51 protein-coding genes (1 of these 51 cut by a window edge) are annotated in these 56707 nt (G+C 70.0%); 19 read left to right on the top strand and 32 right to left on the bottom strand.

Going from position 1 to position 56707, the window contains the following annotated elements; all coding sequences use genetic code 11:
* Nucleotides 1–803: the 3' portion of a hypothetical protein gene (locus tag Q0C38_RS15720; protein WP_291298059.1), read on the top strand. The gene continues 79 nt to the left of window position 1, outside the view; the window shows 803 of its 882 coding nt (coding positions 80–882); the start codon falls outside the window, past its left edge; the stop codon is at nt 801–803.
* Between the two features lie 4 nt (nt 804–807).
* Here Q0C38_RS15720 and Q0C38_RS15715 read toward each other — a convergent pair whose 3' ends face one another.
* Together Q0C38_RS15715 and Q0C38_RS15710 are read right to left on the bottom strand one after the other, a co-directional pair.
* Nucleotides 808–2259, bottom strand: coding sequence for an amidase (locus Q0C38_RS15715; protein ID WP_291298058.1), 1452 nt, complete (start codon nt 2257–2259; stop codon nt 808–810).
* Between the two features lie 86 nt (nt 2260–2345).
* Entirely contained in the window at nt 2346–3347 is a 1002-nt protein-coding gene (locus tag Q0C38_RS15710) for a TerC family protein (protein WP_291298057.1), read from the bottom strand.
* 318 nt (nt 3348–3665) lie between these two features.
* On the opposite strand from Q0C38_RS15710, the gene Q0C38_RS15705 reads away from it, so the two are divergent.
* The 7 genes from Q0C38_RS15705 (at nt 3666) to Q0C38_RS15675 (ending at nt 10163) form a co-directional block, all read left to right on the top strand.
* Nucleotides 3666–4298, top strand: a complete 633-nt coding sequence (locus Q0C38_RS15705) for a F0F1 ATP synthase subunit delta (RefSeq protein ID WP_291298056.1) — start codon at nt 3666–3668, stop codon at nt 4296–4298.
* A 1-nt stretch (nt 4299) separates the two neighbouring features.
* Nucleotides 4300–5847 (top strand): F0F1 ATP synthase subunit alpha, encoded by a 1548-nt coding sequence (gene atpA / locus Q0C38_RS15700; protein WP_291298055.1) that lies wholly within the window; start codon nt 4300–4302, stop codon nt 5845–5847.
* Nucleotides 5848–5876: 29 nt separating this feature from the next.
* Nucleotides 5877–6764, top strand: coding sequence for a F0F1 ATP synthase subunit gamma (locus Q0C38_RS15695; RefSeq protein ID WP_291298054.1), 888 nt, complete (start codon nt 5877–5879; stop codon nt 6762–6764).
* A gap of 112 nt (nt 6765–6876) precedes the next feature.
* Nucleotides 6877–8301 (top strand): F0F1 ATP synthase subunit beta, encoded by a 1425-nt coding sequence (gene atpD, locus Q0C38_RS15690; protein WP_291298053.1) that lies wholly within the window; start codon nt 6877–6879, stop codon nt 8299–8301.
* Nucleotides 8302–8323: 22 nt separating this feature from the next.
* The gene (gene atpC, locus Q0C38_RS15685) at nt 8324–8734 is read left to right on the top strand and encodes an ATP synthase F1 subunit epsilon (protein WP_291298052.1); all 411 of its coding nucleotides are present in this window, start codon (nt 8324–8326) and stop codon (nt 8732–8734) included.
* 280 nt (nt 8735–9014) lie between these two features.
* On the top strand, nt 9015–9881 hold the full coding sequence (locus Q0C38_RS15680) for a ferritin-like domain-containing protein (RefSeq protein ID WP_291298051.1): 867 nt from the start codon (nt 9015–9017) through the stop codon (nt 9879–9881).
* Between the two features lie 129 nt (nt 9882–10010).
* On the top strand, nt 10011–10163 hold the full coding sequence (locus Q0C38_RS15675; protein WP_291298050.1) for a hypothetical protein: 153 nt from the start codon (nt 10011–10013) through the stop codon (nt 10161–10163).
* 49 nt (nt 10164–10212) lie between these two features.
* Here the strand turns inward: Q0C38_RS15675 and Q0C38_RS15670 are convergent, their stop codons facing one another.
* The 20 genes from Q0C38_RS15670 to Q0C38_RS15575 form a co-directional block, all read right to left on the bottom strand.
* Complete coding sequence (locus Q0C38_RS15670) at nt 10213–10641, bottom strand: carboxymuconolactone decarboxylase family protein (RefSeq protein WP_291298049.1); 429 nt, start codon at nt 10639–10641, stop codon at nt 10213–10215.
* Nucleotides 10642–10707: 66 nt separating this feature from the next.
* Nucleotides 10708–11193 carry an RNA pyrophosphohydrolase gene (locus Q0C38_RS15665; protein WP_291298048.1) on the bottom strand — a complete coding sequence of 162 codons (486 nt, stop codon included), beginning with the start codon at nt 11191–11193 and terminating at the stop codon, nt 10708–10710.
* Between the two features lie 13 nt (nt 11194–11206).
* Nucleotides 11207–12292 carry a divergent polysaccharide deacetylase family protein gene (locus Q0C38_RS15660; RefSeq protein WP_291298047.1) on the bottom strand — a complete coding sequence of 362 codons (1086 nt, stop codon included), beginning with the start codon at nt 12290–12292 and terminating at the stop codon, nt 11207–11209.
* Between the two features lie 41 nt (nt 12293–12333).
* Nucleotides 12334–13749, bottom strand: a complete 1416-nt coding sequence (locus tag Q0C38_RS15655) for a S41 family peptidase (protein ID WP_291298046.1) — start codon at nt 13747–13749, stop codon at nt 12334–12336.
* A gap of 149 nt (nt 13750–13898) precedes the next feature.
* Nucleotides 13899–15467: a 2,3-bisphosphoglycerate-independent phosphoglycerate mutase gene (gene gpmI / locus Q0C38_RS15650; RefSeq protein ID WP_291298045.1), complete on the bottom strand. Its 1569-nt coding sequence runs from the start codon at nt 15465–15467 to the stop codon at nt 13899–13901.
* A 73-nt stretch (nt 15468–15540) separates the two neighbouring features.
* A complete protein-coding gene (locus Q0C38_RS15645) occupies nt 15541–16422 on the bottom strand; it encodes an ion transporter (protein WP_291298044.1) in 882 nt (293 codons plus the stop codon).
* A gap of 85 nt (nt 16423–16507) precedes the next feature.
* Nucleotides 16508–18085, bottom strand: a complete 1578-nt coding sequence (locus Q0C38_RS15640) for a hypothetical protein (protein WP_291298043.1) — start codon at nt 18083–18085, stop codon at nt 16508–16510.
* 11 nt (nt 18086–18096) lie between these two features.
* Nucleotides 18097–19371 (bottom strand): hypothetical protein, encoded by a 1275-nt coding sequence (locus Q0C38_RS15635; RefSeq protein WP_291298042.1) that lies wholly within the window; start codon nt 19369–19371, stop codon nt 18097–18099.
* Nucleotides 19372–19383: 12 nt separating this feature from the next.
* Nucleotides 19384–20904: a hypothetical protein gene (locus Q0C38_RS15630; protein ID WP_291298041.1), complete on the bottom strand. Its 1521-nt coding sequence runs from the start codon at nt 20902–20904 to the stop codon at nt 19384–19386.
* Between the two features lie 95 nt (nt 20905–20999).
* A complete protein-coding gene (locus Q0C38_RS15625) occupies nt 21000–21266 on the bottom strand; it encodes a protealysin inhibitor emfourin (RefSeq protein ID WP_291298040.1) in 267 nt (88 codons plus the stop codon).
* Nucleotides 21259–22584, bottom strand: coding sequence for a M4 family metallopeptidase (locus tag Q0C38_RS15620; RefSeq protein ID WP_291298039.1), 1326 nt, complete (start codon nt 22582–22584; stop codon nt 21259–21261). Before Q0C38_RS15620 ends, Q0C38_RS15625 begins: the two co-directional genes overlap by 8 nt.
* A 273-nt stretch (nt 22585–22857) precedes the next feature.
* Nucleotides 22858–24120: a pitrilysin family protein gene (locus Q0C38_RS15615; protein WP_291298038.1), complete on the bottom strand. Its 1263-nt coding sequence runs from the start codon at nt 24118–24120 to the stop codon at nt 22858–22860.
* Nucleotides 24117–25529: a pitrilysin family protein gene (locus Q0C38_RS15610; protein WP_291298037.1), complete on the bottom strand. Its 1413-nt coding sequence runs from the start codon at nt 25527–25529 to the stop codon at nt 24117–24119. The genes Q0C38_RS15615 and Q0C38_RS15610 overlap by 4 nt, the downstream gene beginning before the upstream one ends.
* A gap of 205 nt (nt 25530–25734) precedes the next feature.
* The gene (locus Q0C38_RS15605; protein ID WP_291298036.1) at nt 25735–26604 is read right to left on the bottom strand and encodes an SMP-30/gluconolactonase/LRE family protein; all 870 of its coding nucleotides are present in this window, start codon (nt 26602–26604) and stop codon (nt 25735–25737) included.
* Nucleotides 26605–26755: 151 nt separating this feature from the next.
* A complete protein-coding gene (locus Q0C38_RS15600; protein WP_291298035.1) occupies nt 26756–27328 on the bottom strand; it encodes a DUF3035 domain-containing protein in 573 nt (190 codons plus the stop codon).
* On the bottom strand, nt 27325–27816 hold the full coding sequence (lspA, locus tag Q0C38_RS15595) for a signal peptidase II (protein ID WP_291298034.1): 492 nt from the start codon (nt 27814–27816) through the stop codon (nt 27325–27327). The genes Q0C38_RS15600 and lspA overlap by 4 nt, the downstream gene beginning before the upstream one ends.
* Nucleotides 27817–27826: 10 nt before the next feature.
* Nucleotides 27827–30670, bottom strand: coding sequence for an isoleucine--tRNA ligase (gene ileS, locus Q0C38_RS15590; RefSeq protein WP_291298033.1), 2844 nt, complete (start codon nt 30668–30670; stop codon nt 27827–27829).
* Between the two features lie 183 nt (nt 30671–30853).
* Nucleotides 30854–31186, bottom strand: a complete 333-nt coding sequence (locus Q0C38_RS15585; RefSeq protein ID WP_291298032.1) for a multidrug efflux SMR transporter — start codon at nt 31184–31186, stop codon at nt 30854–30856.
* Nucleotides 31183–32127: a bifunctional riboflavin kinase/FAD synthetase gene (locus tag Q0C38_RS15580; RefSeq protein ID WP_291298031.1), complete on the bottom strand. Its 945-nt coding sequence runs from the start codon at nt 32125–32127 to the stop codon at nt 31183–31185. Before Q0C38_RS15580 ends, Q0C38_RS15585 begins: the two co-directional genes overlap by 4 nt.
* A gap of 141 nt (nt 32128–32268) precedes the next feature.
* The gene (locus tag Q0C38_RS15575; protein WP_291298090.1) at nt 32269–32727 is read right to left on the bottom strand and encodes a MaoC family dehydratase; all 459 of its coding nucleotides are present in this window, start codon (nt 32725–32727) and stop codon (nt 32269–32271) included.
* 170 nt (nt 32728–32897) lie between these two features.
* Here Q0C38_RS15575 and Q0C38_RS15570 point away from each other — a divergent pair, with 170 nt between their 5' ends.
* The 8 genes from Q0C38_RS15570 (at nt 32898) to Q0C38_RS15535 (ending at nt 41425) form a co-directional block, all read left to right on the top strand.
* Nucleotides 32898–34037: a M20 family metallopeptidase gene (locus Q0C38_RS15570; RefSeq protein WP_291298030.1), complete on the top strand. Its 1140-nt coding sequence runs from the start codon at nt 32898–32900 to the stop codon at nt 34035–34037.
* A gap of 13 nt (nt 34038–34050) precedes the next feature.
* The gene (locus Q0C38_RS15565; protein ID WP_291298029.1) at nt 34051–34992 is read left to right on the top strand and encodes a branched-chain amino acid transaminase; all 942 of its coding nucleotides are present in this window, start codon (nt 34051–34053) and stop codon (nt 34990–34992) included.
* Between the two features lie 75 nt (nt 34993–35067).
* A complete protein-coding gene (locus Q0C38_RS15560; RefSeq protein WP_291298028.1) occupies nt 35068–36612 on the top strand; it encodes an ABC transporter substrate-binding protein in 1545 nt (514 codons plus the stop codon).
* A 36-nt stretch (nt 36613–36648) separates the two neighbouring features.
* On the top strand, nt 36649–37596 hold the full coding sequence (locus Q0C38_RS15555) for an ABC transporter permease (protein ID WP_291298027.1): 948 nt from the start codon (nt 36649–36651) through the stop codon (nt 37594–37596).
* A complete protein-coding gene (locus Q0C38_RS15550) occupies nt 37586–38470 on the top strand; it encodes an ABC transporter permease (RefSeq protein ID WP_291298026.1) in 885 nt (294 codons plus the stop codon). Before Q0C38_RS15555 ends, Q0C38_RS15550 begins: the two co-directional genes overlap by 11 nt.
* A complete protein-coding gene (locus Q0C38_RS15545; protein WP_291298025.1) occupies nt 38467–39429 on the top strand; it encodes an ABC transporter ATP-binding protein in 963 nt (320 codons plus the stop codon). The genes Q0C38_RS15550 and Q0C38_RS15545 overlap by 4 nt, the downstream gene beginning before the upstream one ends.
* Nucleotides 39426–40391, top strand: a complete 966-nt coding sequence (locus Q0C38_RS15540) for an ABC transporter ATP-binding protein (protein ID WP_291298024.1) — start codon at nt 39426–39428, stop codon at nt 40389–40391. The genes Q0C38_RS15545 and Q0C38_RS15540 overlap by 4 nt, the downstream gene beginning before the upstream one ends.
* Nucleotides 40392–40402: 11 nt before the next feature.
* On the top strand, nt 40403–41425 hold the full coding sequence (locus tag Q0C38_RS15535; protein ID WP_291298023.1) for a succinylglutamate desuccinylase/aspartoacylase family protein: 1023 nt from the start codon (nt 40403–40405) through the stop codon (nt 41423–41425).
* On the opposite strand, the gene Q0C38_RS15530 is transcribed toward Q0C38_RS15535, so the two are convergent.
* The 3 genes from Q0C38_RS15530 to Q0C38_RS15520 all read right to left on the bottom strand — a co-directional run bounded on the left by Q0C38_RS15530 (nt 41426) and on the right by Q0C38_RS15520 (nt 44079).
* Nucleotides 41426–42076 carry a hypothetical protein gene (locus Q0C38_RS15530; protein ID WP_291298022.1) on the bottom strand — a complete coding sequence of 217 codons (651 nt, stop codon included), beginning with the start codon at nt 42074–42076 and terminating at the stop codon, nt 41426–41428.
* 83 nt (nt 42077–42159) lie between these two features.
* Complete coding sequence (locus Q0C38_RS15525; protein WP_291298021.1) at nt 42160–42828, bottom strand: GntR family transcriptional regulator; 669 nt, start codon at nt 42826–42828, stop codon at nt 42160–42162.
* 27 nt (nt 42829–42855) lie between these two features.
* Nucleotides 42856–44079, bottom strand: coding sequence for an alanine--glyoxylate aminotransferase family protein (locus Q0C38_RS15520; protein WP_291298020.1), 1224 nt, complete (start codon nt 44077–44079; stop codon nt 42856–42858).
* Between the two features lie 77 nt (nt 44080–44156).
* Here Q0C38_RS15520 and Q0C38_RS15515 point away from each other — a divergent pair, with 77 nt between their 5' ends.
* Nucleotides 44157–47096: an FAD-binding and (Fe-S)-binding domain-containing protein gene (locus Q0C38_RS15515; protein ID WP_291298019.1), complete on the top strand. Its 2940-nt coding sequence runs from the start codon at nt 44157–44159 to the stop codon at nt 47094–47096.
* 164 nt (nt 47097–47260) lie between these two features.
* A complete protein-coding gene (locus tag Q0C38_RS15510) occupies nt 47261–48670 on the top strand; it encodes a glycosyltransferase family 4 protein (RefSeq protein ID WP_291298018.1) in 1410 nt (469 codons plus the stop codon).
* Here the strand turns inward: Q0C38_RS15510 and Q0C38_RS15505 are convergent.
* The 3 genes from Q0C38_RS15505 to Q0C38_RS15495 are packed head-to-tail and all read right to left on the bottom strand — an operon-like array spanning nt 48664 to nt 50916.
* Nucleotides 48664–49668 carry a D-2-hydroxyacid dehydrogenase gene (locus Q0C38_RS15505; RefSeq protein WP_291298017.1) on the bottom strand — a complete coding sequence of 335 codons (1005 nt, stop codon included), beginning with the start codon at nt 49666–49668 and terminating at the stop codon, nt 48664–48666. The genes Q0C38_RS15510 and Q0C38_RS15505 overlap by 7 nt on opposite strands.
* 59 nt (nt 49669–49727) lie before the next feature.
* Nucleotides 49728–50078 (bottom strand): hypothetical protein, encoded by a 351-nt coding sequence (locus Q0C38_RS15500; RefSeq protein WP_291298016.1) that lies wholly within the window; start codon nt 50076–50078, stop codon nt 49728–49730.
* Between the two features lies 1 nt (nt 50079).
* Nucleotides 50080–50916, bottom strand: a complete 837-nt coding sequence (locus Q0C38_RS15495) for a cold shock domain-containing protein (protein ID WP_291298015.1) — start codon at nt 50914–50916, stop codon at nt 50080–50082.
* A gap of 171 nt (nt 50917–51087) precedes the next feature.
* On the opposite strand from Q0C38_RS15495, the gene Q0C38_RS15490 reads away from it, so the two are divergent.
* A complete protein-coding gene (locus tag Q0C38_RS15490) occupies nt 51088–52323 on the top strand; it encodes an O-antigen ligase family protein (RefSeq protein ID WP_291298014.1) in 1236 nt (411 codons plus the stop codon).
* Here Q0C38_RS15490 and Q0C38_RS15485 read toward each other — a convergent pair.
* From Q0C38_RS15485 to Q0C38_RS15470, 4 genes are all read right to left on the bottom strand, one after another.
* Entirely contained in the window at nt 52301–53176 is an 876-nt protein-coding gene (locus Q0C38_RS15485) for a glycosyltransferase family 2 protein (RefSeq protein ID WP_291298013.1), read from the bottom strand. The genes Q0C38_RS15490 and Q0C38_RS15485 overlap by 23 nt on opposite strands.
* The gene (locus Q0C38_RS15480) at nt 53173–53952 is read right to left on the bottom strand and encodes an O-methyltransferase (RefSeq protein WP_291298012.1); all 780 of its coding nucleotides are present in this window, start codon (nt 53950–53952) and stop codon (nt 53173–53175) included. The genes Q0C38_RS15485 and Q0C38_RS15480 overlap by 4 nt, the downstream gene beginning before the upstream one ends.
* Nucleotides 53953–54017: 65 nt before the next feature.
* Entirely contained in the window at nt 54018–55748 is a 1731-nt protein-coding gene (locus tag Q0C38_RS15475; RefSeq protein WP_291298011.1) for an ABC transporter ATP-binding protein, read from the bottom strand.
* Nucleotides 55745–56626, bottom strand: coding sequence for a bifunctional 2-polyprenyl-6-hydroxyphenol methylase/3-demethylubiquinol 3-O-methyltransferase UbiG (locus Q0C38_RS15470; RefSeq protein ID WP_291298010.1), 882 nt, complete (start codon nt 56624–56626; stop codon nt 55745–55747). Before Q0C38_RS15470 ends, Q0C38_RS15475 begins: the two co-directional genes overlap by 4 nt.
* Nucleotides 56627–56707: the final 81 nt, after the last annotated feature.

The raw sequence follows: 56707 nt of genomic DNA, 5'->3' as shown, positions 1-56707 counted from the left end.
CGATCCCGCAGGCCGCGCAGGGTCTGTGGGCGAACGGCCAGTGCACCGACCCCGGCGCGCTGCTGTTCCTCACGGGCCGCTACTGGGCGCTGCTGCCGCAGCAGGGGCCGCAGGAGCTGTGGCGCGTCGCGCGCACGGCCGAGGGCGGCGGCTTCACTCTCGCGGTCGCCGATGACGCCGACCAGACGCGGCTGATCATGCGGGCCCAGGGCACCCAGCTCGAAACCCGAACCCCAGGGCCGAAACAGCCCGATGACGTGATCCCCGGCGATGCGCCGGCGACGCAATGGGCACGGTGCCCCGCCATCGCGGGCGGGCTCGCCGCGCTGCATGGCGAGGGGCTGTCGTTCCTCGGTGCGCTGGATGGGTTCGAGGCGGCCTGCAGCGGCGATGCGGCAGGGTGCATGACGGCCGTGTTCGCCTGGGCCGACGTGACGCGCGACGGGGTTCTCACCCCGGCAGAGCTTGCCCGCCTGGTGCGCGGGGCGACGCACATGGCGATGCTGGCGACCGGCGCTGAACTCGACCAGCTCGCGACCGCTCTCGGTGCAGGCGCGCTGGGTGGCATCGTGGCGGCGCAGCTGCTGATCCACAGCTACGATTACGATGGCTCGGGCAGCCTCTCTCAGGCGGAGATGCTGCAGGACCGCTCACCCATGCCGGGCATCGCGGGTCCCGCCGCGCCGCCGGCCGCGGCCGTGGCGGGCCCCCCGCTCGGCGGTGCCGCTCTCGCGGGCCAGGTCGGCGCGCTGCGCACCCTGCTCGACCAGCTCGGCCCGATGCTGGGGCTGCCGCAAAGGTAGGACGTTACGCGTCGAACCCGGGCGGCGGAACGAAGGGCGCCCAGGCCTTCTCGATCATCCCGGCGACCGCGATCGTCGTTCGGTCGTCATGCTGCGCGCCGATGATCTGCACGCCGACCGGAAGCCCATCGATCGTGCCGAGGGGGGCCGCCGTCGCGGGCAGGTAGAACAGGCCCGGATAGCCGGCCCAGAAGAGCTGGTCGGTCACCGGTTGCGCATGGCCGTTGACCATGATCGTCCGGTCCTGCCGCTCGCCCACCTGGTCATGCGGGAAGGCGGGGCCCGAGGCGCAGGGGGTGAGAACCACGTCCCACTCCTGGAAGAACGCTGCCCAGGCATGGCGCATCACGTGGCGGGCCTCGTTCAGCCTGAGCCAGTCGCGGTGGGTGAGGGTGTTGCCGCGGGCCATCAGCGCGACGTAGGACGCATCGTCGGCCCCACGCTTGCCAGCTTCCGCCTGCCAGCGCGCGACGGCGGCGTCGGGGAGGCGCCCCGAGGTGGCGGCCCTGAGCATCAGGATGTAGGTGCGCGCCATCGCCGCCGTATCGAACGCGGGGCGCGCGGTGAGCGAGACCTTCGCCCCTTCCTTCCTGAGCGCGCGGGCGAGATCGGCGATCAAGGCCGCGTAGCGCGTGTCGACCTCGGCGTTCGCATCCTCCGCCACCACGGCGACGCGCAGGCCCTTCAGCCCCTTCGTCCGCGGCTTAGGCAGGGCGAGGCGCCAGCCGGCGCCGTCGATCTCGTCGGGCCCGGCCATCACGTCGAGCGCCAGCGCCAGGTCACCGGCCGAGCGGGCGAGGGGGCCGATCGCCGAGATGTCGCCCTGCGCGACCGTGCCAAGGGTGTGGCCCCTGGGCGAACAGATGCCCCAGGTGGGCTTGTGGCCGAACACGCCGCAGTAATGCGCCGGGTTGCGGATCGAGGCACCGATGTCCGAGCCGATCTCGAGCCCCGTCATCCCAGCCGCCAGCGCCGCGGCCGACCCGCCGGAGGAGCCGCCGGGCGTGCGCGTCACGTCCCAGGGGTTGTTGGTGGTGCCGTAGATGGCGTTGTAGCTCTGCCAGTCTGCCAGCATCAGCGGCACGTTCGACTTGCCGAACACCACCGCGCCGGCCGCCTTGAAGCGCGCGACGGCGAGCGCATCCTCAGCCGCGATGTTGCCCGTGTACGCAGGGTCGCCCCAGGTGGTGGGGTGGCCCTTGAGGTTGAAGCTCTCCTTCACCGTCATCGGCACGCCGGCGAGCGGGGGCAGCGCCTCGCCCTTCGCGCGTGCGCGGTCGATGGCACGCGCCGCCTTCTTCGCCGAGGCGACATCGCGCACCACGATGGCGTTCAGCGCCCCATCGAACCGAGCGACGCGGTCAAGATAGAGGTCGAGCAGTTCCGCCGCCCCGATCTTTCCGGACCGGACGAGGCGCGCGAGCGTGGTGGCGGGCGCGAAGGCGATGTCGGACATAGCGGTGCTCCGGGCGGCGTGGAAACGGCAGCGGCGCGGCAGGATCATCGCCCCGCCGCGCCGTGGCAAGCCAGTCGCCGAAGGCGTCAGGCCTTCGCGGGGTCGGTCGTGGCCGGCTTTGGGCCGCGGGTGCGCATCAGCGAGTAGATGACGCCGCCGACGAGCAGCCCGAAGGTGACGGTGAGCGAGATCCAGGGCGGCACCTTGCCGATGATGCCGACGGCGAAGATCTTGAACCCGATGAACACGAGCACGAGTGCGAGCGCGTATTTGAGGTACTTGAAGCGGTGGATCGCGGCGGCGAGCGCGAAGTAGAGGGCGCGCAGGCCGAGGATGGCGAAGATGTTGCTCGTGTAGACGATGAACGGGTCCTGCGTGATCGCGAAGATCGCCGGCACGCTGTCCACCGCGAAGATCACGTCGGCGATCTCGATCAGCACGAGTGCGAGGAACAGCGGCGTCAGGAAGGTGGTGGGCCTGCCCGTCACGGGGTCAGGCTGCTTCACGAAGAACTTCTCGCCGTGCAGCTCGTTCGTCACGTTGAAGCGGCGCTTCATGAAGCGCAGCACGGGGTTGTCCTCGATCTTCGGCATGCTGTCGGCGATCACCAGCATCTTGATGCCGGTGATGACGAGGAAGGCGCCGAACACGTAGAGGATCCAGCTGAACTGCGTGACCAGCGCGGTACCGAGGCCGATCATGATCGCGCGCAGCACGATGACGCCGAGGATGCCCCAGAACAGCACCCTGTGCTGGTGGACGCGCGGGATCGCGAAATACGTGAAGATGAGGGCGATGACGAAGACATTGTCCATCGCCAGCGACTTCTCGACGAGGAACCCCGTCAGGTACTCCATGCCCGACCGGGCACCCATGTACCACCAGACCCAGCCGCCGAAGGCCAGCCCGATGCCGATATAGCCGGCCGACAGGATCAGGCTTTCGCGCACCTCGATCTCGCGGCTCTCGCGGTGCAGCACGCCGAGATCGAGCACCAGCAGCGTGATGACGATGCCGATGAAGGCGAGCCACATCCACCCGGGCTGGCCGAGGAAAAGGCCGAACAGCAGCGTGTCGAGGAATTCCATGAGTCGGGTCCCTGTGTTCGTGGTGCCGGAGCAGGCATCGCGGACTGGACACGACATCGCGGCACGGTTTGATCGTGCCGCCAGAGGGACCCGCTTCCAGTGCCGGGCGAGATGGGGGTGTGCGCCCGACGCTTCAAGCCCACTCTTTTCGTGCCGCAGGCGCACGGGGTGCGCCCGCCCTGTTGCACCGCCACATCCCGTGTGTTACCTCCCGCGCGCTCTCGGCGGGGGTGCCTGCCGGGGCTGATTTCCTGCGGTCCTGCCTGCCCTTCCGGGTATCGGGGCCGTCAACGCGAACCGGGACCGAGGCCACCGTCGTTGCCGCCGACCGACAACCCACGCATCGCCGAGATCGCCGAGGCCATGAAGCTCGCGCGGGATGCGCGCGCCTCGGTCGATACGGTGCCGGCACGCTATTCCGGGGGCCTTCTCGCGCTGGCCGATGACCTGCGCCAGAAGGGCGACGAGGGCGTGTATGACCGTTTCGCGGAAGCGCTGTCTGCGCTCGAGACGCTCTACGCCGAGAATGCCGAGTTCCGCGCCGTGGTCGATGATCCGCGCATCGGCCGCGAGGCACAGATGAAGGCGATGATGGCCGTCGCCGACAGCGCCGCACTCGACGGCACCATCAAGAACTTCCTCGGCGTCATCGTTGCCAACCGCCGCCTCGGCATGTTGCCGCGCATCCTCGCCGCCTTCCGTGCCCAGCTCGCCGCCCGCCGCGGCGAGGAGACGGCCGAGGTGGTCAGCGCCGTGCCGCTGTCCGACCAGCAGGCGCGCGCGATCGAGGCTTCGCTGATCCGGGCCGGGCATGCGCGTGTGCGCATTGCCTCGCGCGTCGATCCATCCATCCTCGGCGGCCTGGTCGTCAAGATCGGGTCCCGTCTCTATGACAGTTCCATCCGTAGCCGCCTGCAGCGGCTTTCACAGGCCATGAAGGGGGCAGCCTGACATGGAGATCCGTCCGGCAGAGATCAGTGCGATCCTCAAGAGCCAGATCGCGACCTTCGACACGGGAGCCGACGTCGCCGATGTCGGCCAGGTGCTGTCGGTCGGTGACGGCATCGCGCGCGTCTACGGCCTCGCCAACGTCATGGCGGGCGAGATGGTGGAGTTCCCGGGTGCGGGGCTCCGCGGCATGGCGCTCAACCTCGAGAGCGACAATGTCGGCATCGTGATCTTCGGCGATGACCGGGGCGTGCGCGAGGGCGACCTCGTGAAGCGCACCGGCGCCATCGTCGACGTTCCCGTCGGCAAGGGCCTGCTCGGCCGTGTCGTCGACCCGCTCGGCAACCCGATCGACGGCAAGGGGCCGCTCGCCAATCCCGATGGCTCGGCGATGGAGCGCCGCCGCGTCGACGTGAAGGCCCCTGGCATCATCCCCCGCAAGGGCGTGCACGAGCCGATGCAGACCGGCATCAAGGCGATCGACGCGCTGATCCCGATCGGCCGCGGCCAGCGCGAGCTCGTCATCGGTGACCGCCAGACCGGCAAGACGGCAGTGATCATCGATACGATCCTGAACCAGAAGGCCATCAACCAGTCGGGCGACGAAAGCAAGAAGCTCTACTGCATCTACGTCGCGATCGGGCAGAAGCGCTCGACGGTGGCACAGCTGGTCAAGACGCTCGAGGAATACGGCGCGATGGAGTATTCCATCGTCGTTGCCGCCACCGCGTCCGAGCCTGCGCCGCTGCAGTACCTTGCCCCCTATTCCGGCTGTGCGTTCGGCGAATATTTCCGCGACAACGGCATGCATGCCGTGATCGCGTACGACGACCTCTCCAAGCAGGCCGTCGCCTACCGGCAGATGTCGCTGCTGCTGCGCCGCCCGCCTGGCCGCGAGGCGTATCCGGGCGACGTGTTCTACCTGCACTCGCGCCTGCTCGAGCGTGCGGCGAAGCTGAACGCCGAGAACGGCTCGGGTTCGCTCACCGCGCTGCCGGTGATCGAGACGCAGGCCGGCGACGTGTCGGCCTACATCCCGACCAACGTGATCTCGATCACCGACGGGCAGATCTTCCTCGAGACCGAGCTGTTCTACAAAGGCATCCGCCCTGCGGTGAACGTCGGCATCTCGGTGAGCCGCGTCGGGTCCGCCGCACAGATCAAGGCGATGAAGCAGGTTGCGGGCCGCATCAAGCTCGAGCTCGCCCAGTATCGCGAGATGGCGGCCTTCGCGCAGTTCGCCTCCGACCTCGATGCCTCGACGCAGCGCCTCCTCTCGCGCGGTTCGCGGCTGACGGAACTGCTGAAGCAGCCCCAGTTCAGCCCGGTCCCGGTCGAGGAGCAGGTGGTGTCGATCTTTGCCGGCACGCGTGGCTACCTCGACAGCGTGAAGGTGAACGACATCGGCCGTTTCGAGCGACAGATGCTGGCGGGCCTGCGTGCCTCCGACACGGGCATCCTGGACGCGATCCGCAGCGACCGCGAGATCAAGTCGGGCACCGAGGAGAAGCTGAAGGCCTTCCTCGACGCCTTCTCGCGCAACTTCGCCTGAGCGGCGCGGCACACCGGGGACCCTGACCGATGCCGAGCCTGAAGACGCTTCGCACCCGCATCAACAGCGTGAAGTCGACGCGGAAGATCACGCAGGCCATGAAGATGGTCGCTGCGTCCAAGCTGAAGCGCGCGCAGAGCCAGGCAGAGGCCGCCCGGCCCTACGCCGAGCGGATGGAGCGCATGTTGGGCGCTCTCGCGACCTCGGTCGCGGGAAGCCCGGATGCGCCCCGCATGCTCGTCGGCACCGGCCGGCAGGACGTTCACCTGCTGGTGGTCGTGTCAGCCGACCGCGGGCTTTGCGGCGGCTTCAACAGCACCATCTCCCGTTTCGCCCGTTCGCGCGTGCGCGCGCTCGAGGAGCAGGGCAAGACGGTGAAGCTGCTCACGGTCGGGCGGAAGGGTCGTGACTATCTGCGCCGCGAATACGCGCGCAACATCGTCGGCGAGGTGAATTTCGTCGGCAAGAAGCGCATCGGCTTCGAGGACGCGGCACCGATCGCGGAGAAGATCACCGCGATGCTGGCGGCAGAGGAATTCGACGTCTGCACGCTGGTGTACAATCGCTTCAAGTCGGTGATCAGCCAGATCCCGTCGGAGCAGCCGCTGATCCCGGCGAGCATCCCGGCCACCGGCGAGGTGGCAGCGGATGTGGGGCCGAAGGCCCTCTACGAATACGAGCCGGCCGAGGAGGCGATCCTCGCCAGCCTGCTGCCGCAGAACCTGGCGATCCAGATCTATCGCGCGGTGCTCGAGAGTGCTGCGGGCGAGCAGGGCGCGCGGATGACGGCGATGGACAATGCGACGCGCAACGCCGGCGACATGATCGCGCGGCTGACGCAGAGCTACAACCGCCAGCGCCAGGCGAACATCACCAAGGAACTGATCGAGATCATCTCGGGCGCCGAGGCGGTCTGACACCGGTACCCGGCCTCGCTCGGCGAGGCCGGAACGAACCCAGCCTCGCTCGGCGAGGCGGGAACTAACCCAGCCCCGCTTGGCGAGGCAGGAACGAGTGGAGAGCGGAACGATGGCGAGCAACAACGTCGGCAAGATCACCCAGGTGCTGGGTGCGGTGGTGGACGTGCAGTTCCCCGGCGAACTGCCCAACATGCTGAACGCCATGAGCACCCAGGTGGGTGACCGGACGCTGGTGCTCGAATGCGCGCAGCATCTCGGCGAGAACACCGTGCGCGCCATCGCGATGGACAGCACCGACGGCGTGGTGCGTGGCGCCGAGGTGGTCGACAGCGGCGCGCCGATCAGCATGCCCGTCGGCCCCGAGACGCTCGGCCGCATCCTGAACGTGATCGGCGAGCCGATCGACGAGCGTGGCCCGGTCGGCGCCACACGCTTCCTGCCGATCCACCGCGAGGCGCCGAAGTTCGTCGACCAGGCGACCGAGGCGCAGATCCTCGTCACCGGCATCAAGGTGATCGACCTGCTCGCCCCCTACCTGAAGGGCGGCAAGATCGGCCTGTTCGGCGGCGCCGGCGTCGGCAAGACGGTGACCATCCAGGAACTGATCAACAACGTTGCCAAGAAGCACGGCGGCTACTCGGTGTTCGCCGGCGTGGGCGAGCGCACCCGCGAGGGCAACGACCTCTATCACGAGATGGTCGACAGCGGGATCATCAAGATCGACGAGCCCGGCTCGAAGGTGGCGCTGGTGTACGGCCAGATGAACGAGCCGCCGGGCGCGCGTGCCCGCGTGGCGCTGTCGGGGCTGACCATCGCCGAATACTTCCGCGACGAGGAGGGCCAGGACGTCCTCTTCTTCGTCGACAACATCTTCCGCTTCACCCAGGCAGGCTCCGAGGTGTCGGCGCTGCTCGGCCGCATCCCGTCCGCGGTGGGCTACCAGCCGACGCTCGCGACCGACATGGGCGCGCTGCAGGAGCGCATCACCTCGACCAAGAAGGGCTCGATCACCTCGGTGCAGGCGATCTACGTGCCCGCCGACGACCTGACCGACCCGGCCCCCGCCACGAGCTTCGCCCATCTTGACGCGACGACCGTGCTCTCGCGCGCACTGACCGAGATCGGCATCTACCCCGCCGTCGACCCGCTCGATTCCACGTCGCGCGCGCTCGACCCGCGGATCGTCGGCGAGGATCACTACAACACCGCCCGCGAGGTGCAGCGCATCCTGCAGAGCTACAAGTCGCTCCAGGACATCATCGCCATCCTCGGGATGGACGAGCTCTCGGAGGAGGACAAGCTGATCGTCGCGCGCGCGCGCAAGATCCAGCGCTTCCTCAGCCAGCCCTTCTTCGTCGCCGAGGTGTTCACCGGCCAGCCTGGCGCCTTCGTCGAGATCCAGGACACCATCCGCTCGTTCAAGGCGATCTGCGCCGGCGAGTACGACCACCTGCCCGAGAGCGCCTTCTACATGGTGGGCACGATCGAGGAGGCGGTGGCCAAGGCCGAGAAGATGGCCGCCGAGGCGGCCTGAAGAACGGGGCGGAGAGAGCGCCATGGCCCAATTCACCCTCGAACTTGTCTCGCCCGAACAGCTGCTGCTGTCGGAGCAGGTCGACATGGCCGAGATCCCGGCGGCGGAAGGGGACATGGGCGTGCTTGCCGGCCACGCGCCGATGATCGTGGCACTTCGCGGCGGCGTGATCCGCGTGCACGAGGGCGGGCGCGTGACCAAGCGCCTCTACGTCGCCGGTGGCTTCGCCGAGATCACACCGGAGCGGACGACGGTGCTCGCCGACATGGCCGTGCCGGTCGAGCAGATCTACGCCGACAGTGCGCGGTCGCGCGTGGCCGAGGCGGAGGCGGCCTACCTCGAGGCAGCGAAGGGCGCCGATGTCGAGGCGCGCGAGGCGGCGATGGCGAAACTTCTCGCCGCCCGCGAAATGCTCGCCGCGGCTGCGGCCTGACCGTTCGCGTTGTGTCGCGGATCGGTTGACCCGGCAGCGATCATTCCGGCCAAGCGATTGATTCCGCGATGTTCCGCCTACGCGCAAGGGCTTGCCCTTGGCAGCCGGAAGCACCATTCCTAGTGTGGTCAATCGAGCGGCCGGCGTGGCGCCGGCCGGCCCCGGCACGGGCTGAACCCGTGCGGGGCGTGATCGGGGAAGTGCACCGCGCCATGCCACGGGCTCCTGCCTGCTGTCCCGCCCATCCCCCGCCGGACACAAGCGCCAGGGGCGTTCGGCGATGAAGCACTGGCACATCGACCAGATCGCCTGGGACCGGTTCGACCCGGACAAGGTCGATCCCGCCATCGTGCCCCTCGTCAAGGCCGCCGCGATGGTCGAGCGCAACGGCAACGACTACGCCGACTATCTCTGCAACGTCTTCCGCGACGACCCTGACTTCCAGATGGCGGCACGGAACTGGGCGGTCGAGGAGGTGCAGCACGGCGAGGCGCTCGGCCGGTGGGCAGCACTCGCCGACCCGGGCTGGGACTATCCGGCCGCCTTCGCGCGATTCCGCAAGGATTTCCGCATCGAGACCTCGGTCGACGCCTCCGTCCGCGGCTCGCGCACCGGCGAGTTGATCGCCCGCTGCATGGTCGAGACGGGCACGTCCTCCTACTATACGGCACTTGGCGAAGGCAGCGAGGAGCCGGTGCTCGTCGAGGTATGCCGCCTGATCGCGGCGGACGAATACCGGCACTTCAAGCTTTTCTATGACCACATGCGACGCTATCTCGGCCGCGAGAAGCTCTCGGTCATGGAGCGGGTCCGCATCGGCCTCGGCCGCATTGGCGAGACGGAGGATGACGAGCTCGCACTCGCCTTCCACTGCGCCAACCGGGCCGAGGGGGCCCCGTATGACCGGCGCGCCGCCATCGCCGCCTATATGGCCAAGGCGATGAGCTACTACCGCCAGCACCATCTCGACCGCGGGGTGGGCATGATCTTCAAGGCCGTCGGCCTGCCGCCGCGCGGACGGATGTCGGGCCTTGCCGCCCGCGCCGCCTATCGCTTCATGCTGTTCAAGCAGAAGCGCAACGAGGCCTTTGCCGCCCGCACCTGGCAGGGAGACCGCGGCGGAACCGTGACCGCCCGGGCCGCCTGAACGGATGCGCAGTTCCTGGCGCAGGCTCCCGTCAACGCGCCGATCATCTCTTGTGGCGTGCGTTAACGTCCATTTAACTCCCGCTATGGTTTTGTCCTGGGGCACACAGCACGGCGGGAGGAACAGTGGATGGATACGTTCGACCAGCGGCGCACCTTCAGCCTCGTCCTCGGCATCGCAGCCCTCGGTTTCGCCTTCGCGGTCGCGCATGTGGATGAGCAGCGCCGTGCCGGCGAGCCTGTGCCCGCCGCGACGAGTGCAGCGTCCCAGGCCCGGGGCTAATCCGGCTCGGGGCTGATCCGGCTCGTGGGCTGATCAGGCTCGGAGTTGATCAGGCGCCCGGGGTCGTTCCCCCAGCCCCGGCGATCTCCACCGCCCGCCGCATCACCGCGGCACCCGCGCGGTTCCATGTCGTGATGCCGCCAACCATCAGCACCTGCGTCAGCCCCTCGGCGAGCTCTGGCACTGTCAGACCGAGGCGCATCGCGTTCTCCATGTGTGCGATCGCGCCGCCTTCGTTCAGCACCAGAACGTCAAGCAGCACGAAGACGAGCTCCTTGGTGCGGAGGTCGAGCGCGCCGCCCTCGTCGCGGTCCTTCATCACCGCGGCGCGCATCAGGCCGTAGCCGGCGAAGGTGGCGGGCGCCTGCTCTGCCATCAGAAGGAAGTTCGGCGGAACGCGACGGCTGGTCGCGAGGAAGTTCTCCTGTCCCGCCGTCACGGCCGCTTCCACCAACGCCCTTGCCGCATCACCGTCCATGCCACCCTCCGCCCTGCGAAGGGGAAAGTGGATCACGCCGGACCGCGCCTGTCTTCCCCGCTGCCCTCAGGCGGCCGCGAGGTGAGCGAAATCGGCGGCGAGGCGCAGGTAGATCGCGCGCTTGAAGTCGACCGCGAGGGCGGGAAGCTCAGCCAGCCTCGCCCAGCGCCAAGCATCGAACTCCGGATGCGGGTCGGCGTCGAGGCGGATGTCGGCATCGGTGCCGTGGAACCTGAGCGCGAACCATTTCTGCATCTGCCCGCGATACCTCCCCCCGAGGGCGCGGCCGACCAGGTGCGCGGGCAGGTCGTAGGTCAGCCACTCTGGGTGTTCGGCGATCACCGCTGCGCGGTCGGTGCCGATCTCCTCGGCGAGCTCGCGCAGCACGGCGGTGCCTGGGTCCTCGTCGTCGTCGATGCCGCCCTGGGGAAGCTGCCAGCCGCCGGGCGCGCCCTCGGCATTCGGCAGGTCGGCGCGGCGGCAGACCAGCACGAGGCCTGCCGCGTTGAACAGCACGGCGCCGACATTGCGGCGATAGGGCAGCAGGCTCACGGCCGCGCGATCCTCAGCGTTGCACCTGGCGCCCACCTGGGGCGGCGAGTGCGGTGACGGGGGCGAGCGCGAAGCCGCGCGCCTCGACGCCCGCGGCCCAGGCCCCGAGCCTGTCGAGCGCAAGCGGGCTCGCGCCCGAGAGGCCGAGGGCAGCGCCACGCTCGCGGGCGATCCGCTCGAGATCAGCGAGCCTCGCCTCGATTTCGGCCCGCATCGGCCGTTCGTCGAGCTGGATGTCGACGCCGCGGGCGGGCAGGCCCGCCGGCGCCGCCTCGCCCGGCCGGGCCTCGACAAACAGCAGCCCGCGCGTGCGCAGCACCTCGAGCATCGGGCGCATCGCCTCTGGGCTGGCCGAGAACCGCTCGCCGCGCAGCGTCGGGCCGAGCACGTTGGTGGCGCCGACATAGCCGGGGAAGCGCGAGAGCACCCAGGTCAGCCGCTGGTTGTTCTCGCCCCAGGGCAGGCTGGTCAGCAGCGCCTGGGGGCCGGGGTCGTTCAACGGGAAGCCGACAGGCTCCATCGGGATGCCGACGAGGACCTCGTGCCCGTCGGCCCGCGCCATGGCGGCGAACTCCGCGAGCCTGATGCCGTACGGCGAGAAGGCGAGCGAGATCGCGCCGGGCAGGCGCTGGATGGCCGTTTCGGTGGCTGATTCGCTGATGCCGAGGCCCGCGACGAGCACGGCGATGCGCGGCCTGCGGTCAGCCCCGTCGAAGGGGCGCGCGTAGGTCTGCCAGGCAGCCCGGCCATCCTCCGCCACGCGCGGCAGCGCTCCCTCGCGCAGCCGTTCGAGCAGCGCCGGGTCGGGGTTCGCCACGGGGGTTTCGCGCACCGGCTCCGGCGCCGGGGCTGGGGCGCGGAGCGTGTCGGGCGAGATCACGGGGGGGAGGGCCGGCAGCTGCGGCGGCGGTGGTGCGGTGGCGGCGGCGAGTTCTGCCGGGGTCGGCTGTGGCGGTTCGGGCTCGGCCGCCACCTGCTCAACTGGTGGCCCAAGCATGTGCAGCCACACCCCGCCGGCGCCGCCGCCGAGGAGCAGCACCAGCCAGAACAGCGCGAGCGCCTTCAGGCCCGTCGAGAAGCGCGGCGGTGGACGATACATCCTGGCGTCAGCCCTGCCGTCCCCGGCGCCTTTCGGGTGGGTCAGTTGGAGGCGCGGCGCATCGCGGCGAGGCCACGCACGAGGTCGAGACCCTTGCGCATCTGGAAGTCGCGCGCCGGGTCGCCAAACACCAGGGCGGGCGTCGTCTGCTCGCCCGTCGGCGCCTCGGGGGCCTGCGCGGCACTGTCGAGGAAGCCCGGCGGAAGCTGCACGGCGGGCAGCGCCGGCGGTGCCGCACGCTGTGCGGTGCCGTTGCCCCCGTCATTGCGGAGTGCCCGGTTCAGCTGCGCCTCGCGGTCACGCGCCTCTGTCCGCGCGTCGCCCTTCTGCGCCTCGACGATCACGTCAGGCTCGATGCCGGTGGCCTGGATCGAGCGGCCCGAGGGCGTGTAGTAGCGCGCTGTCGTCAGCCGGATCGCACCGTTGCCCGGCAGCGGCATCACCGTCTGGACCGAGCCCTTGCCGAAGCTCCGCGTGCCGATGACGATACCGCGGCGATGGTCCTGGATCGCGCCGGCGACGATCTCCGACGCCGAGGCGGAGCCGCCGTTGATCAGCACCACCACGGGCAGGCCCTGCGCGATGTCGCCAGCCTTGGCGTTGTAGCGCTGGGCATCCTCCGTCCGCCGCGCGCGGGTGGAGACGATCTCGCCCTGGTCGAGGAAATCGTCCGACACCGCCACGGCCTGGTCGAGCAGCCCGCCCGGGTTGTTGCGGAGGTCGAGCAGGATGCCCTTGAGGTTGCCGCCCGCCTGCTGGCGCAGCTGCGCCATGGCGCGGCGGAGGCCGGCATCGGTCTGCTCGTTGAAGCTGGTGATGCGGATATAGGCGACGTCGCCCTCGAGCCTGGCGCGGACCGACTGGATGCGGATCACGTCACGGGTGATGGCGAGTTCGATGGGGCGGGGAGAGCCCTCGCGGCGGATGCCGAGCTTGATCTCGGTGCGCGGCGGCCCGCGCATCCTCTCGACCGCCTCGTTCAGCGTCAGCCCCTGGGTGGACTGGCCGTCGATATGGGTGATGAGGTCGCCGGCACGCACGCCGGCACGCGCGGCCGGCGTCTCGTCGATCGGGGAGATGACCTTGATGTAGCCGCTCTCCTGTGTGACCTCGATGCCGAGGCCCCCGAACTCGCCGCGCGTCTGTACCTGCATGTCGCGGAAGTTGCGCGGGTTCATGTAGCCGGAATGCGGGTCGAGGCTGGTGAGCATGCCGTTGATGGCGGCCTCGATCACGTCACGGTCGGTCACCGGCTCGACGTATTCCGCGCGGATGCGCTCGAACACGTCGCCGAACAGCGACAGCAGGCGATATGTCTCCGCGCGGCTGCCTTCCTGCGCGAAGGCGGCGAGGCCGAGATGGCCCTGGAGATATCGGCCGACAGGCCCGTTCACCGTGATGCCGACGGCGAAGGCGACACCTGCACCGAGAAGCGCCGACCGAAGCGAGACCTTCATGCGCCGTTCCATTGCCATGCGGCCCATATGAGGGCGACGACCGCCCCGCCAGACCGGGATTACCACATCCGGGATTGCGCGGTGGGGCGCGGCGACTGCGCCATGCCCATGCCGCAACGCTCGATGTTAGGCGTTCGGAAGGTGCCGGATCAAGGCGCGCTCTCGGCTGCATCGGACACGACAGCGCCAGGAACCTCACCGATCAGCAAGGTTCGGCCGGTCATCGCAGGAGGCTGGCGGATTCCGAGCAGGCCAAGCAGCGTCGGCGCCACGTCGGCGAGCCTGCCGCTGCGCAACCCTGCGCCCGCCGGCCCGCCCGCGAGCATGACAGGAACCGGGTTGAGGGTATGCGCGGTGTGCGGCCCGCCCGTTGCCGGATCGCGCATCAGCTCGGCGTTGCCATGATCGGCGGTGACCAGCAGTGCCCCGCCAGCTTCCCCGACCGCCGCGGCGATCGCGCCCAGCCCTGCATCGACCGCCTCGACCGCCTTCGTCGCCGCCGCGAGGCTGCCGGTGTGGCCCACCATGTCGGCGTTGGCGAAGTTGAGCACGATCAGGTCGAACGCGCCCGAGCGGATCGCCGCGACCGCCTTCGCCGTCACCTCGGGCGCGCTCATCTCGGGCTGGAGGTCGTAGGTCGCGACCTTGGGCGAGGGCACCATGATGCGCTGTTCGCCGCCATAGGGCGCCTCCTCCCCGCCGTTCAGGAAGTAGGTGACGTGGGGATATTTCTCGGTCTCGGCCATGCGGAGCTGGGTGAGGCCCGCGCGCGCGACCACGGCACCCAGCAGGTCCTCCATCGACTGGGGCGGGAACAGCGTGGCGATCAGCGGGGCCAGGGCCTCGCTGTACGAGGTCATGCCCAGCGCCGCGGCGAGGCTGGGCACGCGCGGGCGGACGAAGCCGGTGAAGGCCGGGTCGAGCAGGGCGGCGAGGATCTCGCGCACACGGTCGGCCCGGAAGTTGAACGAGAGGATGCCGTCGCCGTTGCGCATGCCGGCGTAGTCGCCGATCGGGGCGGGGGGAACGAACTCGTCGGTGACGTCCTGCGCATGCGCGGCCGTGACGGCGGCGGCGGCACTCGTCACCCGCCCGCCTTCGCCGAGCACCATGGCGCGCCAGGCCTTCTCCACACGCTCCCACCGGTTGTCACGGTCCATCGCGAAGTAGCGGCCGCCGATGGTGGCGAGATGCGCCCCGGCGGGCAGCGCGCGCGCGAACGCGGCAAGACAGGCCGGCGCCGAGCGTGGGGCGGTGTCGCGCCCATCCGTCCACGCATGCACGGCGACGGGGATGCCCGAGGCGGTGAGCACGCGGGCAAGGGCGATCGCATGCTCCTGGTGGCTGTGCACCCCGCCGGCCGAGAGCAGGCCCATGAGGTGGCAGGTGCCCCCCGACTGTTTCATCGCCGCGATGAAGCTCATCAGCGGGGCCATGGTGGCGAGGCTGCCATCGGCGATCGCGGCATCGATGCGGGGCAGGTCCTGCATCACGACGCGGCCGGCGCCGAGGTTGAGGTGGCCCACCTCCGAGTTGCCCATCTGCCCTTCCGGCAGGCCGACATCGGCGCCGGAGGTGCGGAGGAAGGCATGCGGCGAGGCGGCCCAGAGCGCATCGAAATGAGGGGTGCGAGCCTGGGCAACGGCGTTGTCGGCGCTGTCCTCGCGCCAGCCCCAGCCATCGAGCACGATCAGCATCACCGGTCTGGGGCGTGTCATCGCATCTCTCCTCGCACCGTGCTGTAGCGCGGGCCGCCTCGTTCAGGAACCCCCGCGGCGACTATCCCTGCGGTCAGGGCTTCGCCAGCACCGCCTTCAGCCCCGCCACCTCCTCGCGCAGCGCGCGGAGCTCGCGCAGCACGGCCTGCGCGTCGTTGTGGCTTTCGGCGCGCGCGGCGGAGGCGTCCGCCGCGGCCGATGCACCTGCCGCGTCCTCCTCCGCCTTGTCGTACGCTTTCCTGAGCGTCTGGATGCTCTCGACGATGATGCCGATGAACAGGTTCAGCACCACGAAGGTGGTGAGCAGGATGAACGGTACGAAGAACGCCCACGCATGGGGCGAGACCTCCATCACCGGGCGGACGATGCCCATCGACCAGCTTTCCAGCGTCATGATCTGGAACAGCGAGTACATGCTCTCGCCGATCGTGCCGAAGAACTCGGGGTGCGAGGGGCCGAACAGCTTCGTCGCGATCACTGCGCAGACGTAATAGACGATCACGAGCAGCAGCCCGACGGCGCCGATGCCGGGGATGGCATGCAGCATCGCCTCCACCACGATGCGCAGCCGCGGCACCATCGAGATGAGGCGGAGGACGCGGAGCACGCGCAGTGCCCGCAGCACCGAGAGTGGCCCCGTCGCTGGCGCCCAGGCGATGGCGACGACCACGAGGTCGAACACCCCCCACGGGTCGCGGAAGAAGCGGCCGCGGAAGGCGAAGATGCGGATCGCGATCTCGACGGTGAAGACATAGAGGAACGCGCGGTCGAGCGTGGTGAGAAGGCCGCCCCAGCGCGCCATGATCGACGCCGACGTCTCGAGCCCGAGCGTCACGGCGTTGGCGAGGATGAGCGCGATGATGATGCGCTGCGTGAGCGGGGCGAGGATGAACCGCGCGGCGCGTGCGCGGATGTCCTGCCCGTGTGTGTCACTCGCCGTCAGGATTTCCTGCATCACCGTCCACCTGTTGCTGCGGCGCAGCAGATAGGGGCGCGCGGCGGCGAAAGAAAGGCGGCCGTTGACGCGCGGGGCGTCGCCCTCAGGCGAAGATGAGCGCTGCCTCGACCGCGGCTGCAGAGGTGCCGGGCAGGAAGATCGCCGCGTCGGTCACGAAGTTCTCGATCGTGCCTGGCCCCATGCCGGGCGGTGGCAGGCTCGCGAGGTCGGTCAGGACCAGCGCGCCGAAGCCGAGACCGGTGCCGGAGAAGTCACCGACCCCGCCGAGCACCACGACGTTGTCGCGCGCGATGCCTTCCAGCACGATCCTATCCAGGACCGGGTCGAACCGCTCCACCCGGTCGACGCCGTCGCCGGCGGCGTAGCGGAGCACGTCCGCCCCATCCGAGCTGATGACGCGATCACCACCGGTCGTGTCGATGCCGTAGATGCCTTCGGGCTGGGAGAAGCTTCGCAACTCGGCCTCGTTGCCCGGCAGGAAGGCGAGGCTCAGTGTGTCGAAGAACTGGCCGCCGAGGGACAGCGGGACGACAGCGACCGGATTGCCGCTCCAGTCGGTGCCCGCTTGATCGCCGCCAGGTCCCTCGAGGCGCATCTCGGCAACCACCCTGCCGTTCAGCAGGAACGTCGCGTCGAAGCTGATGGCCGGAAAGACGAACTCCCCGGCGTTGTTTGGGTCTTCGACTGGCTCGAAGAACAGGGTCATCTCGCGCGTCGGGTAGATGCCGAGGGCGGACGGATCGAGCGGGTACCAGTCCGGCGGGCTGAAGCTCTCCGACAGGATGCGCAGCCCCCCGCCGTCGGGTCCCATGCGGATGTCGGTTTGCGCGCGCACGGCTTCGGCGCGTTGCCAGCTGTTGCCCTCGCTGTCCGTGATGATCAGCGGTCCGGCATCGAACCGGTCATTCCCCGCGCCGAGCTCGGCCACCACGAGGCTGTGCCGCCCGTCATTCGCGAGGGTGCGAAATCCGTCGAGCGTGGTCTTCGGTGCGTCCCACCCGCCCCGCCAGACCGCGAGGGTGTCACCATGCTCCGAGCCGAACACGGCGAAGGTATTGCCCCAGCCTGGCCCGTTCGAGGTGAGTGTCACTGTCGCGGCGACGGCGTGCGGTGACTCGGTCGCGTCGATCTCGCCGCGCTTGACGTTCTCGATGTCGACGTAGACGCCCCCCACGGGGTCCTCGGGTGCCGCGCGCCCGTCTCCGATCTTCACGCGGACATCGACGATGTTGCGCGTGATCACCGCTCCGAAGATGCCATTCTGGCCATCGGCCATGTCCTCAGCGCCGAGGAACAGCTCGAGGTTCTTGATGCCGTTCCAGTCAGCGTCCGCCAGCTGCACGACGATGGCGGCGGCAGGGTCGAGCGCAAGCAACGCCTCAGGGTTGCGGGGACCCGCCGGCGCATCGAACACGCGCCCGTCGCCGACGGCGGTATCGGCCGTGGGGCCGAGCGCGAGCAGCGCCCAGTCGGACCGGCGCACGTCCGTTCCCGTGAACGCGGTGAAGGCGGACAGCGGAAAGTCCGTGACAACGCCGTTGACCAGCCCCGCGACCGCGCCCGCCGTGTCGCCTGGCAGCCCTGCGGGCCCCCAGAGGTCACGTGTGCCGAAGGGTCGCGAGGTCTGGCTGAACAGGACGTAGCTCGACGATGACGACATGCTGGATTCCCTCACGCAAAGATCAACGCGGATGAGACCGCTGGCGCGGACATGTCGGTGACCAGGATCGCCTGGCTGGTCGCGTAGGCGTTGAGACCGGCCTGAAGATCGCCGACGTCGAAGAGGATGAGTGCCGCGGGGCCGAGCCGGTCACCCGCGCGCCAGACGTCGAACACGGCGATTTCGGCGGGGTCGAACCCCTCGAGAACGATCCGGTCCCTTGCCGGATCGAACCGATCGATCCGGTCCGTGCCATCACCGCGTGCGTAACGGATCAGGTCCGGCCCGTCGGAGCAGATCAGCCGGTCGCCGCTCGTGGAGGCTGTTCGCAGGAACCGGTCAGAAAGCTCGAAGCCGTCCGACAGCATGAAATCCGCGCTCCCCCGATCAGGCCCCAGGCGGATGTCGGTGCGTGCGAGCGGCGCGCTGCCCGCGATCGGCCCGTCGAAGTCGAAGAGCAGGCCGGCATCGAACCGGTCATTGCCCTCGCCGAGGTCCGCCACGATGAGGCTGTATCGGCCATCGTTGACGAGGTTCCTGAAGCCGTCCAGCGTCGTCTTCTCCGCATTCCAGTCGCCGCGCCGGATCCATACGCTGTCGTCGAACGCCGAGCCGTCCACCACGAAGGTGTTTCCCCAGTCAGGGCCGTTCGAGGTGAGGCTGATGTTGGCACGGACAGGGTAGGGCGAGGCGCTGGCATCGAGTTCGCCGCGCTTGACGTTCGAGATGTACACCTCGGCCGTGAAGATCGGCGGTATCGGCGGCTGGGCTGGCGGGGGATCGTCACCGATGCTGATGCGGACATCCACGATGTTGCGCACGGAGACGACCGTCGTGTCGGCGTTCAGGCCCGCGCTGGTCAAGGCGACCTCGACGTTCTTCACGCCGTTCCAGTCCTCATCCGCCAGGCCGAGGAACACCGTTCCAGAGACCGTCAGGTCGATCGTCGTGAAGGTCGGGTTCCTGGCGCTCTCGGGGCCTGAGAAGACGCGGCCATCGGACACGACGCCAACTTCAGGGCCACCGGCCCAGATCGCGCCGGTCAGTACGGCTTCGGCGTCGGTCTCGCCAAACGGCGCGAAGTCGAACAAAGCCCAGTCCGGCCGGACGAACTCGGTTCCGCCGAAGGCATTGAATGCCGAGCGCGGAAACGCGCCCGCCGCGCCGTCGATCAGGCCGGGGACGGAGCCCGCCGTGCCGCCGGGAAGTCCTGTCGGCCCCCAGAGGTCGCGCGTGCCGGAGGGCCGCGAGGTCTGGCTGAACAGGACGTAGTTTGACGATGCCATGGCGTGTTCCCCTCAGGCGAAGATGATGTCGGTGCCGATGGCGAGGTCACGCACACCGACGAGGGTGATGCCGTTGCGTTCGTCGATGGGCGGGTCGTACGGAGGGTTGTACGGGCTGTCGAACAACACCACCGTGCCGTCTTCCGTCTCGAAGATCCGCGCATCCGCCGCGGCCTCGAGCACCAGAACGTCCTGGCCCCTCTCGAAGTTCCAGATCGTGTCGACGTTGTCGCCGTAGGCGTAGCGGAACACGTTCACGCCGGGCCCGGCCACGAGCAGGCTGCCGGAACCGTCGCTGCCCGTGAGCCGACCGGGCGTCTCGGCGATGACGATCGATCTGGGCCGGAACGCGCCACCGAATTCCGCGACCGGCGCGCCGAGACTGCCGAGCCCCTCGATCGTCATCGTGTCGAAGCTGCGCGAGGCAAGCCAGTCGACCGTCACGATGAGGCGCTGCTCCCCTGTGCCGGGGTCGACGTCGAGGACGGTCTCGACGAAGGCCGGATTGACCGTTTCGATCACGACACCGTCGCGCCACAGTGTCACGGGCCCGAGCGCGGGCACTGGCCCCGGCAGGGCGAGATGGAGGCCGAGGTCGATGCGCGCCGCCAGCGCATCGAAGGTGACCGACAGCGCGTCGCCGGCGTCGCTCGCATCGTAGCCTATCCCGTCCCACCGGACGTAAAGGAAGCCGGCGTCCTCGCCGGCGCGCACGTCCGTCATCGCCTTCACGGCGCGGGCGTCGAAGCTGCTGTCGCCGGCCATGGTCACGACGACGTGCGTAAGGCTGCCGTCGTTCACGATGTTGCGAAATCCGTCGAGTGCTGTCGTCCCACCCGCCCAGTCGCCTGGCAGCAGCGTGATGCTGCTCCCGTTGCCCTTGATGACGAAGGTGTTGCCCCAGCCCTCGCCGTTGGAGGCGAAGGACACCGTTGCATGCAACTGGCCGAGTTCCGCGGCGTCGATCTCGCCCCGCTTGACGTTCTCGATCACGATCGAGGCGTAGCGTGGTGGCCCTTCCTCGGTTACGAGGCTGTCGCCGAGCTTCACCCGCACGTCGACGACGTTGCGGATGAACACGTCCGGTTCCGGTCCGTCATAAACGAGCGCGGCGTTGGTCAGGAACACCTCGACGTTCTTGATGCCGTTCCAGTCGCGGTCTGCCAGCACGATCGAGACGCCGCCGGAAGGGTCGGCATCGAAGGCGACCTGCGGGTTCCGCGGCCCGGGCGGCGCGACGAAGACCCTTCCATCAGCCGTGACGGCGGCGGCGTCGATCGCGCCCGTCAGCGCCGCGCTCGTCGCGCTCTGGCCGGCCGCGACAAGGTCGAACAGCGCCCAGTCGCCCCTGACGAACTCGGTGCCCTGGAACGCGTCGAAGGCTGAGAGCGGCACGTCGGTGACGATGCCGTTTATCAGCCCCGGCACCGACCCTGCGATGCCGCCTGGGAGGCCCTCGGGACCCCAAAGGTCACGCGTGCCGAAGGGCCGCGATGTCTGGCTGAACAGGATGTAGCTCTCTGGCGAAGCCATGGCGTCCCCCGGGTGTCGTTATGACGCGTGGGGGACGATGGGCCACAGGCGGGCACGGCGCGTTGTTGCAGGTCAATCGCCCGCTGGAGGGCGGCTCAGCGGATGATGTCGGCCAGCGCGTCCGGCACGGCATCCTCGGGCAGGGCGAGCTCGCGCGTCGCACCGCCCGCGTAGGCAAGGGTGATGGCGAAGCTGAACCTGTCGGCCCCGCGCGCCGGTGGACGCGGCGGCGAGCCCGCGAGGGCGGCGAGCGCCTTGGCCTGCGCGTCGGTGAGCGAGGCGCCATCGACCGTCCGCCGGCGCGTCATGCCGCCGACACCGCCGGTGCGGACGATGGTGACGGAGGCGATGCGCTCAGCCACGGCGCGTTGCCCTCACGCTGCGCGCCGGCAGGGCGGCGGCCGCGCGGGCAGGGGCCCGTTTCGGTGCCGGCTTGGGGGCGGTCTTCTTCGGGGCCGGCTTCTTCAGCGGCGCCTTCTTCGGGGCCGTCTTCGGCGGGGCTTTCTTCGGCGTCGTCGTCTTCGGGGGCGCCTTCTTGGGCCCTGGCGTCTTCTTCGGTGGCACTTTCCTGGGTGGCGTCTTTGGGGGCGCCTTCTGGGGCGCCTTTTGGGGCGCCTCCACTGCCTCCACCTTCGGCTTGCGGATGGCGGTCGGCACGACGCCGACGCTGTCCCACGCCGCGGCGACGAGTTTCGCTGCCTTCGCGTCGTAGAGGATGCCCGCGACCTCGATCGTCTCCTTCGCCGCCTCGCGGAACGAGGCGCGCTGGCTCATCCGCCCCTTCTCGGTGAAGGCGCGCCACCAGATGCGGCCGGCCTTCTCCCAGGCATAGCCGCCGAAGCCGGTGGCGACGCGGTGGAACACCACGTTGGGGATGCCGGAGTTGATGTGCACCCCGCCCGAATCCGACACGCCGCGATAGAGATCGCGCATGTGCGCCGGCTGCGTGTCACGGCCGAGCAACGGGTCGTCGTAGGCGGTGCCCGGCGCCTTCAGGCTGCGCAGGCCCAGCGCGATGCCGGGCGCCTGCTTCACCTCGGGGCCGAGCAGTTCCGCGCCGATCAGCCAATCGGCATCGGCTGCCTTGGTCTTGGCGTGCCACTGCTTCACCAGGCTGCCCATCACATCGGCGAAATGTTCGTTCAGCGCACCGGGCTGTTCCCAGTAGACCAGGTTGGCCGTGAATTCGAGCACGCCGTGGGCAAGCTCATGCGCGATCACGTCGAGGCTGCGGGTGAAGCGGAGGAACACCTCGCCATCCCCGTCGCCGTACACCATCTGCCTGCCGTTCCAGAACGCGTTGTCATAGCCGCGGCCGTAATGGACGGTGCTGACCATCCGCATGTCGGCGCCGTCGAGCCCGGCGTGGCCGAACACCGACTTGAAGAAATCGTAGGTGGTGCCCGCGCCCTCGAAGGCCTCGTCCACGGCTGCGTCTCCCGTCGGCGGGGCGCCTTCGGGGCGGATCAGCGTGCCGGGCAGCGACTGGCCCTGCCGGGCGGAATAGACGGCCCGCTGCCTGCCGCCCGCGCGCTTCCGGGCGGCCTGCTCGGGCTCAGGGTCAGGCGCCGAGGCGGCGAGGCGGGTTTCGCGGAGGCTGCGCGTGACGGCGAGCGTATCCTCGGCCCAGCGCTTCAGCGAGGGGCGCTTGGCGCGCGCGGCGATGTTTTCGAGCATCATCGGCGGAGTGATGCAGCAAAGGCCGCAGCGGCAGGCCGCACGCGACATGGAGGCTCCTCGGCCCGTGTGTCCGGCCTGAAGGCGCCGGATTCGTCACCATTCTGCAACGGGCACGGCGGCGATGCCAGCGCCGCGTGAGGAGGGCTTGATGGGGTCGTGTCCAGGCGCGCGACGCATGAGGTTGCCCCTCAGCCTCGCTCCGCTCACTTCCGGGGCGTGCCGCCCCTGCGGCGAGCCAAGGCGGCGAAGCCGCCGCCCGCCGCCGGGGGGCGATCAGATCGCCGGCCGTCCCACCACCGACACCGACAGCGCGGCAGGATCGAGCAGGCGCCGAGCCGCCCGCTGCGCGTCGGCCAGCGTCACGGCCTGGACGCGGGCGATGCGGTTGCCCAGCCACTCAGGCCGCCGGCCGAGGGACTGCAACGCCACCAGCGTGCCGGCGATCTGGCCCGTGCTCGTGAACCCGAGCGGGAAGCTGCCGGTCAGGAACGCCTTGGCGTTTTCGACCTCCTCCGCCGTCGGGCCCGTCTCGGCCATCCGCGCCCACTCGGCCTTCAGCAGCGACAGCGTCTCGCCGAAGCGCGGGTTCTCGGTGCTGACCGAGCCGAGCACCAGGCTGCGGCCCGCGAACGGCGCGATCTGCGTGCCGATGCCGTAGGTCAGCCCCCGCTTCTCGCGGATCTCCTCGGTCAGGCGTGACGAGAACCCGCCGCCGCCAAGGATCCAGTTCACCACCTGGCAGGCTTCCCAGTCAGGGTCGTCGGGCGAGGGGCCGCCATGGCCGAAGATCGCCACGGCCTGCGGGGCGTCACGCTCGACCAGCGCCACACCGAACCGCGCGGGCTCCGGCATCGGGGCCACCGCCGCCGCGTCGCCCGCCGGCACGGCGCCGAAGGCGGCATCGAGAAGCCGGCCGAGCCCGGGCCCATCGATCGCGCCAGAGGCCGCGGCGATCAGGGAGCCGCGACGAAGCTGGTCGGCGATCGCGACCGTCAGGTCATCGCGGGCGAGGACGGCGAGGGCTGCCTCGGTGCCGCCTGGCGGGCGCGCGAAGGGGTGGGGGGAGAGGGAGCGTTCCCACCAGGCGCGGGAGGCGATCGAGCGCGGGTCCTCCGCCTCGCGGCGGAGAGCGATGGCACGGCCCGCCTTCACCCGCGCGATGGCGGAGCCGTCGAAGCGCGGCTTCGTCATCGCCAGCGCCAGCATCTCGGCCGCGAAGCCGGTCTCCTCGGCCAGCATGCGGGCGGAACCGGTGAACTCGTCACGCCCCGCGCCGAAGGAGATGCTCACGGCACGATCCCTGAGCGCGGTCGAGAAGGCAGCGGTGTCGAGCTCCCCCGCCCCCTGGTCGAGCAGGGCGGCGGCGAGCGTGGCACGCCCCTCCTTCCCGGCCGGGTCGAGCGCTGACCCGCCCTTGAACGCGAAGGAGAGGGAGACGACGGGAACCGAACGGTCCTCGATCAGCCAGGCGCGGATGCCGCCGGGCGAGGTGATGGTCTGGACCGGAACCGACCAGCCGCTCCCTTGGCCGGTCACGAGCGGTTCCCCTCTGCCGGGAGGAGCCAGCCGGTGATGGAGCCTTCCTCCTTCAGCACGGCGCGCAAGGCTGCCGTCACGCGCTCGGGCGTCACGGTGCGGATGCGGGTGGGCCAGGCCTCGACGCTCTCGATCGGCAGGCCAACGGTCAGCGCCGCGCCGATCGTGCGCGCCCCGCCCATCAGGCTGTCGCGCGCGAAGGCGGCCCCGGCGGTGAGCTGGCGGATCGCACTCTCGACCTGCTCGCCCGCCACCTCGGCCTGCACCGCCTTGGCGATGGTCTCGTCCAGCGCTGCCTCAACGCGCTCGGGTGCGACGCCGGGGCGGGGGGCGGCGGAGAGGGCGAACTCGGTCTGGTCGACCGTGTCGCCGCCGTACCAGGCGCCGGTGGAGGCCGCGAGGCCGCTGTCGACCAGTGCCTTCCAGAGGATCGAGGACGGCCCGCTGCCGAGGACGTGGGCGGCGACGTCGAGCGCGTCCGCCACGCCCTGGTCGGCGCGTGCCGAGGGCGCCGGGTACATACGGGAGAGCGAGGGTTCCCGCACGCGGGCGTCACGCACCGTCACGCGGCGGGTGCCGAGGGGTGGGGGCTCCTGCGGGCGTGCGCGCTCCGGCGCCGGGCCACCGGTGACGCGGCCGTAGGTGTCCTCCGCCATGCGTCGCACCGCCTCGGTGTCCGCGGCGCCCTGGACGACGAGGATCGCGTTCGAGGGCCGGTAGTGCTGGCGGTAGAAGGCGAGGAGGTTGTCGCGCGTGATCGCGCGGATCTCGCTTTCCCAGCCGATGATGGGGCGGCCGTAGGGGTGGTTGACGAAGAAGGCATTCTGAAGCCGTTCTCGGAAGCGCGAGCGCGGGTTGTTGTCCACCACCTGCCGCCGCTCCTCGATCACCACGAGGCGCTCTGGCGCGATGTCCTTCTCGTCAAGCAGCAGGTTGGTCATCCGGTCGGCCTCCATGCCCATGACGAGGGGGAGGCGATCGGCCGCGACCTGCTGGAAATAGGCGGTGTAGTCATGGCCGGTGAAGGCGTTGTCGCGACCACCCTCGCGGGCGACGCGCCGGCTGAACTGGCCGGCGGGGAGGGTGGTGGTTCCCTTGAACATCAGGTGCTCGAGGAAATGCGCCAGGCCCGATTGCCCGGTGGTCTCGTCGGCCGCACCGACGCGGTACCACACCATGTGAGCGACGACCGGCGCGCGCGACATGGGGATGACGACGCCCTTCATCCCGTTGGCAAGCGTGAAGGTCTCGGCCCCGAACACGCTTCCCGCGGGCGATGGCGTGGTCGCCTGCGTCGTGGCCTGGGCCAGCGCCGGGAGGGCCGGCAGGGCGGCCAGGGCTGCACCGGCGGCGCCGGCGGCGAGCAGGGTGCGGCGTTCGATGTGGTCAGCGTCGCGGATGTCGGTCATGCGATGAGGTCCCCTTCGCCCAGAGAAATGGCGCGGGACGCTGCGCCTGCCAGGGTGGTGCCGCCAGACGTGAAGCAGTTTGCCGCCGCGGTAAGGCGATAGACTACCAGATAAATTTGCCGCCGCCGTCTGGCTTCGATCTGAAACTCGTCCAGAGGGCGTTGCACGCCATCCTCTCCGCGGACCGGTGTTTCCGGATGGACACTCAGGGAATGCCGGCCCCCGGGACCGCGACGTCAACGACCCGGATGGTGGCGCTTGGGGTCCGCGCGATCTCGGTCGGATCGTGGGAGTCAGAGCCGCAGATGAAGAGGTGCTGACGTGTCGGCCCTCCAAGCATCACCGCGTAGCACTCCGTATCCATGTCCACCCGCTCGAGGATCTCGCCGCCTTCTCGGACCCGCAATGCACCGAAATCGCCTTCAGGATTGGCAAGCCACACCGCACCTTCTGCATCAAGCGCAATGCCATCGGGACTAACGCCAGCGGGCAGCTGCGCATGGATGCGCCGATTGGCGAGCGATCCGTCGGCCTCGATGTCGAACGCCGTCAGGCGGTGACCCATGGTCTCGCCAACGATCAATGTCCTGCCGTCGGGCGTGATCACCATCCCATTCGGAAAGTGCAGGCCGTCGGCGACAACCCGTGTGCGTCCATCGGGATCGACGCAGGCAATCACGCAGGTGTCGACCGGCTGGGCCGTGGGATCGAAGAAGTCATAGCCGATATCCCCCACGTACATCCGATCCCCGGCATCGACGATCCCATCGCTCAGGCAGAAGGTCGTGATATCGGCGAGATCGGAGAACGGTGACAGCGCCGTTCCGTCCCAGCGGTGGATGTGTCGCTGCATCGCATTGCCAACCAGGAGACTGTTGTCTCGCCGGAATCCAAAGGCATTCGGGATGAATGGCAATTCCACGGCCGTCTCGACCCGCCCCTCAAGATCCGCGGTCTTGATCCGCCTGTCATGGATGTCGAGAAACCACAGCTTGCCGTCGTGCCAGCGCGGGCTCTCCGTGAATTTCAGCCCGCGCGTCTTGTTGATCAGGAGGGTGCTGCTGTGCGTGATCATCGGTTCCTCCCTCCCTGTGTTGCCCGGTTGCCTCACCGCATGCGGCGGTCGCGAAGCAGCCTGGCGCGCCAACCCTGGCGGGGCGGACGAGCAGCGTGGCGATGCCGATCACCCGCGGCGACGGGGCCAAGCTCGGCCCGGAAATCCGGCCTCAGAAGATACCCTCAAGCAGGCCCCGCCGGCGACGCTGGATGATCGGGGTGTCGCCGACCGTCTGGTCGCGGCCGAGTGCGGCGTTCTCGCGCAGCCGCTGCTGTTCGCGGGCGGGGTCGAGCACCACGCCGGGCTGTTCCGGCGTCCGCCAGAACACGAGGCGGTCGGTGAACCCCCGCGAGGTGCGGTCGAGCAGGGTGGTCTCGTCATCCACCGTGTTGCGCACGCCTGCCGGCGGGGCAGGACCGGCGGCGGCGAGCAAGGCACTCTCGCCACGCGAATTGGGCCCGCCGGTCGGCGCGGCGGAGCCGACGACGACGCCCTGGCGGCCGGCCAGCACCGCTGCAGCCTGTTCGCGCGTCGGGCCTTCCTGCGGCCTGGGCGCACCGGGGCGCGGCGGGCGCAGCGCAAAGTCGGGTGGCACGGTCAGCGGCGCGCGGGTGGCCACCTGGAACTCGTCCGGCGGGTCGCGTGCGAGGCCGAAGGTCTTGGCCGTGTTCTCGCCGCAGCCGACCGCCAGCGCACAGGCACCGGCCAGGACAGCGACGCGGATAGGGCGAGTGGACTTCATCGCGTCTCGTTACCCTCTGACCTTGGCCGGAGCAAGGCATCCGCAAGCAGCAGCCCCACCCCGATCACGATCGCGCTGTCGGCGACGTTGAACACATACCAGTGCCAGCCGAAGGCGTGCAGGTCCACGAAATCGACCACGGCACCGAAGCGCACCCTGTCGATCACATTGCCCACCGCCCCGCCGAGGACAAGACCCAGGGCGACCGCGACCAGCCGGTTTTCCGCCCGTGTCATCCACACCGCGAGTGCCACCGCGACGGCGAGCGCGATGCCCGCCAGCACATAGGGGTGCCACCAGGCAGTCCCAGCCAGCAGGCCGAAGGTGACGCCGCGGTTCCAGACCATCGTCAGGTTGAAGTTGGGCGTGATCACGATGCGCCCGACCTCGGGCAGCCGCACGATCTCGAGGATCCACCACTTCGTGACCTGGTCGGCGACCAGGAGGACGAGCGCGACCGGCAGGCCGAGGCGGAGCCGTGGGTTCACGAACCGCTCGTCACGCCGCTTCGCGCCGTGCCGTCAGCCCCGAACGCACCGCATCGGCGCAGCGGTCGCAGAGGCCCGGGTGGTCATCATGCGTGCCGACCTCGGGCAGCACCTTCCAGCACCGCTCGCACTTCAGGCCCGGCGCCTTGGCCGGCACCACGGCGATGCCGGGAAGCCCATCGAGGCTGAAGGCGCCAGCAGGTGCAGGCTCGGTCGAGAGCGTGAGGCCGGAGGTGATCGCCACCTCGGCCCAGCCCTCGGCGGTGAGGTGCGGCGCATCGGCCTCCGGCAGGTGCAGCGCGGGGGCGGCCTGCAGGCTTGCGCCGATCCGGCCCTCGGCCCGCTCCTTCTCGATCGCGCCCGTCACGCCGCGGCGGATCTCGCGGATGCGCGCCCACTTCGCCGCCAGCGCCTCATCCCGCCACGCGGCGGGCACCTCGGGGAAGAGGCGGAGATGCACCGAGCCGTCCTCCGACGGGTACCGCGCGAGCCAGGCTTCCTCCGCCGTGAACACCAGCACCGGGGCAAGCCAGGCGGTGAGGCAGTGGAACAGGTGGTCGAGCACCGTGCGCGCCGCACGCCGCCGCAGGCTGTCGGGCCTGTCGCAGTAGAGGGCGTCCTTGCGCACGTCGAAATAGAAGGCCGAAAGGTCGGTCGCGCAGAACTGGTGCAGCTCGGCGAACACGCCGGTCCAGGTATAGCCGTCGGTCGCGGCACGCACGCGGGTGTCGAGCTCCGACAGGCGGTGCAGCACCCAGCGCTCGAGCTCCGGCATCGCGGCGAAGTCGACGCGCTCCTCCTCCGCGAAGCCTTCGAGGGCGCCGAGCAGCCAGCGCAGCGTGTTGCGGATGCGGCGATAGAGCTCCGCCTGCTGCTTCAGGATCTCGGGGCCGATGCGCAGGTCCTCGGTGTAGTCCGACGCCATGACCCAGAGGCGCAGGATGTCGGCGCCGTACTGGGCCGTCACCTCCTGCGGGGCGGTGACGTTGCCGAGCGACTTCGACATCTTCCGGCCCTGCTCGTCGAGCACGAAGCCATGGGTGAGCACCGCGTTGTAGGGCGCCCGCCCGCGCGTGCCGCAGGCTTCCAGCAGCGAGGAATGAAACCAGCCGCGATGCTGGTCGGAGCCTTCGAGGTAGAGATCGGCCGGCCAGGCGAGGCCTGGGTTGGTTTCGAGAACGAAGGCATGCGTCGAGCCGCTCTCGAACCAGACCTCGACGATGTCGCGGATCTGCTCGTAGTCATCGGGGTTGCGATCGTTGCCGAGGAAGACGGCGGGCGGGGTGGTCCACCACGCATCCGCACCGTCGCGTGCGAAGGCCTCGGCGATGCGGTCGATCACCGCCTGGTCGCGCAAGGGCTCGCCGGTGCGCTTGTCGACGAAGATGGCGATGGGCACGCCCCAGGCGCGCTGGCGGCTGACGCACCAGTCGGGCCGCTGCGCGATCATGGAGCGCAGCCGGTTCTGCCCCTGGGCGGGGACGAAGCGCGTCTCCTCGATCGCGGCGAGTGCCGGCGCGCGCACGCCATGCGCCCCGTCCATCGCGATGAACCATTGCGGCGTGTTGCGGAAGATCAGCGGCGCCTTCGACCGCCAGGAATGCGGGTAGGAATGGACGAGGATGCCGCGGCCGAGCAGCCCGCCGGCTGCCTCCAGCGCCGCGCAGACCGGGTCGGCCGCCTTGTAGACATGCACGCCCGCGAACAGCGGCACATGGGCGAAGTAGGTGCCGTCGGGCCCCACCGTGTCGGGCGTCGGCAGCCCGTTGGCCTGGCCCAGATGCCAGTCATCCTCGCCATGGCCGGGGGCGATGTGCACGAACCCCGTGCCGGCCTCGGTCGTGACGAAGTCTCCCGGCAGGGCGGGGACGTCGAAATCATAACCCTGCCCGCGGAGGGGGTGCGCACAGACGGTACCGGCGAGGTCAGCGCCCTTCAGCACGCGGCGCACCACGTGCTGGGTGATGCCGGCCTGTTTCGCGACATCGGGCAGCATGGCGAGCGCGATGAGGACGTGCTCGCCCACCCTGGCGCGCGACCCCTCGGCAACGCCCTCGACCGCGACGAGGGCGTAGTCGATGTCGGCGCCATAGGCGACCGCGCGGTTGCCCGGCATCGTCCAGGGCGTGGTGGTCCAGATCACGATGGCCGCGCCCGCAAGGTCGGGGGCCGTGGCGGTCACGATGGGGAAGCGCACCCAGATCGTGGTGGACTTGTGGTCGTGGTACTCGACCTCCGCGTCGGCCAGCGCGGTCTTCTCGACCGGGCTCCACAGCACCGGCTTGGCGCCGCGATAGAGGCCGCCATTCATCAGGAACTTGCCGATCTCGCGGAAGATCACGGCTTCGGAGCGGAAATGCATCGTCGCGTAGGGGTTCGCCCAGTCGCCGGCGACACCGAGGCGCGCAAACTCCTCGCGCTGGACCGACAGCCAATGCTCGGCATAGGCGCGGCACTCGGCGCGGAACACGATCGGGTCGACCGCGTCCTTGTCCTTGCCCGCGGCGCGGTACTGCTCCTCGATCTTCCACTCGATCGGCAGGCCGTGACAGTCCCACCCCGGCACGTAGTTGGCGTCGTAGCCCGCCATCTGCTTGGCGCGGTTGACCACGTCCTTCAGGATCTTGTTCAGCGCGTGGCCGATATGGAGGTTGCCGTTGGCGTAGGGCGGGCCGTCATGGAGGATGAACTTTGGCCGGCCTGCCGCTTCCTTCCGTAGCCTCTCCCACATGCCGAGCTTCTCCCACCGCGCCAGCAGGGCGGGTTCGCGCTTCGGCAGGTCGCCGCGCATGGGGAAGGGAGTGTTCGGCAGGAACACGGTGTCGCGGTAGTCGCGCTTGGCGGCGTCGGTCATCGGGAACTCTTCTGTGTCAGGCGCGCGCATGCGGGCGCGCGGGCGGTCGCGGTCTCGTGGTCCCGGCGCCCGTTCAGGACGCCGGGCGCGTAATTCGGCTCTGCTGCGCCCGCGCCATGCCGAAGCGATACCGAACCGGCCCCGACCGGTCAAATGCGGGGGGTCAAATGCCGGAACGGACGGTCAGGACACGAGCTTGAGCGCGACGACACCCGCGACGATGGTGGCAATTGCCCCCATCCGCGCCGCGGTGGCGGGTTCGCCGAGCAGCATCATGCCGGCGATGGCCGTTCCCGCTGCCCCGATCCCGACCCAGACGGCATAGGCCGTGCCGATCGGCAGCCCACGCGCGGCGGTGGCGAGCAGCACCATGCTGGCCACGATCGCGGTTGCCGTGAGCCCGGTTTCGAGCGGTTTCCTGAGCGACAGCCCATCCGACAGCTTCAATCCGATCGCCCAGGCGATCTCGAGGATGCCGGCGAGGACGAGCAGGATCCAGGCGGTGGTCGTGCTCATGCCGCCAACACCGCGCGGGCGGCGCTGCAATCGGCGTGCATCTGCGCGACCAACGCCTCCAGGCTGTCGAACTTCGCCTCCGGACGCAGGAAGCCCTTGAGCTGCACGCGCATCCGCCTCCCGTAGAGATCGGCCGCATAGTCGAACAGGAACACCTCCAGCAGCGGTTCGGGCAGCGGGTTCACGGTCGGACGAAGGCCGAGGCTCGCGGCGCCATCGTGCCAGGTAACGCCGCCTGCGCCATCCTCGATGCCCGCGCGCACGGCATAGATGCCGAGCCGTGGCGCGAGGTGATCGCCTAGCGGGATGTTCGCGGTGGGAAAGCCGAGGGTGCGGCCAAGCTGCTCGCCCCGCTGCACCACGCCTCGGATCTCCCACGCCCTGCCGAGGATGGCTGCCGCGCGCGCCGTGTCGCCTTCGGCCAGCGCGTGGCGGACGGCGGTGGAGGAGAGCGACAGCCCGCCCTCGCCGGCCGTCTTCTCCACCACCGTGACGCCGATGCCGAGCGTGATGCCGAGGGACCGCAGCAGCGAGGGGTCGCCGCCGCGGCGATGGCCGAAATGGAAATTGGGGCCGCAGGCGAGATGCGCCGCACCGAGGCGCGCCCCGAGGATGTCGCGCACGAAGGCCTCCGCCGTGATGCGGCTGAACGCCGTGTCGAACGGTACCGAGACCAGGAGCTGGACGCCGAGGGAGGCGAGCGCGTCCGCCTTGGCTTCCGCGAGCGTCAGGCGGAAGGGCGGGTCATCCGGGCGGAAGACCTGGCGCGGATGTGGCTCGAAGGTCAGCGCCGCGAGGGGGGCGCCAAGCCTGCGGGCATGCGATGCGGCGGCATCGACGACCACTGCGTGGCCGCGATGAACGCCATCGAAATTGCCGAGCGCGATCGACGCGCCACGGGCCTCGGCCGGAATGTCGTTGAGATCGGAGAGGACGCGCATGCCGGGCGACGGTTAGAGCAGATCGCATACGGCTAGAACCAGCCGTATGCGTGAAGACGCTCGCCAAAATAACCGAGAGCGGTTTCCACACATGTGGGAACCGCTCTAGGGCCGCCGCCCGCTCTGGTCAATCAGCCAGGATCAGGCGGCTGCCGCCTGGACAGCAGCCTTCGACGGCACCATCACCACCGCCTCGCCCTCGACGACGGCCTTGCCGCCGACGGTGCAGGTGGTGCGCAGCGTCGCGCGCTTCTTGTCGATGTCGAGCGAGACGACCTCGCACGTCGCCGTCACCGTATCGCCGATGCGCACCGGCGCCTTGAACTTCAGCGACTGTGCCAGATAGACCGTGCCGGGCCCGGGCAGCTTCGTGCCGAGCACCGTCGAGATGAAGGCGGCCGAGAGCATGCCGTGGGCGATTCGGCCCTTGAACACGGTCTTTTCCGCATATTCGGCATCGAGATGCACGGGATTCATGTCCCCCGAGACGCCGGCGAAGAGGACGATGTCGCTCTCCGTCACGGTGCGGGAGAAGGAGGCAGCCATCCCTTCGACGAGATCCTCGAAGAAGATGAAGCCATTACCGACCATAACGCTCATCGTCACTCAGCCTTTCCTCTTCGCCTCGCGGCGGCTGCTGCATCGCAGCATCGGCACAGTAGCCCACGGGTGCCTTGCTGGACAAGCGTTCCATGGCCGCGCACCCTGGAACAGTTTTGCAACACGTCATGAACGAAGCCTCACCATCCGACGTTCGGAGCCGAAAAACGATGACCGCCGACACACCCCGCACCGACCCAGGCTCGTCAGAACAGATCCTGGCCGGCCTGCGGACATGGGTGGAGACGGAAACCCCGACCGACGATGCCGCCGCGGTCAACCGCCTGGTCGACAAGGCGGAGGCAGGTTTGCGGGAAGCCGGCGCTGCCGTGACCCGAATCCCGGGCCGTGACGGCTATGCCGATAATCTCCGCGCCCGCATCGGGCCGGAGGGGGGCAGGGGAATCCTGGTTGCAGGGCATCTCGACACGGTCTGGCCGATGGGAACGCTCGCCACAATGCCGTTTCGCGTCGATGGCGCCCGCGCGCACGGGCCCGGCATCTTCGACATGAAGGCGGGCAGCTACCTCGCCTGGCATGCCGTGACCTCGCTGCTCACCCAGAAGGTGGCGACGAAGCTTCCCGTCACGCTGCTGCTGACGCCCGACGAGGAGGTGGGAAGCCCCACCAGCCGCGCGCTGATCGAGGCGGAGGCGCGCGCGAGCGCCTATGTGCTGATCCCCGAACCGGCTGGCCCAGGCGGGGCGGTGGTCACGGCGAGGAAGGGCGTCGGCCGTTTCGTGATGCGCATCAAGGGGGTGGCCGCGCATTCGGGGGGCAACTTCCAGGACGGGCGGTCCGCCGTGGTGGAGCTTGCGCACCAGATCCTCGCCATCAACGCGATGGTCGACCCCGCGCGCGGCATCACCACGAACGTGGCGCCGATCAGCGGGGGCACGCGGCCGAACGTGATCGCCCCCGAGGCCGAGTGCGAGATCGACCTCCGCGTCGCCACCATCGAGGATGGCGAGCGGATGGAGGCGGCCATCCTCGGCCTTCACGCCGTGACGGAAGGATGCACCGTGACGGTGACGGGGGGCATGAACCGCCCGCCCTTCGCCGAGAACCCGACCAACCTCGCCCTCTACGCCCAGGCCGCCGCGATCGCCGGCCGCCTCGGCCTCGCGTTGCCGAAGCAGCATCGCGGCGGCGGGTCGGACGGCAATTTCACCGCGGCCCTTGGCGTGCCGACGCTCGACGGCCTCGGCTGCACCGGGGCGGGCGCGCATGCCGACCATGAGCATATCCTCTGGCAGGATCTCGCGGGCCGTGCTGCGCTGATGCTCGGGCTTCTCGAGACGTTGCAATAAGGGAACAGGCGCCATGCCGACACCGACGGCCGCGATGATGTCACTCAACGGCCGCGTCGTGCCGTATGACCAGTGCTTCGTCCATGCCTTCTCGGGCGCCGTGAAGTACGGCGCCGGCGTGTTCGAGGGCCTGCGCGCCTACTGGAACGCCGAGCGGAACGACCTCTACGTGTTCCGGCTCGATGAGCATCTCGAGCGCCTTCGCTACGGCATGCGGGTGATGCGGCTCGACCCTGTGTTCGAGAAGGCGTTCATGGAGGATGCGCTGCTGGCGATGGTCCGCGCCAACGGTCTTCGCGAGAACATCCACCTGCGGATGATCGCCTTCCTCGATGGTGATGACGAGCTGGCCGCCACCGGCCCCGTCGGCCTCGTCTGCGGTGCCGTGCCGCGGCCACGGTCGAAGGCCGTGACCGAGGGCGTTCACGTCGCCGTCTCGACCTATGCCCGCCTGTCCGACAACGCCATGCCGCCGCGGGTGAAGGCCACCGGCAACTACATCAACAACCGCGCGGCCGAGCTCGAGGCGCGGCGGAACGGCTACCAGGGCGTGCTGATGCTCACCGATCGCGGCAAGGTCTCGGAAGGCTCCGGCGCCTGCTTCTTCATGGTGCGGAACGGCGCGTTGCACACGCCCGACGTCTCCTCCGACATCCTCGAGAGCATCACGCGCGAGACGGTGATCACGCTCGCCCGCGATCGCGGCATCGTGGTGCACGAGCGCCCGATCGACCGCCACGAGGTGTACGCCGCCGACGAGGCGTTCTGGTGCGGCTCCGGCTACGAGGTGCAGCCGATCCTGTCCCTCGATCGCCTCGCCCTCGGTTCCGGCGCGCCGGGCGCAGTGACGCGTGCGCTGCAGCAGGCCTATTTCGACGTGGTGGAGGGCCGCACCGAGGCACACCCCGCCTGGCGCACGCCGGTCTGGGGGAACGCCGCAAGGGTTGCGGCATGAGTTTCATTCCAGTGTTGCCAAGCACGCCCATGTGACGGACCATCCGCCGGCATCAACAAGAACCGGGAGGCTTCGATGCACCTGACACGACGCAACGCACTCATCGGCAGTGCGGGGCTTGCGGCTTCGGCGTCGCTCCCCGCGGCGGCACAGCGGCGCGGCGGCGACCTGGTGTTCGCCCAGGAAGCGACGGTGCCGACGCTCGACATGCACTTCTCGACATCGATCGCGACACGCAACGTCGCGATGAACATGTACGAGATGCTCGTCTCCCGGAACGAGAACAACGCCCCCGTCGCCGACCTCGCCGAGGGGTGGGACGAGAGTGCCGATGGCCTCACCTACACGTTCCGCCTCCGCCGCGGCGTGAAGTTCCACAACGGCAAGGACATGACCTCGGCCGACGTGCTCGCCTCCTGGCGCCGCTATGCGCGCATGGCGCTGCAGCGCCGCGTGCTCGGCGATGTCGAGGCGATGAGCGCGCCCGATGCGCACACCTTCGTGGTGAAGCTGAAGGCGCGGCAGCCGACCTTCATCGACCAGATCTCCTCCTTCGCGGTGCCCATCTCCATCCACCCGGCCGAGCAGGAGAACGCCGAGGGCGGCAAGCTCGAGCCGATCGGAACGGGGCCGTTCCAGTTCGTCGAGTTCGTGCCCGACAGCCACGTGCTGATCCGCCGCTTCGACGGCTACGCGCCGAACACGGCGTACCAGGGCACCGATGGCTTCGCCGGCCGCAAGGTGGTGACGCTCGACACCGTGCGCTTCCGCCTGGTGCGCGAGGCGGGCGCGCGCGTCGCCGGCCTCGAGACGGGCGAGTTGCACGTGGTCGAGGACGTTCCCACCAAGTCGGCCGAGCGGCTGCGCACCAACCGCGACATCCGGCTGCTGCCGATGAAGCATTGGTGGCTGCACGGCGCGTGGATGAACCACCAGCGGCCACCGACGAACAACCTGATGGTGCGGCGAGCGATCCAGACCGCTCTCGACATGGAAGCGATCATGGAGATCGCGACCGACGGCGCCTATGACCTCCACCCGGGCCTGCAGTATCCCGGAAACCCCTACTACACGGATGCCGGAAAGCAGTTCTACAACGTGAACGATCCGGCGAAGGCGCAGGCGATGCTGCGCCAGGCGAACTATCAGGGGCAGGAGCTGGTGATCATCACCAACTCCTCCTTCGCCTCCATGTACAACGCCGCCGTCGTGGTGACCGAGCAGCTGCGCGCCATCGGGCTCAGGGTACGGATGGACGTGTTCGACTGGGCGACCGCGATCGCACGCCGCCGCGACGCCGATGCGTGGAACCTCTGGTTCACCGGCCAGGGCACCGGCCCCTCCGTCGGGCCCTTCACGGCGATGATCGACGTGGTCTCGCCGCAGCTGAACCAGGTGGTGGCCGACCCTACGCTCGACGCCCTCTACGCCGAGCTTCTCTCGCGGCCGGCGGAAGCCGAGCGCAAGGCCGTGTTCGCGCGCTTCCAGGAGCGCGTCCATGAGCAGGTGCACTTCCTGAAATTCGGCGACCTGACGAAGGTGCAGGCAGCGCGCGCGTCCGTGCAGGGCTTCACGCCCTATCGCATCCCGCGCTTCTGGAACGTGTCGCTGGGCGCCTGACGGGCCGGGGGCCGACGAGGCGGGAGTTCCTGCGGGGTGTTGCGCTACGCGGTGCGACGGATCGCGGCATCGGTGCCGGTGCTGCTGCTCGTCACGCTGATCTCGTTCTCGATGATGCATCTCGTGCCCGGCGACCCTGCGGCGGCGATCGCAGGGGCCGGGGCGACGAATGCCGAGATCGAGGCGATCAGACTCCAGCTCGGCCTCGACAAGCCGTTCCTGGTGCAGCTCGCCACCTGGTATGGCGGGCTGCTCCAGGGCGACCTTGGTCGCTCGATCCTGCTCAATCGCCCCGTCTGGCAGGCGATCGTCGAACGCCTGCCGATCACGCTGCCGCTGGCGCTGTTCGCGCTTCTGCTCACGCTGCTGATCGGCATTCCCGCCGGCATCATCGCCGCGTTGCGCGCCAACACCTGGATCGACCAGGCGGTGACGGGGCTTGCCATGCTGGGGGTCTCGGTGCCGAGCTTCTGGCTCGCACTTATGCTCATCGTGCTGTTCGGCGTGCATCTTGAGTGGCTGCCGACCGGCGGCTTCGTGCCGTTCTCGGAAAACCCCGTCGCCTGGGCGCGGTCGATGGTGCTGCCGTCGATCTCGCTCGCGCTGCTGCAGATCGGGCTTCTCGCGCGCATCACCCGCGGCACGATGCTCGAAGTGCTGCGGCAGGACTACGTGCGCACCGCGCGCGCCAAGGGCCTGCCCGGCTGGATGGTGATCGGCAAGCACGCGCTGAAGAACGTGATGGTGCCTGTCGTCACCGTCATCGGAATCTCGTTCGGGCTGCTGCTCTCGGGCTCGATCGTGATCGAGACGGTGTATGGCATGCCCGGGATCGGCCGGCTGATCGCCAACGCGATCTTCGGGCGCGACTATCCGGTGATCCAGGGGGGCCTGCTGCTCACCGGCACGGTGCTCGTGCTGCTGAACCTGGTGGTCGACCTGCTCTATGCCGTGATCGACCCGCGCGTGCGCTATGGCAGCTGAGGCGGTTCTCGCGGTGGGGGCGTTGCCGCCGGCACGGCGCTTCGCGCTCACGCGCCGGCTGTTCCGCCATCGCCTGTTCGTGACCGGGCTGGTCCTGTTCGGGGCGATGCTGTTCCTCGCCCTCGCCGCCGACTGGATCGCCCCATACAGCCCGATGCGCATGCAGTTCCGCGCCCGCTTCCGCCCGCCTGGCGGGGCGTTCCTGTTCGGCACCGACAATTTCGGCCGCGACATCTTCTCCCGCCTCTGCTTCGGCGCACGGCTTTCGCTCGGCATCGGCTTCGCGGTGGTGGTCGCCACCGGCATCATCGGCACGGCAACCGGCCTGCTCGCCGGCTATTTCCGACGCCTGGATGAGTGGCTGATGCGGGTGATGGATGCGTTGATGGCGTTTCCCGCGGTGATGCTCGCGCTCGCCATCGCCGCCGCCCTCGGGCCATCGGCGGCCAATGCGGTGATCGCGCTCTCCGTCGTCTACATCCCGCGCACCGCGCGCATCGTGCGCGCCACCGTGCTGGTGGTGCGCGAGATGGATTATGTGCAGGCCGCGCGCGCGTTCGGCGGGCGTGACCTCTGGATCATCTGGCGGCACATCCTGCCGAACTCCCTCGCGCCGCTGATCGTGCAGCTCACCTTCATCTTCGCCTACGCGGTGCTGGCCGAGAGCATCCTCTCCTTCCTCGGCGTCGGCCCGCCGCCGCCGACGCCGACCTGGGGCAACATGATCGCGGAGGGGAAGGACTACATCCGCGAGGCCTGGTGGATCGCGATGTTTCCCGGCCTCGCCATCGCCATCACCGTGCTCGGCCTCAACATGCTCGGCGACGGGTTGCGCGACGTGCTCGATCCGCGCCTCAAGGTGCAGCAGGGATGAGCGCGCTGCTCGAGATCGAGGACCTCGCCGTTGCCTTCCGCACCGAGCGGGGGGAGGTGGAGGCGCTGTCGGGCGTCTCGCTCACGGTGGGCGAGGGCGAGAGCTTCGGCGTGGTGGGCGAGAGCGGCTCGGGCAAGAGCCTCACCGCGCTCGCCGTGATGGGCCTGGTGCCTGACCCGCCGGGGCGCATATCGCGCGGGCGCATCCGTTTCGCTGGCGAAACGCTCGACGCGAAGGCACAGGCGCGGCTGCGCGGGCGGGAGATCGCGATGATCTTCCAGGAGCCGATGTCGGCGCTGAACCCCGTGTTCACGGTGGGAGAGCAGGTTGCCGAGGGCCTGCGCGTGCATGAGAAGCTGTCGCACCGCGCCGCAAGCGCGCGCGCGGCCGAACTGCTCGGCCATGTCGGCATCCCCGACCCGGTGCGGCGGCTCGCGCAGTACCCGCACGAGCTTTCGGGCGGCATGCGGCAGCGCGTGATGATCGCCGCCGCGCTCGCCTGCCGCCCGCGCCTCCTGATCGCCGATGAGCCGACGACGGCGCTCGACGTCACGATCCAGGCACAGATCCTCGCGCTGCTCGCCGAGCTCCAGCGCGAGACGGGGATGGCAGTTCTGCTGATCACGCACGACCTCGGCGTGATCGCGCAGGTCGTGAGCCGCGTGGCGGTGATGTATGCCGGCCGTGTCGTCGAGACGGGCCCGGTGATCCCCGTGTTCGAGGAGGCCGCCCACCCCTACACGCGCGCGCTGCTGAAGAGCATTCCCGCGATGAACGAGGAGGCAGCGCGCCTTCCCGCCATCCCGGGCAGCGTGCCGGTGCCGGCGGCCTGGCCGGCCGGCTGCCGCTTCCATCCGCGCTGCGCGCTGGCCGAGGCGGCGTGCACCGCAGGCCTGCCGCCGCTCGTGACGGTCGCGCCCGATCATGATGCAGCATGCATCAAGGTCGGTGCGGCGTGACCGCACCGCTTCTCCAGGCGCGAGGCCTCGCCAAGCACTTCCCCGTTCGCCGCTCCCTCGGTGGCGCGCCAGGCACGGTGAAGGCGGTCGATGGCGTCGATCTCGATCTTGCCGCTGGCGAAACGCTCGGCCTCGTCGGCGAATCAGGCTGCGGCAAGACGACGCTCGGCCGCCTCGTGCTGCGGCTGATCGAGCCGACAGGCGGCAAGCTCCTGTTCGATGGCACCGACCTGCTGACGCTGCCGCCTGAGCGGATGCGCCTGATGCGCCGGCGGATGTCGATCATCTTCCAGGACCCTGTCGGCTCGCTCGATCCGCGGATGAGCGTTGCCGACATCATCGGCGAACCCCTGCGCATCTTCAGCGAAGGCAGCCGCGCCGAACGCCATGCCCGCGTGGCCGACCTTCTCTCGCGCGTCGGGCTGCGCCCCGAGCATGCCGCCCGCTTCCCGCACGAGTTCTCCGGCGGGCAGCGCCAGCGCATCGGCATCGCGCGCGCCCTCGCGCTGTCGCCTGCGATGGTGGTGTGCGACGAGCCCGTCTCGGCGCTCGACGTGTCGATCCAGGCGCAGATCGTGAACCTGCTGATGGACCTGCAGGCGGAGATGGGGCTGGCGTACCTCTTCGTCGCGCATGACCTTTCGGTGGTGCGCCACATCGCCGATCGCGTGGCGGTGATGTATCTCGGCCGCGTGGTCGAGACGGCACCGAAACGGGTGCTGTTCGCCGCCCCGAAGCATCCCTACACGAAGGCGCTGCTCGCCGCCGTGCCGGTGCCCAACCCGCGCGGGGCGATGCCGCCCGTCCCGCTCGCGGGCGAAATCCCCTCGCCGCTCGACCCCCCCTCGGGCTGCCATTTCCGCACCCGCTGCCCGCTCGCGATCGCCCGCTGCGCCGAGGAAACACCGCTTCTGCGCGAGGTCGAGGCCGATCACCGCGCCGCCTGCCATCTCGTCACCTGAGGAGCCGCCCCGTGCCAGATGCCCGCCCGTCCCGTCTGAAGCCCGACGTTCCGTTCGACACAGACGGAAGACACACGGGGTTCGTGCGGCTCTATCATTCCGTACATGAAAGCGCCTACGGCTTCATCCCGATCCCCATCGTGGTGTTCCGCAACGGCGAGGGCCCGACGGCGCTGCTCATGTCGGGCAACCACGGCGACGAGTACGAGGGCCAGGTGGCCCTCTGCCGGCTTGCGCAGACGCTCGACGCCGTGCGCATCAAGGGGCGCGTGATCATCTTCCCGCTGGCCAACTATCCGGCCGGGATGGCGGGGCGGCGGACGAGCCCGATCGACGGCGGCAACCTCAACCGCTCCTTCCCCGGCGACCCTGACGGAACGGTGACGCAACAGATCGCCTGGTTCCTCTCCACCGTCCTGCTGCCGATGGCGGACGTGATCGTCGATCTCCACTCGGGCGGATCATCGCTGATGTATGTGCCCTCGGCGCTCTCGCGCAGGCCCGACGATGCCGCGGGGGCCGAGAAGGCGCTTCGCTACCTCAAGGCCTTCGCTGCCCCTGTCGCCTACCTGCCCACCGCCTCGCAGGGGACGGGCGACGAGCGCACCTTCAACGGCATGGTGGCCAAGCTCGGCAAGGTCGCCATCGGAACGGAGCTTGGTGGTGCCGGCACCGTCACGCCCGTGGCGTTGCGCATGGCCGAACGTGGCATCCGCAACATCCTGGTCGAGATGGGCATCCTGCCGGAGGGCGACCGTGTGAGGGGCGAGGCGCCGACGCGCGTGCTCGAGGTTGGCGGCAACGAGTGGTTCGTCTACACGCCCGAGCCCGGCGTGTATGAGCCGCTGGTGGAGCTTGGCGACGAGGTCGTGGCGGGCCAGCCTGCCGCCAACGTGTACTTCCCGGAAACCCCCTGGCGTGCGCCGGAGACGGTGCGGTTCCTGCGCGACGGCTTCGTGCTGTGCAAGCGCCAGCCGGGGCGGACGCTGCGCGGCGACTGCCTGTTCCACCTCGGCACCGACACGGGGCTTTAGCTACCGCTCGGCGTGATAGCGCTGGTTGATGAAGCGCTTCACCCAGTCGTACTTCTCCTTGATCACGGTCTCCGGCGTCTTTCCAAATAGCGTCTTGATGCTCGCAGTTTCGAGCGCTGGCTTGTCTGGGTTGTAGAGGTGCATCGCGCCGATTGAGTAGCACCAGGCGAAAATCACCGTGTCACCCTTGTCGAGATACTTCTTCGCCGCGGCCTTCACCTTGTCGCGTGTCGAGCCTTCGCCGAAGTTCTCGACCGTCAGCGTGGCGTGGCCGTCGCGTAGCCTCTCGTTCGGCCAGTCGTACTTGCACATACCGCGCTTCTCGCCCGTCAGGATGTAGTGCGCGACATCCTGGTCCTGCCCGAAATGCGTGACGTCGATGACCGTCTGCGGAACCTTGCTGTCGAGCGCGAAGCCACCGGCCTGGCTGCCGTGGCGACCCGAGAAGACGTGGAAATTCACGTGCCCGAGCGGCGCGAGATGGCCGATGATCGGCGGCCAGGAGAGGTTCCCCGTCTCGGTGACGGAGAGATAGAGGTTGCCGACCCTGATCCACGGCAACTGCGCAGTGTGCGCCTTGTCGGCGTGCGCCTCCAGGTACTCCAGGGTCTGCGTCTTCGCTTCCTCAGAGCCTTCCTCGATCATGCGCATGGGGCCTGCCTTTCCGCGACGTGGGCGTTGCCACATGCTCGCGCGGGGGCCGCGGCAGCGCCTTGAGGCGGATCAAGGGGCCGTCAGGCGGAGGCGCGCGCCACCGCCTCGCGCACCGCGGCACGCTTCGAGGCCAGGTGCTCGCGCAGGCAGGCGCCGAGCGCGCGGCCGTCGCGGCGCAGCAGCGCATCCATCATCGCCGCATGCTCCGCCACGCTCTGCTCCCACGAGCTCTCCTCCACCTGCGCGACGTAGCGGATGCGCTTGAGGCGGAGCGAGAGGGCACGGTGAAGTGCGGCGAGCGTCGGGTTCGCCGCCGCGGCGACGATGCGGTCATGGATCGTTTCATTGTGCGCGAGGAACGCGCGCCGCCGCCCCTCCCGGTGGGCGGCGAGCATCGCCTCGTGCAGCGCGGCGATCGCGGCGCACTCCTCGTCGCTCATCCTGAGTGCGGCAAGTTCCCCCGCAGCACCCTCGAGGGCGGCGAGGACGGGGAACACCTCGTCCACCTCCTCCGGCGTCACGGGGGTGACAACCGCGCCCTTGTGCGGCTCGATCGTCACGATGCCCTCGGCGGCAAGCGCCCGCAGCGCCTCGCGCAGCGGGATGCGGCTGATACCGAGGCGGCCGGAGAGCTCGGCTTCGGTCAGGCGCTCGCCCGGGGCCAGGCTTCCCTCGCCGATCAGCGCGCGGAGCTTCTCGGCGGCCGCGTCGGCGAGGGTCAGCCGCTTCAGTGGGTCGATAGCGTTCACTTCGGCGCGTTCACTTGGGGGCGTTCATCAGGCCCGGGCGGTGGCGGCGAGATACTCCATCGCCGCGGCAACGCCGGCCTTCTTGTGCGGCACCTTGGCCAGCCCGAGGCCCATCTCGATGCCGGCAAGCGTTCCCATCAGCGTCAGGTCGTTGAAGTCGCCGAGGTGCCCGATGCGGAACACGCGGTCGGCCAGGCGCGAAAGGCCGTTGCCGAGGCTCATGTCGAAGGCGTCACGGATTTTCGCGCGCAGCCCGTCGGCCGAATGCCCTTCGGGCATCATCACGGCGGTGAGGGAGGAGGAGTAGTTCCGCTCCTCGCGGCACAGCACCTCGAGCCCCCAGGCGCGCACCGCACGGCGCGTTGCCTCGGCGTGGCGGTCATGCCGCGCGAAGACGTTCTCGAGGCCCTCCTCGTGCAGCATGTCGATGGCCGCCTCGAGGCCGTAGAGGATGTTCGTCGCCGGCGTGTAGGGGAAATAGCCGGTGGCGTTCGGCCCCGCATGCTCCTCCCACGACCAGAAGCTGCGCGGCAGGCCGGCCTTCTCGTTCAGCGCCATCGCCTTGTCGGACACGGCGGTGAAGGAGAGGCCGGGGGGCAGCATCAGCCCCTTCTGCGACCCGCCGACGGTGACGTCGACGCCCCACTCGTCATGGCGGTAGTCGATCGAGGCGAGGGAGGAGATGGTGTCGACCATCAGCAGCGCGGGATGGTGCGCGGCGTCGATGGCGCGGCGGATGGCGGCGACATCGGTGGTGCAGCCTGTGGAGGTCTCGTTGTGCACCACGCACACGGCCTTGATCGCGCCCGCCGTGTCGGCGGCCAGCGTCGCCTCGATCTCGGCCGCGGCGGCATCGGCGCCGACGCGCCAGTCGGTGTCGATGAACTGCGGCACGAGGGCGAGGCGCTCGGCGAGCTTCTTCCACAGCAGGGCGAAATGGCCGGTCTGGACCATCAGCACGCGATCGCCGGCCGAGAGCGTGTTGACGAGGGCCGCTTCCCACGCGCCGGTGCCGGAGGCGGGGTAGATGAACACGCGCCCCTTCTCGGTCTTGAAGATGGTCTTCATGCCCTCGAGGCAGGCGAGGCCGAGGCGGCCGAAAGCGGGGCTGCGATGATCCATCGTCGGCGCATCCATCGCGCGGAGGATGCGATCGGGCACGTTGGTGGGGCCGGGGATCTGCAGGAAATGGCGTCCGGCCACGCGGCCTGGCTGGTTGTGTCCTGTCTTGCTCGTGCCGTCCGGTGCCATGGTTTTCCTCCCCGCGCAGGTTGCCTCGGCTCATGGTATACAATATGCTTTCGGCGACGGCAACAGGAGGATCGGCCATGGGCGTGACGGTGAAGCCGGGGCTGGAGCGGCGCTTGAAGGCAACGCTCAAGGGCGCCGTGCGCTTCGATGCCGCCACCCGCGGCCGCTACGCCACCGACGCCTCGTCCTACCAGGTGATGCCGCTCGGCGTCGCCGCGCCGACGGGGCCCGAGGACGTGTCGGCCGCGCTGCGCATCGCGCGCGAGGAAGGCGTTCCCGTCCTGCCGCGCGGCGGCGGCACCTCCCAGTGCGGGCAGACGGTGAACGACGCGCTCGTGCTCGACTGTTCGCGCCACATGAACCGCATCCTCTCGCTCGACGTCGCCGGCCGCCGCGCGGTGGTCGAGCCCGGACTCGTGCTGGACGAGCTGAACCGTGCCCTGAAGCCGCACGGCCTCTGGTTCCCCGTGGATGTCTCGACCGCGAGCCGCGCGACGCTGGGCGGCATGGCCGGGAACAATTCCTGCGGCAGCCGTTCCTTGCGCTACGGCAACATGCGCGAGAACACGCTCTCGATCGACGCGATCCTGCCCGATGGCACGGCGGCGCATTTCGGCACGCTCGACACCGCGACCGAGCGCCCCATCCCGCCCGACATGGTGGCCGACCTGCTGGCGCTGGGTGCGCGCGAGGCCGATGAGATCCTGGCGAAGTTCCCCGCCGTGCAGCGCCGCGTCGGCGGCTACAACCTCGATGCGCTGCTGCCCTCCAACCGCCCGCAAAACCTTGCGCACCTGCTCGTCGGCTCGGAAGGCACGCTCGGGTTCTCGACAGCGATCGAGCTCATGTTGTCGCCGCTGCTGCCGGCGAAGAAGCGCCTCGGCGCCTGCCATTTCGGCAGCTTCCACGAGGCGATGGCCGCAGCCCAGCACATCGTGAAGCTCGGCCCCACGGCGGTCGAGCTCGTCGATGCGACGATGATCGGCCTCGCCTCGGGCATCGCGATGTTCCGCCCCACGCTCGAGGCCTTCGTGCGGGGCGGGCCCGAGGCGCTGCTGCTGATCGAATTCGCGGAAGGCGACGACGGCGAGAACGCGCGCCGGATCGCGGCGCTGCAGGACCTGATGTGCGACCTCGGCTTCTCCTGGGAAGGCTCTGGCGCGCGCTTCGGCGGCGTGGTGGAGGTGACGGACGCCAGGCTCCAGGGTGCGATCACGGAGCTGCGTACCGCCGGCCTCAACATCATGATGAGCATGAAGGACGAGCGGAAGCCGGTCTCCTTCGTCGAGGATGCCGCCGTGCCGCTCGAGCATCTCGCGGAATACACCGCGCGGCTGACGGCGGTGTTCGAGAAGCATGGCACGAAGGGTACCTGGTATGCGCATGCGGGCTCCGGTTGCCTGCACGTGCGGCCCGTGCTGAACCTCCGCCTCGACAAGGATCTGCGTGCGATGCGCGCGATCGCCGAGGAGGCGTTCGCGATGGTGCGCGCGTACAAGGGCAGCCATTCCGGCGAGCATGGCGACGGCATCGTGCGGTCGGAGTTCCACCGCCCGATGTTCGGCGACCGGATCGTTTCGGCCTTCGAGGCGGTAAAGGACAGGATCGATCCGACAGGCCTGTTCAACCCCGGCCGCATCGTCCGCCCGCCGCGGATGGATGATCGCGCGCTGCTTCGCTACAACGGCGCCTACGGTGCGAGCACGATCACACCGCATCTCGACTGGTCCGATTTCGCGACCGAGACGCGCACCACGCCGGCGCTGCAATTCCAGGGCGCGGTCGAGATGTGCAACAACAACGGCGCGTGCCGCTCGCTTGCCGGGGGCGTCATGTGCCCCTCCTACCGCGCCACGCGCGAGGAGGCGGACGTGACGCGCGGCCGCGCCAACACGCTTCGCCTCGCTCTCTCCGGTCAGCTCGGCGCGGACGCCTTCGCCTCCGATGCGATGGCCGAGACGATGGCGCTCTGCGTCGGCTGCAAGGCGTGCAAGCGCGAATGCCCGACGGGCGTCGACATGGCGCGGATGAAGACGGAGGTGCAGGCCGCCCGCATCGCCGCGCGCGGCCTGTCGTTGCGCGAACGTCTCGTCGCCTACCTGCCGGCCTACGCGCCGCATGCCTATGGCGCGCGGGCGATGACGGCGCTGCGCAACCGCACGCCGCTGCTCGCGAAGCTGATGGAGCGCGTCACCGGCTTCGCCGCCGACCGGCCGCTGCCCGCATGGGCCGCCGAACCATTCCGCGATGGCGAGGCGGCAGGGGGCGCCGGGGAACCCGTGCTGCTCTTCGCCGATACGTTCAATCGCTGGTTCGAGCCCGGCAACCTGCGGGATGCGGTGTCGGTGCTGCGCGCAGGCGGTTTCGCGCCCGACACGGCGAAGGGCGGCGGCCGCCCCCTCTGCTGCGGCCGGACCTATCTCGCCGCCGGAATGGTCGACCGGGCGCGCGAGGAGGCACGCCGCGCGCTCGCCGTTCTCGCGCCGCGTGTTCGCGCGGGCCTTCCCATCGTCGGGCTCGAACCCTCCTGCGTGTTGACGCTGAAGGACGAGTGGCGCGCGCTCGGCCTCGGCGACGACGCTCTCCTGGTGGCGGATGCCGCGCTGCCGTTCGAGAGCTTCGTCGTCCGCCACCGCGACCGTTTCCATGATGCGTTCGGCACGATCGAGGCCGATGCGCTGGTGCATGGCCACTGCCACAGCAAGGCGCATGGCGTTGCCGGCGACATCATCGCTGCACTCTCGCTCGTACCGGGCCTGAAGCCCGCCATGATCGAGAGTTCCTGCTGCGGCATGGCGGGCAGCTTCGGCTACCAGGCGGAGACGGCCGATGTGTCGCGCAGCATGGCGGGGCTGTCGCTCCTGCCCGCGCTTGACAAGGCAGCGCCGGCGACACTCGTCGTCGCCAACGGGACGTCGTGTCGCCACCAGATCGACGATCTCGCGCGGAGAGATGCACTCAGCCCTGCAAACGTGCTCGCGCGTGCCATTGGCGATGGTTTTTCTCGCAATGCTTGACGTGCGACTGGCAGGCCAGCTCAGAAGCGATCATTGAGGCGGTCCGATCGTGATTTAAGGACAGACGTCTGCGTGCCGGGGGGCACGACGACGTCTGACGTATCGGTAGCCGATCGTTAGTGCGGCCCGGGGTACGCCAAGTCACGCATTGGAGCGAGGGGACGATGTTGAGCGCTGTGAAGCCAGGGGTCATTGTCAGGATCGACCGCGCCTTGCGCCATCTGGTGCACGCGCTCGGCGCATCACCGGTGATCGGCGTACTATTTCGCCGCGGCGCCGAGGCACTCCGTCCGCTGCGTCGGGCCATCATCGGCCCGCGGCTCGACGCCGAGGCGCGCCGCCTTGCCGCCATGCTCGCAGCGCGGCGCGTCAGCCCCGCTGATGACCGTCCGCTTCACGTCGTCCTGCTGTGCAGCAACTGGGGCGAGGCCGGCAGCGGCATCGCGATCTGGACCGCTGTCCTTGCCGGGGCGCTCGTTCGGCGTGGGCATCGTGTCGTCGTCATCCGCGCGGCCGATGATGCATCGGATCGGTTCGAGGCGGGCGTGCGCGTGCTTGCGGTCCAGCCGGCGCGGCTTCGCCGTTGGCCTGGCCTGCCGCCGCTCCCGCCCGGCTGCGCGGACTGGCAGCGCGGTGTCGTCGAGACCGTGCTCCGGCTGCATGAGGCTGACCCGGTGGATCTCGTCAGTGGGCCGATCTGGCTGGTCGAGCCGCTGGCGGTGCTGCGTTCGGGCGCGGTGCCGGTTGCCGTCAGCCTCCACACCACCCGGGCGATGCTCCTGGCGGTCGGCGGCAGCAGGGATCGCTGGACGGACGAGGCCGTCGCGGCTGAGCGCATGCTGCTCACCGATGCGCCGATCGTGATCGCGAATACCGTGGCGGCAGCGGCCGACATCGCCGCGGCTTCCGGCGTCACCATCGCCGCGGAGCGGCTCGCGGTGGTGCCGCATGGCCTTGCTGATCTCGCGGCCGGAACAATCGCGGCGCCGCGCGAGGAGGCAACGCGGCTGCTCTTCCTCGGGAGGCTCGAGCGCCGAAAGGGCATCGACACCCTGCTCGATGCGTTGCCGCTGCTGGCTGACCTGCCCGGCGTCGCGGTCGACATCGCCGGCGCGCCGCAGGGGAGCGACCCGGAGCCCGCGTTCCGCGCGCGCCATGGCGATGCACCCTGGGCGTCGCGCGTGCGCTTCCTCGGAGCGGTGGGGGAGGCGGAGAAGACCGCGCTGCTCGCCGCGAGCGACATCGTCGTGCTGCCTGCGCGCTATGAATCCTTCGGCCTCGTCGCCGTTGAGGCGATGATGTTCGGCAAGCCCGTGATCTCCACGCAGGCCGGCGGCATTCCCGAGGTGGTGGAGAATGGCGTGACGGGGCTGCTCGTGCCGCCAGGCGAACCCGAGGCCCTTGCCGCGGCGATGCGTCGGCTCGTCACTGATGCACCGTTGCGCGAGCGGCTCGGTGCTGCCGGGCGCGCCGGCTACCTCGCGCGGTTCACCGACGATGCGATGGCAGGGACATGGGTTGCCGCCGTGCGCACGGCGCTGGCCCGACGCGCAGCCGAGGCTTCCGCTCAGTAACCCCGCGTGCGGTCGACCTCGTTCGGCATCGCCTCTCCCGCCCGCCAGGCGACGAGGTTCCGGAAGAAGATGTCGAGGGTCCGCGGATTGTAGGTGTCGGGGTCGTCGCTCGACACATGCGGGCTGATGACGAGGTTGGGCGTGCGCCACAGCCGGTGCCCCATCGGGATCGGTTCCGGGGTGAACACGTCGAGCACCGCGCCGGAGAGCCTGCCCGCCTCGAGCATGTCGCACAGCGCATCCTGGTCGATCACGGCGCCGCGGGCGATGTTCACCACGCCCGCATGCAGCGGCAGCAGCGAGAGCATGCCGCGCGTGATCATCCCCTGTGTCGCCGCTGTCAGCGGCATGGCGAGGACGAGAACGTCAGCACCGGGCAGCACCGTGTCGAGGTTCTCCGATGTCACCACGCGTTCACAGGCCGGGTGCGGCGCGCCGCGCGCCGAACAGCCGATCACGCGCATGCCGAGCAGGCTGCAATTCGCCGCGATGCTGCCGCCGAGGTCGCCAAGCCCCACGACCACCACCGTCCTGCCGGCGACGGAGCGGGTGAAGATCGGCTGCCAGCGCCCCTCGCGCTGCGCGGTCGTGAGGGTGGGGATGCGGTTGGCGATCATCAGCACTGCCATCACGCCCCACTCGCCCGCCTTCACCGCATGCGCGCCGCTGTTGTTCAGCAGGCGCACAGGGGGCGGGATCATGTCGAACGGGGCGAGGCGGTCGAGGCCGGCCGAGGTCGCCATCACCCATTTCAGGCGCGGTGCCGTGTGGGGGAAGCGGGCCTTGATCTCCTTCGTCCAGGTGATCAGCAGGTCGGCCCGCGCCATGGCGGTGGAGAAGCCCGCATCGTCATCGGCGATCGAGACGGTCAGGGCTTGGCCGGCCGCGCCGGCGCGGGCGACCGCCTGGTCCCACTGCGCGCGGGTGATGGGAAACAGCGTTTCCCCGGCAGGGTTCTGGATGTGGACGTGAAGGGAAGCGGGGCTGGGGTCTGGCATGGCGAACGATCCCGCGGCCCAGGCTTTCGGGCAAGGGGGGCGGTGCAGAAAGAGGGGGCTCAGCGCCGGGCGCGAACCAGAAGGGGCATCGTCACGGGTCCGGGGACGCGGGCTGGGCGCGGGCGTGGCGGCGCGTCAGCCGGCGGGCGGGCGCCGAGGCCCATGATGGCGGCACCCATCGCCGCGCTGCCGAAGGTGATGGAGGTGCCGAGCAGCAGGAGGCCGAGCGCGATCGACCCATCGGCGCTGCGCAGCATCAATCCGCGAAGGCCGGCAACGTCAAGCGCGAGAAGGGCCGCGACGAACAGCATCCCGGTCGTGACGCCGATGGCGGCGTGGCTGAGCAGGAACGCGACATGCGGGGGAAACGCGCGCCTCGCTCTCCGGAGCGTGGAGAGGAGGCGCGCCATGTCAGAGAACCTCGACCGATACGGCCTGGCGGCCCTTCGGCCCGGTGACGACGGTTGCCTTCACGCGGCGGCCAGGCGTCAGGCTCTCGGGCGTCAGCGGCCCGAGGGCACGGAGCGGAACGAACACGTCGGTACCGTTCTCGGGCGTGATGAAGCCGAAGCCCTTCCGCACGTCGAAGAACTTGACCGTGCCAGCGACCAGCTCGCTCGGGCCGTCGGAGGCACGCGGGCCGCCGAAGCCGCCGCCGCCGCCGAAGTCACGCCGCGGTGGACGATCGCCGAAGCCGCCGCCACCACCGAATCCCCCACCGCCGCCGCCGAGATCGCGGCGCGGGGGGCGATCACCGAAGCCGCCGCCGCCGAAGCCACCTGCACCGCCGCCAAAGTCACGGCGCGGGGGACGATCGCCGAAGCCGCCGCCACCGCCGCCGAAGTCGCGCCGTGGCGGACGGTCACCGAAGCCGCCGCCGCCCCCGCCGCCGAAGTCGCGACGCGGCGGCCGGTCGCCGAAGCCACCACCGCCACCGAAGTCGCGCCGCGGCGGCCGGTCACCGAAATCGCGCCGTGGCGGACGGTCGCCGCCGCCCTCCGGAATCGGGGCTGCGCCGAACTTCACCTCGACGATCCGCGTCACCTGCCGGCCGCGCGGCACGTCGCCGATCTCGCAGACCAGCACATCTCCCTGGTCGACGGCCGCCTGGCCGATCGCCGTGAGCGACGAGACGTGGAAGAACACGTCCTGACCGTCGGGGAGTGTTACGAAGCCGAAGCCCTTCGCGCGATTGAAGAACTTGACGGGCGCCTCGACCGTGGCGCCATTCTCTGTATTGTCTTCCAAGGGAACAACCTGTCTTTGCCTGCCTGCCCGTACTCAAGCACGCCAGCATAGCCGAGGAAAAGCAATCACTACAGCCCCCCTCGCCATGCGCTGTGGCGGCATTGCCACGCGCGACGCCACCGGGCCGCGCTGCGAGGACAGTTTCGCGTGATGCCGCAACGTTCGACAACCATGCCGCGTGTCTTTGCTGCCGTTCTCGCCGGCGCCTGCGCGCTGGCCATGCCGGTGGCGCTGATCCAGAACCGCGGCCTCGTGCCGCTTGCCGCCCTTGCCGGCGTGGCGGCCCTCGCCGCGCTCGCGGGGGGATGGCGCGAGGCGCTTGCCGCCGTCGCGCGCGGGCCGTTCGCCGCTGCCGCCGCACTCTCGCTCTGGGCCATCGCCTCGGCGCTCTGGGCCGCAGCACCAGGCGCGGCGTTCATGGGCGGGGTGCGGCTTGCCGCCCTCGTCATCGCGCTCGCGGCCATCGTCACGGCTGCGGCGTCTCTGCCCGTGTCGGCGCGGGAGTGGGTGTCGCGCGCGCTCATCGGCGGTGCCGCGGCGGGAGCGGCGCTGCTGGTGGTCGAGCTCGTCGCTGGAGCGCCGCTGAACAACGCGTTGCGCGGCTTCCCGATGCCGCCGCGCAACGCCGAGGTGACAAAGCCCGCAGCGACACTGCTCGTGCTGCTCGCCGGGCCCGTGCTGCTGATGGTGTCGGCGCGCGCCGGCTGGCGTGGTGCCGCGGCGCTCGGGGCCGCGTTCGCTGCTGCCGTGCTGATGAGCACGAGCGAGGCTGCGCGGCTGGGCCTCATCGCCGCGATCGGTGCCGGCGCAGCAGCTCTCGCCCTGCCCGGGCTGACGCGGCGTGTGCTGCCCGCGGCGCTGGCGCTTGCCGTTCTCGCAGCCCCCCCGCTGCTCGACCAGGTGGCGCGCGGTGCGACACGGGCGGGAATGCTGCCGCTCTCGGCCGTGCACCGCACGCTGATCTGGGACTATGCGGCGGAGCGTGCGGCGGAGCGGCCCTTTGCCGGCTTCGGCATGGATGCCGCGCGGTCGCTGCCCGGCGGGCGCGACAATCCCGATGTCGCGCGGCTCGATGCGCTTGGCATCCAGGGGCCGGCGCGTGACTTCTTCATCGCAGCCCCGCGGGGGCTGGCGGAGCTGATCCCGCTGCACACGCATTCCATGCCGTTGCAGGTGCGGCTCGAACTCGGCTTCGTCGGGCTTGCGCTGTTCGCGCTGTTCGCCTTCCTCGCCGGCCGTGCCGCCGCGGCGCTGCCGGGGCGCGCGGCACTGGCCGCTGGCGCTGCCGTGGCCGCGTCAGCCGCCGTCGTGTCGCTGCTGAGCTATGGCGTGTGGCAGCACTGGTGGTGGGTGTCGGTCGCGCTCGCGGCCGCGGCGCTGGCCGCTATCGCGAGGGACGGCCGCTGAGCCAGGCGAGGGTGCCGCGGAACCGCGCGGCATCGCGCAGCCCCTTGCCGGCGGGATCTGTCACCGCATAGCCCGCCGCCTTGACGCCATGCCGCACCAGGGCGGCGAGCCCGATGCGCCAGGCGGCACCGCGCCCGCGCCACTTCGCCTCGACATGCAGGCGCGACCAGGCCATGGCGAAGAACTTCTCGCGCTTCTTCTCTGCCGTTGCCGGGATTGATCCACCGCCCAGATGGCTTGCCACCGCATCCGCCAGGCGGATGATGGCGTGGCCTGCCTGGCGCACGCGCATGCAGAAATCATCGTCCTCGTAGTAGAGGAAGATCGCCGGATCGAACCCGCCGATGCGCTGGTACACGCTGCGGCGCACGAGCATCACGGCACCCGAGACATAGTCCGCGCAGATGTCGCCTGTCGGCTCGCTGTCGGTTCGGGGCCCGAGTGCCGCGCGGGCGAACAGGCCGACATCGTGCGACACCTCCCACGACCCGTCGGGTGCGCGCAGCGTTGGCGCGAGCACGGCCGCATCGGGCCAGCGATCGCCGGCCGCGACGAGCAGCGGAACCGCATCGGGCGCGAGCACGGCATCGGGGTTCAGGAGCAGGACGAACTCGGTCTCGGCGGCGGCTAGGCCCTGGTTCGCCGCGTTGCCGTAGCCCACGCCGATGGCGTTGGCGATGATCGTGGCCCCCGGCAGCGTGGCGCCGACGATCTCGCGCGTGTCATCCCCGCTCGCATTGTCGACCACGATGACGCGCGCTGCCGGTGCCGCCGCGCGCAGGCACGGTTCGATCACCGCGCGCGCAAAGTGCGTGACGACAACCACCGTCACGCGTGCCCACGGATCGGTCATGCCGGCAGTTCGAGCAGCCCGACGCGGTCATCGAGCGTGAGTGAGGCACGGAAACGATCATCGGCGGCCAGCGTCCGCCAGCACGCATTCATGTCGTCGGAGAAGGTGATGTCGTCGAGCAGCACGAGAGCGCCGGGCGAGAGATGCGGCATGATGAGTGCGAGCTGCGCGCGCACGAACGCGCCGGTGTGGATCGCGTCGATGAAGCAGAGGTCGATGCTGCGGCCCGCGAGGGTGGGCGTGAGCGCATCCTCCACCGTGTGTGGCACGGCGGTGGCGTGCGGTCCGATGCGGGCGATGTTGCGTGCGGCGATCGCATGCCAGGTCTCGTTCGGGTCGAAGGTCAGCAGCGCTCCGCCGCCCGCCTGTGCAAGGCCATCCACCCAGTACATGCCCGAAATGCCGAAGGCGGTGCCGACCTCGACGATCACGCCGGGCTTCCGCGTGGCGGCAAGCCAGGCGAACACGCGGCCCATGCGCGGCTGCGAGCGCACCTCCTCGCTCGACCGCGCCATCGCCTTGCCGGCCCAGGGCATCGCGGCATCGCGCGCATAGGCCGTGGCGTAGCCTTCCCAGAGCGGCTTCTGGCCGAGCGCTTCCGTCTCGGCCGCGATCCGTTCGACGAGCGCGGCCTGCGGCGGGGCCGGCGGGCGGAAGCGCGGGCCGGCGAGGTTGGCGGCGAGCCATGATCCGGCATCGCGCTTCACCCAGCCGACCGTCAGCGGCGCACGGGCAGCAGCGGCACGGCGAAGCGGGCGGAGCAGGCGGCGGAGCATGGCGGTGCGTCCTTGATGGGCGGGGCGATGCGCGTGTGCCCCGAAGCGGGCGCGCGCGCAAGCGCTCAGGGGCTGGGCAGGAGCGTGACGGTACCGTCCGCCACGCGGTAGACACGGTCGCACCCGGCCAGCGCCTCGGGCTTGTGCGAGATCGCGATGATCGCGCGCTCGCCCCGCAGCGTGCCCAGCGCGGCGAGGAGGGCGGCCTCGGTGGCGGGGTCGAGAGCGCTCGTCGCCTCGTCGAGCACCAGGATGGGGCGATCGAGATAGAGCGCGCGCGCGATGCCGATGCGCTGCGCCTCGCCGCCCGAGAGCCGTGCCGCACGTTCGCCGATCTCGGTGTCGAGGCCCTGCGGCAGGGACGCGACGAGCGCATCGAGTTGCGCCAGCCGCACCGCCTCCGCCAGCCGTGCCGCATCGAGGGCGGCGGCGCCGAGGGTGATGTTGGCCCGCAGCGTATCGTCGGCCACGAAGGGCGCCTGCGCTACATAGGCGACGGCGGCGCGCAGCCGCGCACGCTCGCCCTCGGTCGTGACCGCTGCGCCGTCGAGGAGGAGCGTTCCTTCGGCCGGCGCGAGAAGGCCGAGCAGGAGGTTCACCAGCGTCGTCTTGCCGGCACCGGAGGCGCCAACGATGCCGATCATCTCGCCGCGCCCGACGGCGATGGAGACATCGCCGAGAACCTTCCGTTCCGCCCCCGGATAGGTGTAGCCGAGGCCGTCCGCCGCCAGGCGCTCGCCGCTTGGCGGGGGTCCGGCGGCGGCGGCGACATCGGCCGCGGCGAGGGCTTCCGTCAGGCCGGGCGCGACCGCGCGGAACCCGGCCCAGGCGTAGTGGATCATCAGCCCGCTGACATAGAGGCGGTTCAGCGACGGCAGCAGGCGGTAGCCGGCGGCGAGATAGACGGCGAGCAGCGGCAGCGTCGCCGCCTCGGTTCCCGTCATCAGCGCGCGCAGGAACACCCCGAGCACGACGAGGATGGCCACCGCCTCGAGCGCCACGCGCGGCACCACCTGCATCCAGCCGACCACCGTCACCGCATGGCCGTGCCGTGCAGCTGCGGTCGCAAACCGATCGATGAACCCCTTCTCGGCGCCGGCGATCTTCACCTCGCGGATGCCGGAGAGCGCGCTCTGCGCGAGCTTCAGCATCGCGGCCTGCGTCTCCTCGCGCGCGCGGCCCTCGCGCGCGCCGACGCGGCGGATCACCACCGCGCCGAGGCCGAGCGCCACGGCACCGGCGAGGAATGCGCCGAGCGCCACGGCAGGGTTCAGCCATACGAGCACGAGCAGGATCAGCGTGATCACCAGGATCTCGGCCGCCGCGGTGATCGTCTGGAGCACGATGCTGTCGACGATCATGCGCGTCTCGGTCGTCACGTTCCGCTGCAACACGGCGGAGTTCGTCGCGGCATGCCGCGAGAAGGGCATGGCGAGATAGCCCGCGAGGATGCGCGTCGAGAGATCGGCGTAGAGGGCCTGGGCGAAGCGGTGCGCGGCATAGCCCTGTGCCAGGGTGACGCAGGCCTTGGCGGTGAAGAGGATGGCCACGGCGCCCACGGCAGCCGGCACGAGTGCGGCCGCATCGGCGCTTCCGAGCAGGCCGGCCAGCGCCTGCCCGGCGCGTGTCGCGGCGAACCCCTCCGGAGATTGCAGCACGAGGACGAGTGGGGCGATCGAGCCGACGCCGGCGGCCTCCAGCACCGCCATCGCGAGCGTCAGCACCGCAAGCCCTGCCACGCGCCAGGCAAGCCGCCCGCGCGGGGCGAGGAGCTTCCAGGCCGATGGCGCGCTCATCGCCCGAGCATCCGCTTGGCGATCTGCCGCAGCCGCGTCATCGGCCGGCCGACCAGTGCGAACCGCGCCCCGCGCGTCAGGTGGCCAAGCCTGATCATGGCCGGCGACACGGGCGGCAGCGTACCCTCGCCGATGCGGGCGGCGATATGGATGCTGCCCTTCGCCCGCCGCATCCCGACGACGCTGAACCCCGCCTGCGTCATCGCATAGGCCATCGACTGGCCCGTCGGGAAGAAGCTGTGCGCGTAGGCAGGGTCGGTCGCATCGTCCCACGCCATGAAGTCGGCGATGGTGATGGCGAGCAGCCCGTCGGGCGCGAGCAGGGCGCGGGCGCGGGCGAGGAAGCCCATCGGATCGGTCACGAAATAGATCGCGTGCGCGCTGTGCACGATGTCCCACCCGCCGTCGAGGTCGAGCGTCTCGACCTGGCCGATGCGCGAGGCGATGCCGAACTCGCGGTGGAACGGCTCCGTCGCCGCATCGGCATCGACGCCGAGGGCATCCCACCCGGCATCGGCGAAGGCGCGCACCGTGCCGCCGAGGCCGCAGCCGATGTCGAGGAAGCGGCCCTTCGCTTTCGCGGCGAGCGGCAGGTAGAAGCTGAGCGCACGCTCCCCGCCAAGCCGCGCGATGCGCCGCCGCTCGGCCCACAGCGCGGGGGCAGCGGCGGCATCGTCCCGCGTGCGGTTCGCCTCCCAGATGCGGGCCAGCACCGCGAGATCCTGCACCGCGGTGGGGTAGCCGTTGCCGCAGCGGCGGCAGAGGCGCCAGCCCGCTTGCCCCGTGTCGCCACGCTCGCCCCGCCAGCGATCGACCTCCGGCTCGTGCCGCGAGGGGATCGGCCAGGAGCGCTCCTCGCCGCAGATGGGGCAGCTCATGCCGCGTGCCCCAGCGCGGCCCGGAGCCTGAATGCCGCGCGGGCGAGCGGCGCCGGCAGCGCGAGCAGCGCGCGCGCGGCG

Origin of the sequence: Elioraea sp. (genome assembly GCF_022842375.1) — a bacterium.
Lineage (GTDB): Bacteria > Pseudomonadota > Alphaproteobacteria > Acetobacterales > Acetobacteraceae > Elioraea_A.
Note: the sequence above shows the minus strand (reverse complement) of the source record. Positions and strands in the feature narration are given on the sequence as shown.

Coding starts and splice junctions, on each gene's coding strand:
- Q0C38_RS15715 (WP_291298058.1), bottom strand. CDS start 2,259: ATGTCCGACATCGCCTTCGCGCCCGCCACCACGCTCGCGCGCCTCGTC.
- Q0C38_RS15710 (WP_291298057.1), bottom strand. CDS start 3,347: ATGGAATTCCTCGACACGCTGCTGTTCGGCCTTTTCCTCGGCCAGCCC.
- atpA (WP_291298055.1), top strand. CDS start 4,300: ATGGAGATCCGTCCGGCAGAGATCAGTGCGATCCTCAAGAGCCAGATC.
- Q0C38_RS15695 (WP_291298054.1), top strand. CDS start 5,877: ATGCCGAGCCTGAAGACGCTTCGCACCCGCATCAACAGCGTGAAGTCG.
- atpD (WP_291298053.1), top strand. CDS start 6,877: ATGGCGAGCAACAACGTCGGCAAGATCACCCAGGTGCTGGGTGCGGTG.
- atpC (WP_291298052.1), top strand. CDS start 8,324: ATGGCCCAATTCACCCTCGAACTTGTCTCGCCCGAACAGCTGCTGCTG.
- Q0C38_RS15680 (WP_291298051.1), top strand. CDS start 9,015: ATGAAGCACTGGCACATCGACCAGATCGCCTGGGACCGGTTCGACCCG.
- Q0C38_RS15675 (WP_291298050.1), top strand. CDS start 10,011: ATGGATACGTTCGACCAGCGGCGCACCTTCAGCCTCGTCCTCGGCATC.
- Q0C38_RS15670 (WP_291298049.1), bottom strand. CDS start 10,641: ATGGACGGTGATGCGGCAAGGGCGTTGGTGGAAGCGGCCGTGACGGCG.
- Q0C38_RS15660 (WP_291298047.1), bottom strand. CDS start 12,292: ATGTATCGTCCACCGCCGCGCTTCTCGACGGGCCTGAAGGCGCTCGCG.
- Q0C38_RS15655 (WP_291298046.1), bottom strand. CDS start 13,749: ATGAAGGTCTCGCTTCGGTCGGCGCTTCTCGGTGCAGGTGTCGCCTTC.
- gpmI (WP_291298045.1), bottom strand. CDS start 15,467: ATGACACGCCCCAGACCGGTGATGCTGATCGTGCTCGATGGCTGGGGC.
- Q0C38_RS15645 (WP_291298044.1), bottom strand. CDS start 16,422: ATGCAGGAAATCCTGACGGCGAGTGACACACACGGGCAGGACATCCGC.
- Q0C38_RS15640 (WP_291298043.1), bottom strand. CDS start 18,085: ATGTCGTCATCGTCGAGCTACGTCCTGTTCAGCCAGACCTCGCGACCC.
- Q0C38_RS15635 (WP_291298042.1), bottom strand. CDS start 19,371: ATGGCATCGTCAAACTACGTCCTGTTCAGCCAGACCTCGCGGCCCTCC.
- Q0C38_RS15630 (WP_291298041.1), bottom strand. CDS start 20,904: ATGGCTTCGCCAGAGAGCTACATCCTGTTCAGCCAGACATCGCGGCCC.
- Q0C38_RS15620 (WP_291298039.1), bottom strand. CDS start 22,584: ATGATGCTCGAAAACATCGCCGCGCGCGCCAAGCGCCCCTCGCTGAAG.
- Q0C38_RS15610 (WP_291298037.1), bottom strand. CDS start 25,529: ATGACCGACATCCGCGACGCTGACCACATCGAACGCCGCACCCTGCTC.
- Q0C38_RS15605 (WP_291298036.1), bottom strand. CDS start 26,604: ATGATCACGCACAGCAGCACCCTCCTGATCAACAAGACGCGCGGGCTG.
- Q0C38_RS15600 (WP_291298035.1), bottom strand. CDS start 27,328: ATGAAGTCCACTCGCCCTATCCGCGTCGCTGTCCTGGCCGGTGCCTGT.
- ileS (WP_291298033.1), bottom strand. CDS start 30,670: ATGACCGACGCCGCCAAGCGCGACTACCGCGACACCGTGTTCCTGCCG.
- Q0C38_RS15585 (WP_291298032.1), bottom strand. CDS start 31,186: ATGAGCACGACCACCGCCTGGATCCTGCTCGTCCTCGCCGGCATCCTC.
- Q0C38_RS15580 (WP_291298031.1), bottom strand. CDS start 32,127: ATGCGCGTCCTCTCCGATCTCAACGACATTCCGGCCGAGGCCCGTGGC.
- Q0C38_RS15575 (WP_291298090.1), bottom strand. CDS start 32,727: ATGAGCGTTATGGTCGGTAATGGCTTCATCTTCTTCGAGGATCTCGTC.
- Q0C38_RS15570 (WP_291298030.1), top strand. CDS start 32,898: ATGACCGCCGACACACCCCGCACCGACCCAGGCTCGTCAGAACAGATC.
- Q0C38_RS15565 (WP_291298029.1), top strand. CDS start 34,051: ATGCCGACACCGACGGCCGCGATGATGTCACTCAACGGCCGCGTCGTG.
- Q0C38_RS15560 (WP_291298028.1), top strand. CDS start 35,068: ATGCACCTGACACGACGCAACGCACTCATCGGCAGTGCGGGGCTTGCG.
- Q0C38_RS15550 (WP_291298026.1), top strand. CDS start 37,586: ATGGCAGCTGAGGCGGTTCTCGCGGTGGGGGCGTTGCCGCCGGCACGG.
- Q0C38_RS15545 (WP_291298025.1), top strand. CDS start 38,467: ATGAGCGCGCTGCTCGAGATCGAGGACCTCGCCGTTGCCTTCCGCACC.
- Q0C38_RS15530 (WP_291298022.1), bottom strand. CDS start 42,076: ATGCGCATGATCGAGGAAGGCTCTGAGGAAGCGAAGACGCAGACCCTG.
- Q0C38_RS15520 (WP_291298020.1), bottom strand. CDS start 44,079: ATGGCACCGGACGGCACGAGCAAGACAGGACACAACCAGCCAGGCCGC.
- Q0C38_RS15515 (WP_291298019.1), top strand. CDS start 44,157: ATGGGCGTGACGGTGAAGCCGGGGCTGGAGCGGCGCTTGAAGGCAACG.
- Q0C38_RS15510 (WP_291298018.1), top strand. CDS start 47,261: ATGTTGAGCGCTGTGAAGCCAGGGGTCATTGTCAGGATCGACCGCGCC.
- Q0C38_RS15505 (WP_291298017.1), bottom strand. CDS start 49,668: ATGCCAGACCCCAGCCCCGCTTCCCTTCACGTCCACATCCAGAACCCT.
- Q0C38_RS15500 (WP_291298016.1), bottom strand. CDS start 50,078: ATGGCGCGCCTCCTCTCCACGCTCCGGAGAGCGAGGCGCGCGTTTCCC.
- Q0C38_RS15490 (WP_291298014.1), top strand. CDS start 51,088: ATGCCGCGTGTCTTTGCTGCCGTTCTCGCCGGCGCCTGCGCGCTGGCC.
- Q0C38_RS15485 (WP_291298013.1), bottom strand. CDS start 53,176: ATGACCGATCCGTGGGCACGCGTGACGGTGGTTGTCGTCACGCACTTT.
- Q0C38_RS15480 (WP_291298012.1), bottom strand. CDS start 53,952: ATGCTCCGCCGCCTGCTCCGCCCGCTTCGCCGTGCCGCTGCTGCCCGT.
- Q0C38_RS15475 (WP_291298011.1), bottom strand. CDS start 55,748: ATGAGCGCGCCATCGGCCTGGAAGCTCCTCGCCCCGCGCGGGCGGCTT.
- Q0C38_RS15470 (WP_291298010.1), bottom strand. CDS start 56,626: ATGAGCTGCCCCATCTGCGGCGAGGAGCGCTCCTGGCCGATCCCCTCG.